The sequence below is a fragment of the Leptospira haakeii genome, assembly GCF_002812045.1.
Taxonomy (GTDB): domain Bacteria; phylum Spirochaetota; class Leptospiria; order Leptospirales; family Leptospiraceae; genus Leptospira_B; species Leptospira_B haakeii.
Window position 1 is genome coordinate 57,672 of record NZ_NPEG01000002.1, and the last position, 57,671, is coordinate 115,342.

Below are 57,671 nucleotides of genomic sequence, written 5' to 3' on the forward strand. Positions count from 1 at the left end.
AATAAGGACGAATAGGAATAAAACCAGAAGTCCGATATTGATCCAAACAATTTTAGGAAGACGAATATTCATGCAATCAGACTCAACCCACCTTCTACCTAACGGAAAGAATCGTCGACTCGGATTCTTTTCCGGGATACCCGTTTTGTTTTTTCTATTCTTCTCTGGCCAGGGATGTATTCCGTATCTCTACCATCTTGGAAAAGAACAGGCAAAGATCCTGCTACAAAGAAAACCGATCTCTAAAGTTTTAGCCGATCCGGAAATACCGGAAACAACCAAAACAAAATTAAAAGAAGTGGAGAAGATAAGAGAATTCGGCATCCAAGAACTTGCACTCTCACCCGAAGGCGGGTTCAAAAGTTTTGTACAATTGGACAGACCTGCAATCGGTTGGCATGTAAGCGCCTGCCATCCTCTAAAATTCGAATCCTATACTTGGTGGTTCCCTATTGCAGGAAGAGTCCCATACAAAGGATATTTTTCTCTCGAAAAAGTGAAAGAAGAAGAACAATTTCTGAAAGAACAGGGCTTCGATACAAGGATACGGATCACTGCGGGATATTCCACTTTAGGATGGTTCGAAGACCCGTTATTCTCTTCTCAACTTTATGAAGATCCTGGAGACTTAGCTTCCATCGTTATCCATGAAATGGCACATGCCACAGTGTATTTCCCGGGAGATTCTTTATTTAATGAAAGTTATGCAAGTTTTGTAGAAGATCAAGGTTCGGAGGAATATGTCTTGAGGATAGGGGGACCAAAACTATTAGAAGAAAGAAAAAGATCGGAAGAAGAAACGAAACTTTATAAAAACTTAATTTTAGAAACTGCAAATTTACTCAAGTCGGCTTATTCCGGAGGCGGAACAGATGATCAATTACTGAAGAAAAAAACGGAAATCATCTCAGACTTTCGCAATAAAATCCTACAAACAAAATGGACCAAGATCAATTCCAAAAAACTTGCGGAAAAAGATTGGAATAACGAAGACTTTATAGGAATGCTCCGATACAATTCAGGAACTACATATTTCAAGAGAAGGTTCTTGGAAGTTAGGAAAGACTTTTCTAAATTCCATGAAGAGATGAGAAAATTAAAAGAGAAAACAGCAGAAGAGAGAAAGGTATTATTGGAGGAAAAAAATTAAGTTATTTCAGAATTAAAAACCTTAAGGAATAGATTCATCAGTACGTTTTATACTTTTCAAATCAGATACGAATAAGATACTTTCATTCGAATGTCTGGGCTCGGAAAAATCAGAAGGTATCCATATTTTATCCTTCCCTTCTTTCTATTCCAATTCTCCATTTCCTTCTATTCTATCCCTAACGGACCGGAAACAGGATACCAAATCAAACAAAAGGTCCATAAAACCCTAGTAAAATGGACCCATAAAGCGGATATGGACGAGGATGAAATCTACTCGGGTTGGATTTCGGATTCCTCCGAATACGATCCTTCTTCCGAGACCTCCGATTTTTTAATCTCCAGATTTTTTACCAAAACCTCGAAAAAGCAACTTTCCTGCGGATCTCAATTCGTTTTATCGAATTTGCTCACAGATCTGCCGCCCCCTGTGTCGATTTAAATATTAGTATTTATTAAAATTCTAAATCGTTTCCTAAAATCATATAGGGGGTATTCCAGTATGTACTCTTACATATTCCGAAAAAAACGTTTTCTTATTCTATTATATTTAAGTGTATTATGCCTTTCTTTAGAGGCAGATCCTCTCGATCCGGAAGCGGAGATAACGGCATCTAATGTCAAATTTATAGGTTTAAAGGAAGCCGAAGAATTATTTTTAAAAAATAACCTTTCACTTCTCGCCTCCAAATTAGATGCGGAGTCCAGAAAAGGAGCCGTATTACAAGCGGGACTTTGGGATAACCCGTCCGTATTTTTGGATCAAAATATCTATAATCAGAATACTGGAGTTTATTTAGATACCACAAGACACGGACAAACTGCAATCCAAGTCCAACAGTTATTCCTCTTAGCAGGTAAACGAGATAAAAGAATCCGCCTCTCCAAGTGGAATCAGGAAATTGCAGAACAATTATTTTACGATACGCTTAGGTCCTTAAGATTAGAGCTCAGATCCACTTTTTACAGCTTATATTTTTCTAAAAAGGCCTTAGAGTTTTACGACGAAAATATCCCCCAAGTACGAACCACAATAGTAGGTGCGGAGAAAGTTTATAAAAGTAGAGAAATGCTTCTCTCGGAGGTTCTTCGCTTAAAAGCGATCCTATTTCGTCTGGAAACGGATCGTTCCGAACTAATAAAGGATATCCTGGATAAGGAAGCTTCTCTAAAAGTATTACTGAACGAACCTAATCTTTATGATTTGGAAATTTCCCCCTCATATATTCCGAATACTGAATATACTCCGTTTAGTCCCAGTTTAAATCAGAACGAACTAATCAATAACGCCATGGAATGGAGGCCCGATCTCAGAAGTATGGAACTTTCAGTTAAAGCCGAACAGACGAATCTTTCCTTACAAAAAGCAATGGCCGTACCTGATCTCGCCATAGGTGGAAGTTGGGATAGAGCCGGAAATTATATACAAAACTATTACGGATTTACAGTATCCACAACTATCCCGGTATTCGATCGGAACCAGGGAAATATCAAAACTTCTGAAATGGCCCTGGCTTCTAAAAAGGCTGCTTACGAGGAAAAACGATTGAGTGTAAAAACGGAAGTAAAAGCGGCTATCGCTAAACTTAAGGAAAAAGAGAGAGTATTCGGCGAATACAGAAATTATTTCACTCAGGATTATAGAAATCTCGCAAACCTAATGATAGAAAATTATAGAAAAAAATACATTACGATTTTACAATTTGCTGATTTTTACGAATCATACAGCGATAGTATAGTGAAAGCGATACGATTAAATTCCGATCTAATAGAGTCCATGGAAATCCTAAACAGTAGTATCGGAAAAACGATCTTAGGAGCGGACAAATAGATGTTTTCTTCTTTGTATGAACGTTATTTGAAAGGAAGACCTAAAAGATGGGTCCTTATTCTCATTTTTATAATATTCGCTGTCTGGCTAAACTCATGGTATTCCTCTCATAAACTGAAAGAAGCTTGGAAGGAAGAAAAAGATAGAAGTCCCAAGGTTACCGAAAACGGACAACATATAGAATTTCCTTCCGATTCCCCGGCGCTTGCAAAATTCGAAACAGTAAAAGTAGGGATCGGCAATGCTTCTTTTTCCGTTCTTGCTCCGGCAAGAGTAATCGCAAGTATCAATACTTCCGTAAACTCCGGAGAAAAAATTATACTTTTTGATTCCGGAGAAACCACTCAAATTTATGCCGAATACAAAAGAGGAAGAGCCGTGACTTCAAAGTCATTAAAAGACTTGAATCGAGTCAGGGATATGTATGCGAACCAAGCTGCGACAGGAAGAGAAGTTGCTGAAGCGGAATCGAATTTTGCGATCGCTAAATCCGAAAGTGCGGAAGCAGAATCAAAACTTAGGACCATAGGATTTAATCCCAAAGAATTGGATTCGGTCACCGGTTCCTCTCTTTGGCTGATCTGCGACGTACCTGAATCTCAGTTGAGCGAAGTCCAAAAAGGAGAAGAAGTACGGATCCAATTCTCCTCTTTTCCTGGAAAAATATTCTTAGGAGAAGCGGAAGCTGTGGGAGAAGTGGTGGATCCTATATTAAGAACCGTTAAAGTTCGGGTCACAATCAAAAATCCCAAGGATAAAATCCTACCTGGAATGTATGCAAGAGTGGATTTCGGCGATCCTAGAACATCCGTCATCGTATTACCCAATAATTCCATAGTCACAGTGGATGAAAAAAGTTACGTTTTCATCCAGGAAGAACCGGGAGTATTCCAAAGAAGACAGGTCGTATTAGGAACATCCGGAGAAGACAGAACGATCATAAATGGGGGTCTTCAAACGGGAGATAACGTGATCGTAAACGGAGCCTTTCTTTTGAAAGGTTTAAGTTTCGGATTCTAAAATGATCGATAAACTTATCTCTTTTTGTTTGGAAAATAGGATACCTAGTATCGCCCTTGCTATCTCCATTTTAGGACTCGGGCTTTGGTCCTGGTCCGATTTAAAAAAGGAAGCATACCCGGATGTGGGAGATACTCAGGTAAGCGTAATTGCACTTTTACCCGGAAAAGCAGCCTTAGAAGTGGAAAGAAGAATCACTCTTCCTTTGGAAAGAGGACTGAATTCCGTTCCGTATGTCCTGACTAGAAGATCCAAAACGATTTTCGGATTGAGCGTTTTACAATTCGTATTCGAGGATGGGATCACTGATTTTACCGCAAGACAACTCGTTTTAGAAAGACTGAATAATGTTGAATTGCCGGAAGAAGCTGAAGTAAGTCTTGCACCTTTAACAGGACCGGTAGGCGAAATTTTTCGTTATACTATTGAAGCGGATCCGGAATGGACTCCGATGGAACTCCGAACATTACAGGATTGGGTGATCATTCCTTCCTTGAGGCAGGTCCCCGGTGTAGCGGATATAGTGAACTTCGGAGGTCTCGAAAAACAGATCCATATCATCACTTCTCCGAATAGATTGTATCGATATCATCTTTCCCTTTCGGACCTGATGGAAGCAGTTAAAAATAATAACCGGAATACGGGAGGAAATATACTCATTAGAGGAGAACAAGGTTTCGTAGTACGCGGATTAGGTGCTATCCAAACTAAAGAAGATATAGAGAATATAGTGGTCACCGCGGTCGGTGGAACTCCGATATACATCAGCAATCTTGCCTCTGTGGAAGAATACCCAAGATACCCGGATGGGATTTTCAGTTATAGCCTTAGGAATCCAATCACTGGAGAGATCAAGGCCAGAAATTCCGGAATCCAAGGTTTGATCGCAATGAGGAGAGGAGAAAACCCTTCTGAAGTGATAGAAAGGGTCAGAGCTAGGATCGAATTTATCAATAAACATCTACTTCCTAAAGAAGTGAAAATAGTAGCTACTTATGACAGAACCGAGCTAGTAGATTATACGATCCGAACCGTATATCATACATTATTCGAAGGAGTTAGTATAGTAACTCTAGTTCTAATTTTTTTCCTGGGAAGTTTAAGATCAGCACTCGTGGTTGCCTGCACGATTCCGATTTCGTTATTATTCGGATTTACAATGATGAAACTAACAGGGATCCCAGCTAACCTACTCTCTTTGGGAGCGATCGACTTTGGCATCATAGTAGATGGGGCAGTTGTAATGGTGGAAAATATTTTCAGGAAATATTCGGACCATAGAAAAACACATCGAGCAGGAACTGGGTTCGCGGAAATTTTAGATCTCACCAAAACATCCGCCACAGAAGTGGGAAAAGAGATCTTTTTTTCCATCACGATCATTATATTCGCATATCTTCCTATATTCACATTCCAAAGGATAGAAGGGAAATTATTCTCTCCAATGGCATTCACACTTTCCTATGCCATATTAGGAAGTCTTCTCCTAACACTTACCGTAATTCCAGTATTAATGGCATTACTTTATAGGTCAAAAATGGGATCCTATTCGGATACACCCCTAGAATGGAAAAATCCGGTTTTGGAAAGTCTATTAAAACTTTATGATACGGTTATAAATATCGCCTTAAAATCCCCTGGAAAAACGGTAGGTTACTCTTTAGGGATCGTATTATTCACTTTCACAATCGGTTTTGCCAGATTAGGGACGGAGTTCCTTCCCGAATTGGACGAAGGCGCAATCAATGTAAGATGTTTTTTCCCGGTTGGAATGCATATACGGGGAGCCGAAAAATATATTCCTTCCATTAAAGAATCATTATTAAAACACGAGCAGATTTCGGTAGTTTTAACACAACTCGGAAGAAACGACGAGGGAACAGATCCTTATGGGCCGAATCGTCTGGAAATCCTGGTAGGTCTGAAGGATTACGAACTTTGGAAGGAAAAAATCCCGAAGGCGGAACTTTTAAAAAGGATCAAAAAGGATCTGCAGGATATACTTCCTGGAGTACAACTTCTTTTTTCCCAACCGATTTTGGATAATGTCACTGAATCTGTAACCGGAAGCGTTTCGGATCTTGCAATTTTTTTAAATGGAGAAGATCTAAAGGAGCTCAGGAAAACCGCAGGCGAAATCCTTGAAATCATTCGAGAAATACATGGAGCCACGGAGTCCGGGATAGAACAAGAAAGGGATCAGGCTCAACTCTCGATAGAAGTGAATCGGAAAAATTCGGCAAGATACGGAATCAATGCCTCGGATATTCTAGATACTGTAGAAGCAGCAATCGGAGGAAAAGAAGTAGGAGAACTTTACGACGGTTCCAGAAGGTTCGATATAGTTGTCAGATATACTACAGACTTCCGCTCATCTTTGGAGTCCGTCAAAAGTCTTTTGGTCAGTTCTCCTAGCGGAGGAAGGATACCACTTTCCGAAATCGCGACGATAGAATTAAAAGACGGCCCCACGATCATCCAAAGGCAGGACGGAAAAAGACAGATCTCCGTACGTACAAATATTAGGGGAAGGGACCAGGGAAGTTTTGTCCAAGAAGCTAAACAAAAAATTTCAGAAAAAGTGGTATTGCCGGAAGGGATTAATATCGGATGGGGAGGACAATTCGAGAATTTGACTAGAGCAGGAGAAAGATTAAAGATAGTGATCCCTGCAACACTCGGACTTATATTCTGCTTTCTATTCGCGATCTTTAGAATACCACGTTATGCTCTATTAGGGCTCGCAGGACTTCCCATCTCGGTTACAGGAGGAATCCTCGCACTCCAATTAAGAGGGATGAACTTTTCAGTCTCAGCCGGAGTTGGATTTGTTTCTCTTTTCGGGATCTCGACTATGACCTGTGTATTATTCGTTTCCAGAATGTTACACTTGCTTAGCGATGGACATCACCCTGATTTGAAAAATTCAATATTAGAGGCGGCAAAATTACAATTCAGACCTAGGATCATGACAGTGCTTCTGGCTTTATTAGGTTTAATCCCGGCGGCGACCGCAACAGGAATCGGTTCGGATGTGCAAAGACCTTTAGCCACTGTAATTGTAGGAGGCCTTACATTGGAAATATTTACTCTGGTTTACCTGCCCTGTATATTCTATTTGGTGGAAAAATCGAAATCTCCTCTTGCAAGATTCCACAAATAGAGCTAAGGATTATTCTTTTGAGATAAAAGAGGTCGTGAATAATCTGTATCCGTTCCAATATTTATCCACAGGGTAAACTTCTCTCATTGTATCCATCGTTTTTAAAAAACGGCTCCGAAGAGAAGTTTTAGAGTCTTCTTTTCTGGAGGAAATCTCTTTTAAGAATCTAGAATTATGAGTGTCCGTTTGGAACCCAAGATTTACTATCCCCGGCCCCTTCCAAAATTTCCCTAAATAATATAATGAATCTCTTAAACTCAAAGAAGCATTCCCCAAACCTTCCAGGAAAGAAGAAGCCAATATCCAAACACCTTGCAAAGTTCCAGGTTCTACTTCGGAAACAGATTTATTCCCGAACAAAATCCCCTTCTCCCTATCTTCCATCAAAGGGACTCGAACCACGTGAAATGGAGTAATCGAAGGATTTCCCTTAGGAAAAAGTTCTAAGTTCTCCAAATGGAGCAATTGAGAATACCAACTTGGAGAGTTTGAATCATCCTTAGTGATAATTCCAAACCCATCCCAGAATTCATCCTTCTCCTTATGTATCGGATTCTTTAATAATGTCTCCGGATCTGCTACATAATAGATCTCTTCATCTGCTTTAGGTAATATAGGTGCCAAGAAATGATATGAAGAAAGATATAAATATGTGGTCTTATTTTTAGAAGGGCGGATATTCTGGCGGATCTCAGTCTCCAAGGCCTCTCTCAATAAAACCTCTGCCCCACCCTTGTCTGCTTCTTCGTTATATTTATAAATAGAAGCTCTTAATTTTCGATTATCCTTGAAGGCAAGGTCACCTTTGGACTTACCTTTTGTAAATTTGATATAGAAAGTTTTTAGCCCAAGATCCATCAAAGCCAAGAACTCTTGGTTTTCAGGGATTTTTTCTTCTAACGCGAAGGATATTTTATTAAAATTAGGAAGATCAGAATAAGACACGGAACGCCCGAACAAAGCAGAACGAACAGCTGAAACTTTATCTTTGATCAATCCTAGATCGAAAAAAGTCTCAGAATCATTCTGTTGAAAAGAAAGTGTCTGTAAATATGTTATGAAATCATTAAGCTCCCTTCTTTCAGAAGAGCTAAATTTTTTCTTTTTCCTATGTTTTACAAAACGATTCGTTAATTCCACAAATTCGGAAGACTTTTTAGTGGAAGCATTTTCGTATTCGGATAAATATTCAGAAAAACCGGACTCTGATATTTTAGCCGGTTTTTTACCTTCTAAATAGGAAATTTTAGAATTTATAAATTCAATTTCAGTCGAATAAAGTTCATCTGAAATTCCTTTCGATTTGGAGATCCAATACTTTGCTTTATCATAATCCCCTCTGGAAAGATACGCTTTTGAAAACTCCAACATGATCCTTGCTTGCCTTGGAAAGTTTTTCTTAAAACCTTCCAGATCCACAAAAGAATTCAAAAATTCTTCCATCTCCTTTCCGGTTTCTTCGGAAAGAGAATAACGTAGTAGATCTAACACAGAAGATCTGGACTCACTATCTAATGATTGGAACAAAGTTTTGGAAGAACTATGGATCTCAGAATATAAAGAAAGAGGAGAGATTCTATGCCCTAGTTTCTTACGATTTTCTAAAAACGCCAAATGCCTCGGATAATTTCTCTCTTGAGGATCCAATTCGATCTGATTCGAATTTTCCGACCAATCCTCTTCTTCTTCCAATAAAACTTTTTCCTTTCTGATCCGAGCCTCCATCTTTTTCCAAACTTCCAGATCTGAACCAGAAGAGATAAATTGTTTCGCAAGCCCAAGCTGAGAAATAGCTAAATCAGGATAATAAGCTTCCAAGGCTAGATTAGAAAGTTTTAATCTAAATAAGAACGGATCATATTTATCCGCAGAAATATTAGAGTTCAAAGAAGTGCCCGGGAATTTTCCCTCTTTCAAGGCAAATATCCCATTTAAAATCTCATTCTTTGCTTCCGGTAGAGGGATCTCAGCACAATCCTTATATTCAGTTTCCAACAACCTGGACAAACATAGGTTTAATCCTAATTCTTTCTGGGAATTTAGATCTCGATTTTCATAACGTAGGGAGAAAATTTTACCCAAAGAAAAATCAGGTTTTAATCGTTGGTAAGCCCTCAATAGATCGGACTCAATTTTAAGAGCTAAATTAGAATTCGATTCCGTATAAGAACGAGCCTTATGTAGATCGGAAAACACTTCGGAAGAATCGGAAATTCTTTCGTCTTTTCTGGACTTAACAAATAACCTTTCTGCTTCTACATTCCTATTTCCGGATCTTTCCGGAAGTCTTCCGAAACGGATCGCGGAATTGGAAACTTTTCCTGTAATAATTTCTCCCAAAGATTCCTTTACACAAGTTTCTCCGGGACATACATACATCAAATTAACTCCCGAACCGGAAAGACCAGTGTAAACCTTTAAGATTTGGCGCCAGTTTGGTTTTTCAGAATAAGTAAATATAACTGCGCCTAATCGATGTTCTCTGGAAAAAAGTTCCCTTAATTCAAGTGTGCCTTTTTTTCTTTCCCCAAAGGTAGAATCTCCTTTTACGTCCGGGAACGGACTTACCAATACATCAGTATCTTCTAATATATCTATCCAGGAATCAGAATCTACTTTTCTATAATTCCATCCACCAATTGGCAAAAAAGAAGAGATCACTTTCGGAGTTCCCTCTTCTCTATTGGAGACTGAAGAAGAAAGTTTAAAGTTGATCCCAGGGATCTGAGATCCTAATAACTCTCCAATGGATGTATTTCCTGGATCTAAAAGAAGATTACGGCCTGAATTTTCAAAATTAGATTTAATCCAGATTTCCGCCTTGGATTCATTCTCAAAGTTCAGAAATTTAATAGAAGAAAAATTCCTGACCTTAGCAAATACAGAACCTCTGGATTCCAATAAACGAATTTCAGTTTCATTCTGATTTAAAACTTCTTCAGAAACCGCTCCAAAAGGATCCAAAAACGCAGTTCTTTTAGGGAATTTCGATCTTAACACTTCTAAAGATTTAGAAACTTGAGCTCCGGATTGAGAAAGTGCAATTTCTTCTTTTTTAACATCCCCTCTTGTCTCTAAAGCGTTCTGGTATTTAAAATAAGTATTTCTATAATTTTTCCAATCGGATTCAAATTTTACGTATTCTGCCCTGGCTTCTCTAAATTCCCAATTTCCTTTTTGGAAATTACGAAAATTTAATAATCTCTGCAGTCGTATCCAATCATTAAACGCGGTATTCGTATTTCCGGAATCAAGTTCTGCCCTGATCTTTGTTTCGTATAAATCCCTTAGTAAAAAACTTTTATTGTCCGAGATTAGATGAAATTGTTTTTTAAGAAGGTCTTCTGCCTTAGATAGTTTTACCTTTGCCTTATCCGGCTTCTTAGAGATTAAATCCAGTCTTGCCTGTAAAACCCAGGTTTGGATCAGCTCAGCGCCGAAGTAAAATACGTTTGCCATTTCTTCCGCGGCTTTTAAACATTCTTCAGCTTTTTCCAGATCACCTAATCTATAAAATACACTAGCCCTACTTAAAAAGTGAAATACCCTTTCTTTTCTTGGGAATGGATCTTTTGAAAGTCCAACGATTTCCTTTGGCAATCCGGAAGGAGTCTCGAGTAAGGAAGAAGAGATCCCTAATTTTTCGAAACCTTCTAACCATTCTCCTTTTTTGAAATTCTCTTCACCCGAATAATAAAGGACCGTCGCCTTCAATATATCGTAATCATAATATTGTTTATAAAATCCTTCGGAGCATACTGAATTTCCTTCTAACAGATCCTCTGACCAAGAGGAAAGACAGTTTTCTATAGATTCTCTTTTGAATCTATCCAGTTCCTCCAATGCCTTGTTTAATTCTTCCGAATATACGGCTTTATCTTTCTTATCGGAAGCTTCTATAGAGGCGAATAACGAATATAAGTATCTCTTAAAACTCCCCGTAGTTCTTCCCGATAAGTTTGCAGTGTCTTTTAAAAATTCATTCTCTTCTAAAAATGCCAATTTAGCCTTTTCAAATTCGTTTCTTTTATACTGAAAAAATCCAAGGTCTGCGTAAGATTGGGATTGAACCAATTGCCCGGCCAAAGTTTTCTTCAAACCCTTTTTACTCACATATTCCAATCGTTTATCTGTTTCTTCCGCGGCTAAGCGATAGTTTTGTTCTAATACAAGATTATTCACTCTTATTCCCGAAGATAATAACGGTTGGAATACGGGAGGGATAGCCTCCGGAAATCTACCTGACCCGGAAATACGAACTGAATCCGGAAGAACAGTTTCAAAAACAAAATCCCAAATGGAATCCCAGACAGATTCCCAAAATTTTGGACTCACCTTCTTTGGTAACCAGAGAGTTGTCCTGGAAGCAGCAAGCTTTTCCGCTTCCTTCAAATTTTCTTCTGACTTAGAGATATAACCTAATTTTTGATAAGAAATTGCTAATGCGTTTCTGATATTGATCGGATCTACTAATCTGGAAGGTTCGTTTAACTCCAAAGCTTCTGTCAAATAAGGAAGAGCCAGTGCATATTCTCCCAATTCCATATGGGACAAGCCTGTTAATGTCCTGAGGAGAGTTAATTTTTCTCTATAACTTTGAAGGTTTTTGGTATAATCCGTTCCGGAATATAATTGTAAGAATTCGTTTTTAGAATATATATCGGATGCATTCTTTAGTTTTCGGACTGCGTCTCCGTACTTCGACATATACATGGAAGCACGAGCAGAGTTAAATAAGAAGACCGCTTTTTGTCTATAGTCCTCGAATTGTGCCTTAGATATTATATAATTCGAATAGGATTCTACTAAGGAGTATTGTTCATCCGCTTTAGGATAGTTTTTGAGTAAGAAATAATTATTACCTAAATTCAACCTAAGATCTGAAAGGGCTTTTTTATTTGGGAAATTTTCTCCGAGCAACTCTAAGATCTGGCTATATAACTCTATATTCTCTTCAAAGTTTTTCTCAGGGAAATATTTGGAATATACATCTTTATATTTATCCTCATCAGTGGGCTCCTTATCATTAGGCTTTCTGGACTTCATAATGTCCACATACTGATATAACCAACCTAAAAGTTGGTATGCATCATGATATGTCGGCTCTGCAAATATGATCCATCTAAGTTCATATTCCGCCTGCTTAAAATCCCTAAGAGCCGCCTCTTTTTTGATTCGGTCCATTGTTCCGGAGTTATAATAGAATGTTTCCCGGATCACGGAACGATTGATCAGATAATACGCATATCCGTATAATGTGGCGAGGTCCAAGAAGGCTCGGGCACGAGGCAGAATTTTTTCTTTCTCAAAATACTGATCTATATAAACGAGTCCTTCTTTTTTATCCAATGGATCAAATTCAAGAGGATTCAAATTTCCTAAAATGCTCGAAGCATTTTTTTCACTTATAGATCTGGCTAATTTGAAAGAAGTATCCACCATCAGTTTTTGATAATAGATTGCGTAATCTTTATAAACAGTATCCTGAAAGAGATTTTTACTCTTCGCCAGGAACATATTCTCTGTATTATAAAAATAATGCAGGGACGCTTGGAAAAAATCGGATCTATTCTCATAGTTCCGAGCCAGGTTCTCAAAATAGATAAAGAACCTTTCCATCTCTTTATCAGATATCTCCACTCCGGAATCATGATCATAATTCTCTAAAAATGTACGAAGAGATTCCAAAGAGTAGCGAACACTTCCAAGTCCTTTAAAATTCGATGACCTTAATAGATGAATTTTTAGAAAGAGTGGATCTTTTGAAGTAATCTCTTTTAATAAAGGTTCGAGCAAAGAATTACTTCCCGCAAATGCTCCCTGTCCGGAAAGTCCCGCAGCCTTAGTATACATTAAAAATCTATATAATACTGGAGAACGTTCTCTGATCTTATTTGAAGACTCTATCTTTTCCGAGAGAGAAATTTTCTCCGAATCTGATTTGCCTGCAAATATCTGCTCTTCAAAAAGTCCGTACAAATTCCTAAGTTCGATCGTCTTAGATTCAGATTCATTTGCTGCTTGCAAAAGTGTAGAAGGAATAGTCCAGTCCTTCTTCTTTGCTTCCTTAAGTTGTAGGGCGCCTATATTTCTTAAAATTTCATGAATATTATAATATCCTGGGAATCTAGTCACCAATTCCTGTTTTGAATTAAGTGAAGCTTCTATTTTGCCGGATCTTTCTTCTAAATTTCCTATTTCTTCTAAGATCGAAGCCGCCACTTGAGCATCCGCAATGTTTCGAATATTAGAGAAATATTCTTTAATTTCGGAGATCCCTTTGTTTTCAGACTCTAAATAGTATACATAGGCAAGACCCCATTTAGGATCCAAACGAGAGGCGCTCATCTCCTTTTTAATCTCAGAGGTTTTTCCCGATTTCTTATAGAGGGAATATTTTTCGTTTAAGACCTTGGCTCGAAAAATAGGATAGAGCGGATCCTCCTTGTAATACAATTCCAAGGAATCCAATGCCAATAGATAATCATCCAAGGATTGTTTTTTGCCGTATTCTTTGGCTAGCTCAAATTGTGCGGAAATATCAGAAGCCTTAGGAATAGATCCACTCAAAGGGAGAAAATAAATATTTAAGGTTCCATAATATGATGCTGTGAATAGAATACTTCCTCCGTTAAAGGAAGAGTATTTCGTGTCGAATAAAGAAAAATTTCCGGAGGTAAGCCTTCTTTCTTTCATATCAGAAAGATCCAATCGGATAATAAGACTATTATCTCTCTCGTCCAATTTTCGATTTCCATCCGAATCGGAACGAATAGATGTATAGAATAAATATCTTCCATCAGAAGACAAGCTAGGAGAAAAATCCAGATAAGGATCATTCGTCAGTCTTTTGGTTATCCTTGTCGCCAAATCGAGAGAATAAATCTCCCCTTCTTTAGAATCTGCGTAAGAAAGATATACGATCGACTTTCCATCTTGGGACCAATATGGATTCACTGCTCCCGATTGAGTAAGTAAAATCGGTTTTTCTTTTCCTTCCGTATCCCATAAGATCAGATTAGGAGTTCCTGGAGTTAATCTATCGGAGGAGAATAATAATACTCTACTATCCTTTCCCCAAATAGGATCCGAGTCCGAAAACCTATCCGACTTAGAAATATCAGAATATTCTGGATTTGTAATAAATTCGAAGTCGTCGTTTAAAAATCTTTTTCCTTCTAAGATATTTTTGGCCCAAACTTCGGGTTCAATTTCTAAAAGGACTATATCACCCGCGGTATCATATTTTTCCGATACGAATGCCAACTTTTTACCATCCGGACTGATTGCAGGTTTGTATTCTGAAGAAGGATGTTCCGTAATTGGAACTACTATAGAACTTTTAAGATCCCTAAACCAGATATCATAATTCCCCTTCTGTCCTGTCGTATAGAATAGATATCTTCCATCTTTAGTAGTGGAATTATAGAGGTTGTTTCCCCTTTGAACTGTCAAAGGAAACGGTTTATCATTTTCAGGATTGAAATAATTTTTTGAGATTGGGCCGTAATCAAATTCGATCGGCTTTACCTTCTGCACCGGGATAAAGACAAGGCAGTTGCCAAATAGACATAGGAAAAAAAATAACACCCAGTGCTTCATTAGGTTATTCCTTCTTTTTCCAATTCCCGGAAGAAGTTTCGTAATATTCCCCTATATCCACAGAACGAAGCCAAGTGGTTTGTATACTCTCTTTAATAGATATTTTTTCTTTTTCAGTAATAGTGCGGTTCGGATCCGCAAACGTTTTCTTTAATTTTTCCTTAATTACAATATCTCTATTTTCATTCGTAAGTTTGATCAGATCATCTATTCGAGACTTTTGTTTTGGATCCTGAGAAATCTTTTCCACCCCTGCTTCTTTGATTTTAGGATTCCATCTTACTTTTCCATCCAACCCTTCTGCTAAGACCCCGAGACCTCTGTATTCTCTTAGTTCTCTCGCAAGATAAGCAAGAATACGAAGCGCCATATAAAATTGGTTATCGCCAGTATTTCCAAATTCTTCTTTGATCAGATCTCTTTCCCAGATCTCGGATCCGGAAGAAGAAGTTTTGATGGATGCGATAAGCCATCCGTCTTTCTCCAGATTTCGATCTTCTCCCAACATTTGTTTTTCTGCAGCGGTTTGGGTCTGAGTAAACGTGATCGGAGGGGCCTTGATAGGGCAATACACGAACAAAGGAAAGATTGCAAAAAGAATAATATAGGATTTTGGAATATTCTTCATAAGTTTTACTGGTTGAAAGTTTCGATCTCGTTTTGTGCTCTTTTTAGGAAGTTTGCCAAAGGCATTCTCTGCTGGGACACCTGGTTATTTTCCAACTGGATGATAGTTCCTAAAATGGAACGTTTGAATAGGATAACTGCGTATACCAAACCCTTGGATAATTCCAATTCTATCTTATCTACTGCATAACTTCCGTAAATAAAATCAGTAAGTATATTAGAAGGTGCAAAAATATTGATCGCACTTTTCCCAAAATCGTTCCCGATCTGATAGATACTAAAAAATAAATTTAAATTAGGGACCGGATCTCCCAAATTTCTTCCCCAAAGATTCAGATCAGCTTTTACCTTTCCATCATCTATCTTGGCCTGGGTTTTCGCAGGAAGTAATTGTTTTAGATCTATATCCTTGACCCTCAAAGAGACTGAATATTCCATTTTTTCAGGATCTCCAGAGCCCACGTTAACGATCATATCCTTACCCCAAATTTCTCCGTCCAGAGTATATACTTTGAGATAATCCATTCGTAAATAATTTTCCGAGTATTCCATATTAGCGGAAAGTCCGGGAGAATCCGCTTTAGGCCGACTGTATTCGAAAGGGGTTCCCTTTAAAGAAGGATGGTTTCCAATGATCTGTCGGATTGTAAAATTCGGAGCAGGTGTTCTGCCGTAATTCATCACGAACTTTCTTTTATTCCCTTCTATCAGATTTTTGGTCTCTTTGATCGAAAGATCGTGAGCAAATGGAACATCCGCATTCCAACCGTCTATCTTATATAATTTACAATCGTATCCGGGACAGACACCACTCTGTAAAAGTACATTAGAATTTTTAGATATTAAATTTCCTTGGACAAGACTTCCATACCAATTAAATTTAACTCCGGCTTCTCCCTGAAAAAATAATCCTTTGATAAGTCCAGCCTCTTGGGGAGATAAAAGTTTTAATTCTCCTTTTAAACTCGGTATAAATTCTCCCAGAGAAGGAGAAGGTCCGACTTTGGATGCCTTAGTTAATTCTCCGCCTAATCCTAAATATAATTTTTTGGAAAATGCACTTAATTCGAGTTTATCAATCTTGATCTTAGAACTTGAGCTTCCGATCATTTTTAGATCTAAAGAAAGTTTTCCGTCTCTGAGGTTCATCCCAGGTAGATCTACACCTAAACTTCCTTGGATATTTTGCCCATGATTCCCGAGTGAATAATAAAAGTCTCCGTCTAGTCCTATCTTCTTACCTACTTGGTTTCTGACTGGAATTATTGTTTCTCGGAGAGATAAAGGAAGAAGAGGGACAAGATGTTCTAAGTCCAGATCCAATCCCGCTTTTTTCAGATCTAATACGAATGGTTCTCCAAGTCCAATCCTTCCGCCAGTATTCAATTTAGCGGCAGAGTTCCCTTCAGGAGAGAAGGCTTGTAGATTCAAATTAGACACTAATATTTCTTCCAGCCCCCAGGCTTTTTTAGGAAAATGGAATATAGCTTTTAGGCCTCCTTCCAGATTTATATTTCCGGAGTTTCCTCTTCCTAATGGGAACCTAAAACCTCTGGCTCTTAATTTTAATCCGGCATCCAGTTGTGAAAAATCTTTTCCAAAAGCGGAAAGTTCTGCTGAAAATTTTCCAGAATATCCTGTTAGATAATCGCCGAGCCCAAAATTATCGACTTTTAGATTTAGGTTTGGTCCTTCTGCCTGGGAATAATTTAGATTTCCCTCTAACAGAATTTCGTTATAGATCGCTTTCAAATTTTTGAATGCAAAAGATCTCATCCAAGGAAGAGGAATTTTTGGTCCTGGATCTTTTTCACTCTGGGGATCGATCCGAATATCCCAATCCAAATTGAATACAGGGATTGAATGCCTCTTCTTCCCTACTCGGAAATCCAATCCATTCCCACGAACTTCTCCGAGAACTCTTAGATTGTCCCAATCACCTTCCGCTAAAATAGGGGCAAGGCTTGCTTCTCCACTCATGGAGAAGGAATCAAATCCAAGACTATGCAAAAAATCTGATAAAGGTGCGAGTCTAATCCTGGACTTTTGAATGGCGAGATTCACTTTTCCCGAATCCGCCGCGAAGTCCGAAATTTTTCCGCTTCCTTCTAACCAAGTATCCTCTCCTACTTTCCATTCTAAATTCCTGAGTAGGAGTTCCTTCTTCTCTGGTGAAATATCTAGATCGTATTTGAGTGAAAAACCAAAGGGAGCACTGACCCTGTTTGCTATTCGTATCGGTATTTTTTCGGAGCCAAGATCAAGTCTAGAATGGAATCCTGATTTGGAGCCTTCTACCCTTTCCCAAACCAATGTACACCTAAATGGGTGGTCCAATCCTCCGGATGAATCTTGGAATTTAAGTTTTATCTGATTTTCCGGATTCAATTTCACTTGGAACTCGTCTATCAGATCCAAAACTTTCAGATCGAATGGAATTCTTGTGAAACGATTCGTATCCAAAAGAAATCCAAGTTCTAATCCTTCCAATCCTGCTGAGTAAGATTTAGAACCGTTTTCCGAATTCACATGGACATTGATATCCTTCAAATCCAATTCTAAGAATGCACTGACTGGAATATAGGTACGGATCTCAGTAAGAGGTTCCGTTTTTTCGGGAGCGGCTTCTTCTTTTTTACCAGGGGAAAAAGCAGAGGATATATTCCAAAAGTTTCCTCTTTGTTGGAGGTCCAACTCCAATCCATGGATGGAAATTTTGGAAATTTTCAACCGCCCAAAGATTACGAGAGGAAGATTATAAGAGATCCCCAACTCTTTAGCGGTCATTACAGGCTTTGTGCCCCAGTCGGTTGTGGGATATAATTTTACATCAGTGAATTTGATCCCGTAGAATGGAGAAAAACTTCTGACATTCGCCTCGAACTTTCCCGCAAAAACGGAAGAGGCGATTTTATCTACTAAGATCTGTCCTGTGATTGAGTTGAAAAGGAGATGGTAGAAGAGAAAAATCCCCGCAATGATCCCAAGGCGGAGTTTTTTCTTTTTCAAATACTGTAAGAACTCGGAAGCCAACCGAAATGTTTAGGCTAATACTCGAAGGATTCGATAGCCTCTTCCAGCGTTTTGTAGATCTCGAAAATGCTGGCTAACTTTGTAATCTCCATTAGATTTTCGATATCGTTATTCAAATTGGTGAATACCATACGACCTTTCAAACCGTCGATATGTTTGTAGATATTAAGAAACATCCCCAAACCGGCTGAGTTGATGAAAGGAACTTTTTTCAGGTCGATGATAAACTTCGGAACGTCACCTTTCGAGATATACTCCTCGATTTTTTGACCAAGTTCGAATTCATTTCCCGCTTTAATCGGGCCTTCGATCTTGATGATGTGAACGTCGTTTTTAGTGGTGACTTTGATTTTCATAACCCTTTCTTGGATTTTTGTGCTTATATAAGATCTGCATTCCGGCCTCCTTGTAAAGCCCTTTTTTGCAGAATTGACCAGCAGAATCCCTCGAAAGCTCCCAAAAATCAAAGAGAAACTAGGTTTTGACTCTGATAGAAATTACAGGAAATATTGTCGACATTTTGGCCGAATACAAACATCGTACCAAGGTCAGCAATGCCCGCAAAGCCCCCTCTTTTATCCCTAGTCATTCCCGTTTATAACGAGGAAAAAACCATCCCCGAACTTGTAAAAAGACTTCGGGGTTTACTCACTATCTTAAAAGAAAAACATCACTTCGGAAAAGAAGATACGGAAATTCTTTTTGTAAATGATGGATCTAGAGATGGAACCTTCGATGTATTAAAAAAATTCTGCGAAAGAGAGCCAGGATTTTTTCTTTTAAATTTATCCAGAAATTACGGACATCAATTAGCAATCACTGCAGGGATCGATACTGCAAGAGGCGAAACAGTTGCTGTCATGGATGGAGATCTCCAAGATCCTCCGGAATTTGTCGCAGACCTTTACGCAAAAATGTCAGAAGGTTACGATGTTGTCTATGCAAGAAGGAAAAAAAGAGAAGGTGAGTCCTTTTTTAAACTGATCACCGCTCACGTATTTTATAGGATCCTAAAAAAGCTAACCAGATTCGAAATCCCAATCGATACAGGAGATTTCAGGATCATGAGCAGAAGGGTGACTAATGTTCTAGTCTCCATGAAAGAGCAACATCGTTATATCCGAGGATTGATCGCTTGGATCGGTTTCAGACAAACAGGTTTGGAATATGATCGAGACGAACGTTTTGATGGGGAAACCAAGTTTTCCGTTAGCAAGATGCTCAAGTTCGCTTTGGATGGGATTACTTCTTTCTCCTCTGCCCCACTTAAATTTTCCTCTTATCTAGGATTTACTTCTGCGTTTTTTGGAGCATTATACACCATCTATATTCTATACTTAAAACTTTTTACTGATAATACGATCCAAGGCTGGACCTCTGTCATGATTGTAGCATTGGTATTAGGTGGGATCCAACTCATTGCATTAGGTATGATAGGCGAATATCTAAGCAGAGTTCACGATCAATCCAAGAATCGCCCTCTGTATGTGATCGAAAAGATCTACTCTGTGAGACCAAAATCTAAAAAATGAACCGCACTTGGGATAGAGTTTTAGGAATTTTATTCGGCTTACTTGCCTTATTCGCCACTGGAGTTATGATCTCCAAAAATTGGCAGGCATTCTTAGAGATTTGCCCGATTACGGACCTTCTTACTTGGGACGAGAATATACGCCTAACCGCAGTATACGATCAATACCAAGATTATAGGGATGGTAAAATTTGGCGAGCGACACTTCCTTTCTTGGAAGCCGCTACCTGGCCACCTCTTCGTCCAATATTCTCACTTTTACTTTTAGCAAGCCCTGGAGAATGGCCAATCACTTGGAAGGATTCCTTTCTAGGTTTGGCATTTTATGCTCTTTGTTTTCCTTCTATCATCTATATCGTTTCCAGAATTTCAGGTTCCTTTCTTTTTGGAAGTTTAGTTTCTATCTTCGTATTGGCGTTAAGCCTTCATACTTCCGAAACTCCTGCTTATAGTCTTTCGTCTATGCTGGAAACCCAAGGGATGTTTATTCTTCTTTGGGTGTACTGGGGATTGTATAAACTTTATGATTCCGTAAAGGACTTGAAACCGGGAGAAAGTTTGCCTGCCGGCTCTAAGGTTGCGGCTTTAGTTTCCGTAGTTTTGATTCTTCTATTTTTTACAAAGTATCCCTATGGGCTTTTGTTATTCATCTCCATCTTTTTATTCGAGTTGATTTCCAGGTTCCCGGAATGGATCGGATTTATTAGATTCTCTGTAAAGGTCCATTATAAAGGGATCAGACTTTTATTCCTGGTTGTCGTAGTCTTGCTCGTTCTTTCATTACCTGTATTGAGAGTAGTGACAGATTGGAATCTGGATCAAAGATCGTTTAAAAAAGTATTATATTTCCTTACAGTTCTTCTTTTCTTGGACTTCAATTATTTCTTATATAAGAATAGAAAAGGTTTAGCAGAAATTTCTCCTCCTTCTATCAAAATTCTTTATCTGTATGCGATCCTTCCTTGTTTTATCTGGTTATTCACGAACTTGGATAGGGTGATGAGTTTAGTAAACGCTCAGATGATCGTGAACAAATTTGTCCGCAGTTTTATCTTAAGTTTATTCGAATCTCCAGCAGACAAATTTCCTGCGAGTCATGTATTCAGTGAGCCTTGGATTTTTAGGACCTTCTTCTTATTTTCTTTGAGCGCAATCGGATATTGGGTCTATCTAAATAGAAAAGAAAAGATTTCTTCTCCGGGAACAAAAGGAGAAGGAAGGATAGATTCTCTACTTGCGAAGTTACAGAATATTAGTTGGCCTAAATTTTTAAAAGATCCGTTATTCGCGATCACTGTTATCGTATTCTTACAATATATCGTTATCGATGCGAGCACAGGGAACAAACAACTTAGGCATGTTTTCTATCCGTTACCTGCTTTGCTTACGATCCTAAGCTTATGGTCTTTCAGATTAATCCAAATTTCCGAAAAAAGTAGAAGGTTCATATTCTCTGGAGTGTTCTTATTCTTTTTAGTTTGGGCCTCGAGTTTATTCGTGAGAGAAGCTGGACTATTTAGCCAAACCTATCTTTCCAAAAACCAATTCTGCTTAAAAGGATTCGACAATGCTACATTCGAACCTGCAAGAGAGTTCGCAAAAGAGATAGATCCGCAAGGGAAATACGTCGCATTTAACGTTTTTCATGATGAGGAAAATTTCCAGATCCCAGGAAGAATTCTCGCTTCCGAATTCGATCTTCTATTCAGGCAAAAAACGGTCGAAAAGGGAAAATATCGCAATGATAGCAAATACAAATGGAAATCCTGGGACGAGTTTGACAAAGCCGTGTATGTAGGACCTTCTTGTAATTTGCCTCCTAAGATTCTTTCCCGGGCAGAAAGTTTAGGAATTACCCTGGAACAGATTAAAGAAATTAAACACCCGACTGGAGATTATTGTTTCAAAGAATTTCGTCTTATTAGAAAATAATCGGACTTAACCGAAATCAGTTTTCGGTAAACGGTTGAAGGCATCGTGACTCATCCTTGGTTATTACCCACCATTATCGCGGCTACGCCTTCCGCCTTTTTTCTAATTTTCATTTATCTATATTTATATAAGAAAGAAGGACAAAAGGCCCTGCTCGCCTGGTCCATCTGCTGGATATTCCATCTTTTAGGTTATTTAGGAAATATTATGAATGTAGGAGGAGCAGACTCCTACAAATATTTTCCGGCCTTCTCCATTGATTTCCTAAGAGCACTTTTCCAATTCTTAGGATGTTTATACTTCTTAAATAAATCGTTCTCCAGACCTTTTCAGATCCTGTTTTCATTAGCAGGGCTTTGGGCATTATTTCTTGATATCGAGAAGATCCGAGACGCCTATATGATCTGGCCAATCTATATACTGATAGGCGGATCACAAATTTATACTGGGATCATTTTTCTTAGAACCAATAATCTGATTCCCAGCCTGGGCAAGATCATCGCCGGTTGGATCTTCATTCTTTGGGGGCTCCATGTACTCAATTATCCTTTCTTACGATTCCATCCTGAATTCGGATTTATAGGTTATTTCATTGCAGGCCTTTTTAGATTTGCCTCCGCAATCGTGATACTACTGGTTTTCTTTGAAGAGACAAAGGCAGAACTTTCTAAAACTGAGGGAAATTATAAGAAGATAGTAGATACCACGTTAGAAGGGATCTGGCTAATCAATAAGGAAAATGAGACCACATTCGTGAATTCTAAAATGGCAGAATTTTTAGGAATGAGTGAGAAAGAACTTATAGGTAAAAATCTTTACGATTTTGTAACTCCCGATGCAACGGATACTGTAAACAAAAGAATAGAAGAAAGAAAACAAGGAAAAGCAGAAGTCCATGATTTTTATTTCAGACGTCCTGATGGAGAATCTGTTTGGCTTTTGATGTCTGCAAATCCAATCTTCGATTCCCAAGGCAATTACGAAGGTGCACTCGCCATGTGTACCGATATTACTTATTATAAAAAAACGGAAAATGCATTAAAAGAGAGTGAAAGGCAACTTTCTACTTTGATCCGAAATCTTCCGGGCATCGCGTATCGTTGTGCATACGATCAAGATTGGACCATGGAGTTTATTAGCGAGGGTTGTTTCGAACTTACCGGTTATTCTCCTTCAGACTTTGTTTCCAATCGTACAATCACTTACGCGGAGATCATGCATCCGGAAGACACTGAAAGAGTATTCCAAGAAGTGACGGAAGCCATCGGAAAGAACCTTCCCTATCAGCTTCTTTACCGGATCTACAAAAGAAGCGGTGAGATGCGTTGGGCATTCGAGCAAGGTTCCGCTGTTAAAGGTGAGAATGGAGAATTGATCGCGTTAGAAGGTTTTATTGCCGATTTTACCCAAGTAAAACTTGCGGAAGAAATTATGGCGAATTCTCTCCATGAAAAAGATATCCTTCTTAAAGAAGTTCATCATAGGGTTAAAAACTATCTGCAAGTTTTGTCCAGTTTGCTTTCCATCCAATTAGAACAGGTAGAAGCGAGTAATCCGACTCAGGTTTTGACGGAATCCCAAAATAGGATCTTGTCTATGGCGTACGTTCATGAGTCTTTATATGGAAAACATAGGATCAGTGACGAATTTTTTCCCGAGTTCGTAAGCAGACTTGTGGATAGTCTTCTCAAATCTTTCGGTCATAGAAAAGAAGAGATCCAAATTTTTCTAAATTGTGAATCTCTTCCAATTAAACAAAATTCGGCGATCCCTATCGGTTTGATCCTAAATGAATTAGTAACTAACGTTCTAAAACATGCGTTTTCTTTTAAAAAACATTCAGAAGAAAAGATTCTCAAGATCTCTTTTTACAAGGATGGAAATTGGATCCATTTGGATGTTACGGATAATGGAAAAGGTAAATCCCCGAATCCTAAATCTGAAGACTCCATGGGTCTCGAACTTGTGGATCTTTTAACTAAGCAGTTAAAAGGTTCCGTCATGGATCTTTCCTCTGAGCAAGGAACCGTTACTAGAATACGATTCCCAGCTTCTTATTAGGGGATTGTGCTGAGAGATTTTTTTGTAGGAGTTCCTACATGCGTTCAAGGGCGCCCCCACCCTTAGCTTTGGGTGGGGGGAGTGGCTCGTGGGAGAACCCTTTCGCACATATCACAAAATTCGGATCTTAGCAATCAAATTTTGCAGCTCTAATCTTGTTGGAATTCCAACATAGCTTAAAGTCTAAACTCCCTGAACCTTCACTTCTCCCAAATTAGTATCCCTCACTACCTCAGGTTCCCGATTCGTTACTTCTCTAAATGTATCGAAGTAATTCTCGTGGTTCGTTCCCATTATCCTATCCCAAATATTAAAATACAAACTGTAATTGCAGTTAAAGTATTTATGATGCATATTATGGTGAGTAGTAGAATTATGAAGTCTTAATATTCTATTTTCGATAAATCCTTTAGGAAAAAGTTCGAAAGAAAGATGTCCTAATACATTCAAAAAATTACTGTAAAAGAAAAATACTATAAGTGCAGTCGTATGTACAGGCAAGAATAGGATCACAAGAGGCACAATCCCTGCTTCTACAACTGCTTCGTATGGATGAAAGGAAAATGCCGCCCAAGGAGAAGGGTTTGTAGATTTATGATGTACCAAATGCATACTTTTGAAAAGAAGAGGATGATGCATCATCCTATGGGTCCAATAAAAATAAGTGTCGTGTAAGAATATCAACGCAACGATGCTGAATAGAAGATAAGGAACTCCATAATCTTCTACCTTATCGTAGATAAAAGTCCAACCCGCCTTCTTCATCAAAAGCACGAGTATACCCGAAGCTGCGAAGATCGCAAGTGAGATCGCCGAATATTTAAGCTCGTGGGAGATCTTATCTTTTTCAGGAAGTTTATTTTGTATGATCTTATGTTTGAGTCTTTCTTTGTAGATCATCCAAATGAAAACATAAGCGATCCCTGCCATTAAAATATAGCGGAACCATAACATACCTAAGGTCAGAAAATAATAGGCGGTATAACCCATTTGATCCACAATTTCGTTCATCCTGTTCTCTCCGTGTGCACACAGTTTACACGATGAGACAAGGATCAGCCTATCCGAATTTTAAAAATCTCTAGCTGATTTCAAAATCGGCGGTACTTTTTAAGGATTCATCCCGGCCACGGTTGCGACGGAATTCGGTTGGGGTAACCCCAGTAAGTTCTTTAAATGCTCGATTGAATGGTCCTAAGGATTGGTAACCCAGATCCATGGCGACCCGAATGATAGGGATCTCGTCTTTGCCGGAGTCCAATAGAATTTCACAAGCTTCCTGGATCCGATAACGATTTAAGAAGTCCGGAAAATTTCTAAAACCCATTGCTTGGTTGATCAGCCTTCTGAGTTTATATTCCTGCACTTCTAAATCTTCTGCAAGCTGCCCGATTGTCAGACCTTCTTTTTTATAAAGTTTGGTTTCTTCAAATGCTGAGACTAATTTTTTCTTCAATACTGGGTCGGCATATACTGCTTTTTCTTCTTGGCCCTCAGACTCTTCCGGCCTTGGATCCACAAGGCCTTCTTTCAATTCGAAGACCAAATACATAAACGCGAGTATTAGTCCCCAAGCAAATACAACATTTGCTAAATCCAAAATTTCAGATAGAACCTTACCCCTTAGGATCAGGTGAGAGAACATATTAAAAGTGATTACACTTCCAGTCATTAGTATATGGACTTCTCGTAATCTTCTTCGAGCTTCTATAAGGTCGTCCTTTCGTCCCGAATAGATCCGGATAATTGCGGCTACAACAAAGCCCAAGGATAGAAGAGTAGGAATAATGATATGAGCAAGAACAGTTTCCGAAACGATAGGCCCTCTCATGTTGATCAGATCCAGCACAGGATAAACTGACAAAGCAGAGACTCCAACCTTACCGAGAAGTAAAAGCCAGTACCAAAATTTAATCTCGAAATGATCTTCGAAGATTGCGAGACTGATCATCCAAAAGAAAAAAGGTAAGCTAATAAGACCTGCAAATAAAAATATACGAATAAAATAAGGGATCTTTAAATCAGGATCCAAAGAAAGAATGATATAACAAATGATCCCGAAAGAAAATCCTCCCGCGATCCGTATCCTAAAATCGTAAAGATACCTCCATCCTAAAAGCCCTATGATGAAGATTAAATTCGAAAGACAGAATAAATGTAATATGTCCGTGATCTGTGAGATCAAATGAGTTCTTCCAGTTTTTCCAATTCTCCCCAAAAGTCCTTTGTTTGTAAACCAGGAAGAAATTTCCTGATCAAGCTACTATCTATAAAACTGTCTTCTCTATCCATCTTTTCCTCGGGAACAACCTGGATCTTACCATGATCCTCTAAGAATCGGAAGATCTCTAACCATGTATGCCATTGCCCATCGGATAAAATCAGCTCAGAAGGCAGATCATTTCCTGGATAAGATAGAAGCAAACGTACCACTTCCGAAATATCATCCCCATGGATCAGATTCAATTGTCGTTTAGTTTTTTTAACGGAACCCTTTCTTGCCCAGTTAGCAGGATTTCTATCCGGTCCATAGATCCCGGAAAGTCGGAGGATCTTACCGCCCTTCTCCAAAAATTGTAACTCAGTTTCGTAACGATCATGTTCAGGATCTAAAGGAGTTTTTTCGGTAATGTCGGAGGTAATCCTTTGGTAAATGCTAGTAGTCCCAAACATCCAAACCGATTTGGAAATTGAGAATATAGCATCAAAGACCTGATCTCTATTCTCTAGTTTTTGAGCGGGGAAGGTAATAAGGCTCGCATCAAACATCGAGCCTTCATTCTTCTTACAGAAATTTTCCAAAGCCGCCACATCGGATAGATCCAGAAGAACGGATCCTTCTACTTGAGTAGCTTTAGAAATCCCGATAACAGTATTCTCTTTTTTTAATGTATTTAGGACCCGTAGACCGGTATATCCCAGTCCGAAAACTGCAAAGTTAGACATTACTCCAGACCGAGTCTTTTGTAGATCAGTCCAACTTTATCTAAATAAGGAGAAATTTGGAAGATAGAATCCAGATCTCCAGGTTTCAAAACCTTCTGCACCTTAGGATCCTCTGCAAGTCTTGTCTTCAGGTTTTGGGATATATCCGCCCAAACCGCCATCGCATGACCTTGCACGATCGCATAAGCGTCTTCTCTGGTGATACCACCCTTCTCGATCAGGTGAAGAAGAACCTTTTGCGAAAAGATCAAACCTCTCGTGGTTCCCAAAGTTCTTTCGATCGCATCAGGATACACGTGCAGATTTTTTACTACGAATAACATTTTATCCAGAATATATTCGAGAGCAATCGTAGAATCCGGAACTACTATCCTTTCCGCAGAAGAATGAGAAATATCTCTTTCATGCCATAAGGCCACGTTCTGAAGAGCAGTTGAAACATTAGAACGGATCACTCTGGAAATCCCCGAGATCCTTTCACAAATTACAGGATTTCTTTTATGAGGCATTGCGGAAGATCCCTTTTGTCCTGGAGAAAAAGGTTCCTCTACTTCTCTGCCTTCTGTTTTTTGAAGAAGGCGAACTTCGGTTGCAAAACGATCCAAGCTCGCGGCAGTAACGCCTAACGCGGACATATAAGCGGCATGTCTATCTCTTGAAACCACTTGGGTTGCGATCGGATCAGGCTTAAGCCCTAACTTCTCGCAAACATATTCTTCAATGTCCGGTTCAATATTGGAATAAGTTCCGACTGCACCTGATAATTTTCCTACGGCAACTTCTTCTTTTGCCAGGGCCATGCGCACCCTGTTCCTTTTCATTTCTTCATAGAATAATGCAAACTTCAAACCGAGAGTCATTGGTTCGGCGTGAATACCATGAGATCTACCGATACAAGGAAGGTCTCTGTATTGGATCGCCTTCTCCTTGATCGCCTCGATCAACTGATCCGTTTTTTTCAAGATCAGATCCATTGCTTGTACCATCTGCACGCAAAGTGCAGTGTCTCCAATGTCGGAAGAAGTGAGACCATAATGCACGTGACGACCTGCAGGCCCGATATAAGAATTCATATTCGTTAAGAATGCGATAACGTCGTGGTGGACCTTGGACTCTATCTCCAAAATTTCATCCACGTTGAATCTGGCTTTGGAACGGATCTCTTCGAAGTCTTCTTTCGGGACCTCTCCTTTTTTCATTCGGGCTTCGGTGGCCAATATTTCGATTTCTTTCCAAATATCGAATTTATTCTCCAACTCCCAAATTTTAGAAATCTCAGGATTCGAATACCGATCAATCATTCCAGTTTCCTTGGGGAAATATCCCCATTGATAGGATTTTTATTCGGGGGCTATACGTAAACCATTTTGGTCACGCAGAGGCGCTGACACGCTGAGAGATCTTTTGTTTTAATTCCTAAATAGATTTTTTATCAGGATTGATCCCTTTTTTGCGAAGCCATCTACGACGTCCTCTTTCACCAAACCATTTTAATATAGGAGAAAGTGAGCCGATTAACCAGGGAAACACTGCAGCTAGTCTAGAAGTAAGCCCATCGCTATAAGGAACATATATCTCTAATTTCCCCGTACGGATCCCCTTCAAAACTGCCTTTGCTACATCGTCCGGAGATTTTACCGCATTCAACCAATTCAAAACGGTTCCTCCGTTAAGGGCCTCATGCATAAGCATCGGAGTATCCACTGCTGCCGGATAGATACCGGAAATTTTAACACCGCTCCCCTTTAACTCTTCGTGAATTGCAGTTAAAAAACCTCTAAGACCGAACTTAGTTGCTGAATATAATGCGGAATCTGCAAGAGAGATAATACCCCCTATCGATACTATATTTGCTACGGAACCTCTTCCTCTTTCCAACATCATGGGAACGATAGCCCGTATCAATCGGATCGGACCTAAAAAATTAATGCCTGCATGGCGATCTATTTCCGAAACGTTTTGTTCCAAAAAAGGACCTTCTTTTGCATATCCAGCGTTATTTACCAAAACTTCAATTTCCGAAAATTGAGATTTCAAGACGCCAACCATTGCTTCTAACTCTTCCGGCTTTGTTAAATCGCAGACCATCAGGTCGGGTTTTTTAGAAAGCCTATTCGCGACAGACTTCATTTTTTCTTCTTTAATATCGCAAAGGACCAAATGATATCCTGCTTTATCTAAACATAATGCGATTGCTTCTCCGATCCCGCCGCCTGCCCCGGTAATTAAAGCGATCTTAGGTCTGGAAAATTCGTTTGTTTCCGAACTCATCTACTTACACCCGCAAGGTCGGTAGATGTAACAGAAGAATTATTATCCTTTTTCAAAATATCAAATTGACCCGGTTTCAATTCCGGCCATCCCATTTTACTTTGGATCTTAGAACGATATTTTTTGTAAGCGACCTGATTCACATATACCGAATGTCGTCCCGTATTCAGATAGTGGATCCCTCCATTCAATAGAGGTCTATCGTTCTTGATCAGAGATTCGAATTTCTTGGCTGAAACATCTCCCTTTTGTTTCGCATCTATATAAGAAGAAATTAAATTAGCCATTTCATCGAACATCTTATACGCTCCTCCGTCGGTTTCCATATAACCGAGAGCATAAAGATTTTCGTAATTTCGGTTGAAGAGGGTAAGATAAAGTTCCGGACGCCCATTCTTCCATTCGAAATATTTTTCTTCCATGTATGGGATCGCCCAATGGTATCCGGTTGCAAGTACGACCAAATCTATCTTTTCTTTGGAACCGTCCTTAAATTCCACAAACTCACCGTTCAATCTGGAAATATCTCCCTTAGCAATTACATCCCCATGGCGAAGATTATGCAGTAGTTGGTCGTTGATAATCGGATGTGTTTCAAAAATTTTATGATCCGGAGCAGGAAGACCGATCTTAGTCAAATCCCCTACTAAGAACTTTAAGATGATCCCAAAAACCCATTGAGAAAACCAATTAGGTATCCAATGCGCTCCGTCGCCGAATACGTCTGCAGGCATTCCAAAAATATGTTTCGGAATAAAATAATAACCTCTTCTTACACTGATGAAAGCCTGATCTGCGGCAACTCCAGCGTCACAAGCAATATCACATCCAGAATTTCCGGCTCCTACAACGAGCACTCTCTTTCCCCGAAAAAAAGAAATGTCCTTATACTTTACGCTATGTATTACTTCTCCTCTAAACGTTTCTATACCTTGTAACTTAGGAATATTCGGAGACCAAGTGATCCCGCTCGCACAAATCACTCCTTCATAAAGTCCTGATTCTCCATTCTCCAATTTAACCAACCATTTAGATCCTTTCTGTTGGATGGACTGGACCGAAGAATTGAATTTTATATGTCGATACAGATCGTATTCTCTGGCAAATGATCTATGATATGAGAGAATCTGACGATTGGATGGATAGTCCGGATATTCTTCCGGCATTGGATAATCCGCATAATCGGAAAGATATTTAGAGGAGATAAAATGAGCGCTCTTATACATGGGAGATCCTGGATTTTCAATATCCCAAATTCCTCCTACGTCCTTATGTCTTTCGATTACATGGAAAGGGATTCCCTTCATCTTTAGCGATCTTGCCATGGATAATCCCGCAGGACCTGCTCCCACTATACAATAATGGCCGGAATAATCCTGAACCTCGTTCGACTTGGAAATTGTTGCCTGATCCTTCATATATCCTCTTAAAAGTGAGCAATGCTCTCTTTATAAAAATGATCATTGATCACTTTATTGAGATAAGTCAAACAAAAATCGACTCTATAAGAAAAAAGTAGTCTGAGAAGAAGAGGAAATATAACTGTATTTCCTATGAAGCAGGGCCAGCGCACCCCGGTACAATCCCGAAGTAAGGAAAGATTAGATCTAATTCTTAGGACCGCAAAGGAACTAATCGGAGAAAGAGGGATAGACGCAGTTAGTATGAGGGAAATCGCTCAATCTGCCGGAATACAGATCGGATCCTTGTACCAATATTTTCCCGGTAAAAATTCTCTCTTACTCACCATCATGAGAGATTATTACGACAGAATTTATGCAGGAACCAAAGCCCTATTGGATGAGGTTAATACCGCGGAAGAATTAGAGGCCGCAGGCGAAAATGCACTCGTACAATTTGCGGAATTTTTCCAAAGAGATACAGCTCTCGCGAATCTTTGGGCAGGCGCAAGAGCAATCCCGGAATTAGTCTCGGAAGATATTTTAGACACTTACAGAAATGCGGAACTAATCATAAAGACCACATTACGTTGTCTACCCGGACTAAAGGAGAACGATATAAAACCTTTCTCACTATTCCTTAGCCATACCATGGGTACAATTGTTCGTTTTGCAGGAGAAATAGAAAAGGAAGAAGGAAAAGCGGTCCTTAAAGAATGCCAGGAAATATTCAGGCTAAGATTGAAATCATTGATAGATCTTTCTAAGTCTTCGCGAAAAAAGAATAAATAATCCGTGTAGAAGTTTTACAAAAAGAGTATTCAGTTCCCTCCTTTTTTTCTATGCGAGATAAAACTTCGTGCCTCTTACCCTAGCTCGAAAGAGCTTACAAACTCTTTGATCAGATTGATATGGTCCACTTCAGGAGAAGGATTTTCCTTACTCGGCTCGTATAGATGTTCATCAAAAACATGGTAATCGAAAATTTTGAGTTCGAAGTCAGGGATAGTTATGATGATATTTTCGGAATGAATATCAAAGATCAATTTTTCTTCGTTCGCAAGATAACGAGTTACCTCTATCACTCTATGAAAATCCAGAGCAATCTTTTTGAGCTTAGATTTACTTATGATCCCGAATCTATGAGTATCAAAATTCAATTTCCATTTAGGAAAAAGTGCATCCTGGATAGGATTCTGTCTGACTTTTTCATTCAATCGGATGAATTCTTTTAAGTGTTTTCCAGGCAACAAATTCTGGTTATCGCAAGGAGTAAGAGTGACGACTGGAATTCCTAATGGACTTCTCCTGAAACGTAAACCCATAAAGAATCGAGTAGGAAGTACAAGATCAGGAATTAGACTTTTTAATTTCCAATAATGAAGTCTTTCCAATCCTAAACGAGCGAACTTAAAACGGATCTCGTCCCTTTTGGATTCCCCCCATGCAGCTTTTTGCAAATGATGCATGAGGCCGATCTCTTCCGTTTTTAGATATCTCTCCAGATTATTCTGCACTTCTTTATATAAAGAACCAAAAATAGGGTCAGAAGGTAGTTTAGATTTTCCTATCTTAACAACCTGGTTCCAAGGAAGTGTGTATACGAATTTATAAGAGCCTCTTCCTATATAATTCTCGGAGGAGAGAGGCATAAAATTATCCAAAAACTCTCTACCATATCTATGCGTTATCCGAAACACGTGAGAAACAGGAAAAAGTTTTTCGTAAAACTTTCGGGCAAAGCCGGATTGCCTAAGACGGAAGTCAATAGGCAAATCCTCTTTCGGGATTTGAGAGTCTGCCTTGTCCGGATCAAAAAATAATTCTTTATCAAGGCCCTTTTCTAGGATCTCGATAAAGCTGGGAATCCCAGGAGAGTTCCAAAAATTCCGGATCGCTTCTCCGAATTCGCTGAATCTTCCTTTTTTTGCCATTAGAATCCCATTATTTATTTGGAATGGTAGTACAAGTCTCTTTTGTAAGAAGGAAGAGCTGTTTTATTCTTCTTAGAATTTTCTAGAGCCTTATCTTTTTCTTCATCGATCCACCATAAAGATTTGGCAGCGCCTTCTCCGGAATATCTGGCAAGTGGATTTTCAGGAGTTCCAAATCTATTCCAATAAAGGACTCTTGTAGATTTAATTCCCCAAAGAAGAACATACGGAACTTCTTTAGTTAAGATCTTATCTATCTTCTTCAAGATTTCCGTTCTTTTTTTAATATCGAATTCCGTTTTTTGCTGCTCGATGAGCTTGTCTATATCCGAATTTTTGAAACCGTTATAATTATTCTGTCCGTTCTCATTTGCATATTTGGAATCCCAATGATGTTCCGGATCCGGGAATGAACTTCCTGCACCCCAAGCCGCCCAGGTAACATCGAAATCATACTTGTCCATTCTTTCAGACCAGTTAGCAAGATCCGTGCTCTCAATAGTAACTTGGATACCGAGTTCTTTCACCCTTTCCATGAATAGAGTAAAATATTTTTCTACACTTCTATCTCTTTCCAGGATATGGATCACAAATTGTTGCCCGTCTTTTTCCAAGAAACCTTTTGCGTTCGGTTTCCATCCTGCCTCTGCAAAAAGTTTTTTAGCAACCTCAGGATCGTAATCGATGGCAGGATTCGGCAATTGTCCTTCTTCCCATACTGAACCGTAATAAGAATCAGTAAGTTGATATTCTCCGAATGCAAGTTTGTCCACCATGAGCTTTCTGTTCACTAAATGAGCGATCGCCTTTCGGATACGAACATCATCGAAAGGTTTTCTTCTCATATTGAATGCCCAGCCTTGGAAGCCCGACTTTTTATCATTATAGATTTTTTGTTTTATGATATAATTTTTATCAAAAGGTTCTCCGGTTGTATCCTGAACCCAAGTAGCAGCCTTATAAACAGGATATAAGTCTATATCACCTTTTTTGAATGCTTGAAATGCTACCGCATCATCATTAAATACTTTGAAGATAAGAGTATCGAAATTGTCAGTCCCTCTGTAAAAAGGATAGGCTCTCATCCAATAATCGTTCCTACGTTTCATTTTCACGTAGATCCCTTTTTTAGCGGACTGCAATTCATAAGGTCCGGAGATCACAGGGAACTCGAAATTTTCCTTATTAAAATCCTTTCCGTTATAATAATGTTCCGGAAGAATAAAAAATTCGTAAGCTATAAATTCAAAGTTTTTCCAGTGAATCTCTTTTTGAGTAAACTCCACTTCGAATTCATTCACTAACTTCGGTGCTTCGAAACGAGAAAGGTCAATCCTATGAAGAGCGGTATTATTTTTCTTATTCATGATGATTTCATAAGTGTATAATACGTCTTTAGCGGTAATAGGTTTACCATCGCTCCATTTAGCGTTTTTATCTAAATTGAATGTAAAAGTTTTTTTATCAGAAGAGATCTTCCAAGAAGAAGCAATTTTAGGAAGAGGTTCCAATGTAATTGGATGTCTTTCTAAAAGAGGTTCGAACATCTGGCCAAAGATCTCGGCAGTGGTAGAAAAATTCTCTAAATACCAATTCAAGGATTTAGGATACTGATGGCTATAGATCCTGAATATTCCTCCTCTTTTTGCGTTAGGAGAAACGGCTGGATTCGGTTTTCTTAAAGCTTCCGGGATACTATTCGGATCTCCGTCCCAAGGAAGATCTTCAGTCGCCACTGAAATTTGGACTTCTTCCTTCTCTTTGCAACCGTTCGAAACAAACGTAATTACGGATAATAAAAGTGTAAAATAGCAAATGTTCAGGAGTTTGGAATTTTTTAGAGCAAGGTTCAAAGCACACCTCTTAGGAATGTTCGTGTTCGAAAGCTTCCGGGAAAACCCGATTTCAGGCAAACTTAAATGTAAAATTTTCGATGAAAAGATAGAAGGATCAAACCCGCAGTTAATCCTTATTTAACCCTATGAGCAAAAACCACATCTGGGATCCGTTTTAAGTTGCCGAGGATCTCCTTCAATTGGTCCAAATGTTCCACTTCTATCATGAAGCGAGCCATCAAAGTATCCTTTTGTACTGTAGAAGCTCCGGCCTCCAATATATTCGTCTGGGTTCCTGAGATACTTTTTACCATCTCCAAGTAAATTCCCTGGCGATCCTTAGCTTTCACTTCTACTCGAACAGGAACCGGCTCCGTCTGGCCATAATCCCAATCCACTGTGATCTGCCTGAGTTGTTCTTCTTCTCTTTGTTTTAACGCGACATTACAGTTCTTTTTATGAACGGAAACACCACGCCCTCTTGTTACGAAACCGATAATCTGGTCTCCAGGAAGAGGAGAACAACAACCAGAAAGTCGCACAGGAATATCCCTTAGTCCTGCGACCAAAATTTTTCCGCCGGCAACTTGGCCTTGCGTCTGAGTTTGTTTGGAAACTTTTTCGGAAGGCTTACGTTTAAGTTCTTCTAATACTTCTGCATTTAGTGTGAGCTCTGCTGCACTCTCCGCACCTTGTTCCAAATCCTTACTGGTTTCTTCTCTCAGTTTTCTGAAATAAGCCCGTAACTTTTGTCTGGCAGAAGGAGTTTTAACAATACGAAGCCAGATAGGAGAAGGTTTGGATCTTTTATCTACTACAACCTCTACCTGGTCACCACTGCGTAGTTCAGTCCGAAGAGGGATCATTCTACCGTTGATCTTTGCTCCCTTACAATGTAAACCCACATCAGTATGGATTCTGAATGCAAAATCCAGAACGGTCGCACCTTTTGGAAGTTGTATAATTTCTCCCTTAGGAGTGAAAACGAATACCTCATCTTCATGAAGATCGTATTTTAGTTCTTCTAAAAATTCCTTAGGATCTAAAGAAGAATCCTGCCAAGTCTGTAAAACTTCCAACCACTTGACCGTTAGGTGTCTTTCGTTGGCATGAGTTTTACCTTCTTTGTATACCCAGTGAGCTGCGATCCCGAATTCAGCAATCGCATTCATCTCTGCAGTTCTGATCTGCACTTCTAAAGGTTTTCCATCAGGACCGATCACAGTTGTATGAAGTGATTGGTACATATTCGTCTTAGGAGTTGCGATATAATCCTTAAATCTTCCTGGAACAGGAGACCAAAGTGTATGCACAATTCCGAGAACTCCGTAACAGTCTTTGATCTCGTCCGTAACGATACGGATCGCTCTTAGATCAAAAATTTCATCGAAGGTTTTTTCCTTCGTTTTCATCTTACGATAAATAGAGAAAAAATGTTTTGCTCTTCCTTCTACATTCGCGTTGATCTGAATTTCTGCGAGTCTCTGTTTTAGGATCAGCTGCAACTTTTCTATATAGTCTTCTCTTTCGGACTTTTTAGCACTGATCCTTTTTTTAATATCCTGGTATTCTTCCGGAAAGATAACTTGGAATGCTAGATCTTCCAGCTCAGATTTTACTGAATAGATACCAAGTCTTCCTGCAATAGGAGCGTATAATGAAAGAGTTTCGTTTGCGATCCTTCTCTGCTTTTCAGGAGGTTGGAAAGAAAGAGTTCTCATATTATGGGTCTTGTCTGCAAGCTTGATCAGAATAACCCGAATATCCTGTATGGTTGCGATAATGATCTTTCTAATATTCTCAGCTGCCTCAGTCTCTTTGGATTGGCTTTTGATCTGAGAAATTTTAGTCACACCTTCCACAAGCTGAGTGATCTCAGTCCCGAAATCTCGGACCATATCATCTCTAGTGTATTTTGTATCTTCTATCACATCATGAAGAATACCAGCAGAGATTACCTTCTCATCCAGACCCAACTCATATAAAATAAAACCTACTTGAAGAGGGTGAACAATATATGGCTCACCTGAAAGACGGAACTGGCCTTGGTGAGAATCTTCAGAAACCTTATAGGCCTTTTCGATCATTTCCAAGGCTTCGGGGCCCATGGTTTCCCGAACTCCTTCGATTAACATTTCTTTGGTGGCTGGAGCCTTAACAAATCCCATTCTTAGGTCCTTATATCCAAACCGAGATCCAAAAATCTGGTTGTATGAGTCAGGTATCCCATGCTCACTCCTACCCCAGGAAATTCGGACAATGCTTCTAATTTTTCCGGAGTGATACTTCCGGAACATTCTATTAGGATTTTAGGATTTTTTTCTTTTACCCTTTGGAACGCTTTGCGTGTATCAGGTATATTAAAATTATCTAACAGTAAAACGTCTGGTTCCGCTTCGAGTGCATCTTCCAGTTGATCCAAAGAATCAATTTCTAATTCCACCATTCTTCCGGGAAAATTGGATCTGATCTTTCCCACTGGAATTTTTGCAGATCCGAATAAAGCCAAATGATTGTCTTTGATCATTGCCATTTCAGAAAGATCCAATCTATGATTGGAACCTCCTCCACAATATACAGCATACTTTGCAAGTTTCCTGTAACCTGGCAGGGTCTTTCTGGTATCCAGGATCATTATACCCTTAGACCCGTACTGATCCACGATCTTTCTAGTCGAAGTAGAAATACCGGAAAGATATTGTAAGAAGTTTAGAAGGATTCTTTCTACTCGTAACATAGAGAGAAGGCTGCCTTGTATCTCAGCGATCTTGTCTCCTTTGACGAACTTTTCTCCATCTTTAAAGAAGAAGTTAAACTGCAGATCTCCTTCTGAAAGTTTGGAAAGCACTTGAGAGACACCGCTACCACAAAGAATACCTTCTTCTCTTGCATTTAAGAATGCGATTGCTTTTTGATCTGGAGAGAATAAGGAAACAGACGTTATATCTTGGTCAGGACAATCCTCGTCCCAGGCCATTTTAGCTAGGGGAAAATAATCCGCCTCGCTCGTCTCTGATATAGGCTTAGTATAAGCCCTCTTCACTTGGAATTCACCGCTAAGTAAAACTGTTTCGAATAATAAATGAGGATCAAGCGGAATTCTAGATTTTCATACTTCATAAAAAAGAAAGGCCCGGAAAAATCCGAGCCTCACATTTGTTAGAGTTGCTAAAATATTAGACTTAAATCAACGAGCTTCTTCGTCGCTTTCCTGTTCACCAGAATCAGAAGGTTGCTCATTTCCTGTAGAAGGTGCCGGAGTAGTAGGCTCTTCTTCTTCCGGTTCTTGCTCAGAAGTGGAAGCAGGAGGAGTTGTAGTCTCTTCCTTCTTCTCCTCTGGAGTAGATGCTTCTACTTTGTCACTTCCAGTCTGCTTCTTAGGAGCTTTTTTAGGATCAAACTTAGTGGATCCTTTAGCAGGTGGAATTAACAACACTTGTTTTGGATAAATCAAGTTTGCATTTCTGATCTTGCTGCGGTTCGCTTCGTAGATACGTTTCCAAAGTTTAGAAGTGCCGTAATGTTGTTTGTAAGCTGCAATTCTCCAGAGGCAATCTGCAGGAATTTTCTTACGAACTACGTATTTTTTCCAACCTTCAGGAAGTTCTCCGGAAGAAGAAGCAGTTGTATCTTCTCCTTTTCTTGTGGAAGAGGAGCTAGAGTCTCCTGCATCACCTTTGCGACCTGCGACTGAAGATCCAGTGCGTAATCTTTCTGCGATATCATCAGACTGATCTACTACGATGCGAGAAAGTCTGATCGCTTCTTCAGATCTACCGATAGAATCTTCATATTTTTCGGAAGAATATAACTCTTCTGCGGAAGCTAAAGACTCATCCGCCGCTTTTAAGTTCTCGTCAGCTCTTTGGTAAGAAGTTTGGAGATCTTTGCTGGATTTCAGTTTGGACTGATCGATTCCAGATAGTTTATCCTTAGCTTTTCCGATAGAATCTTTTGCTTCTACCTTCTTCTTAAGTGCATAAGCTTGGATATTTTTTGCTACGAGTTCTGCTGATTTTTTGCGGATATCATCAATATCGGAATAACCTTCTTTGATTTTTCCTTCGTCAATCTTACCTTTTGCTGCATTCAAACGTTCTCTTGTTTGGGCTACTTCAGGATCTTGGCCACCTGCATATCTGTCCGCATCATCCAGATTTTTTTCGATATCTGCAAGAGAATCGATCAACTGTTGTTTTTGGGAAAGAGCCAAAGACTTGGCATCAGTTGCTGCCTTTTTGGACTCCAGATATTTTTTATTACTTTGTTCGTACTGATCGAAAGCGGCAAGACGAGTCTTAAGTTTAGCGTCGTCTCCAGATTCCTTAGGATAGGATTCCAAAGTGCGATCCGCATTATCTCTTAGAGTGTCCCCTTCTTTCTTAAGTTCTACTGCATTATTATAAGGTTCTGCAGCAAGTTGAGAAGCATAGGCCTCGTCCGCTTCGTTAATAGCGGTACTAGCTGATGCTTTGGACTCCTCGGTCAATTGAGGATAAGATTTTTCTAATGCATCGTACGCTTTACTTTTTGCGTATTCAGCGCTTTTTTTGGTCTCGCCCAAGTCTTCGTTAGAAGCCTTTTCATGAGCGGTCAAAAGACTTTTGCGAGCTTCCTCGAATTCTCCGGAAGCGTATCTTTCCGCGCCTGCATCTTTAGCGCGAGTGATAGCGGTTTTTGCTTCCGCCAATTCTTTTACGGGTAGTTCTGCCCCACAGGCAACTAGGAATCCTAAAACTCCCAGTACCAATGATGGGAACGATATAGCTCGAAAAGTTTTCATTTGTTTTGCACCAGCCAGAGGATCGTTAAAAAAGTGCCTTACTTATTTGAAGGCAGCGACTGCATCAGCTTCGTTATCAAAGATCTCGAAGAATGACGTTAATTTAGTTAATTCAAATACCTTTCTTACGGAACCCGCAACATTGATAATCTTAAGTCCACCCTGGTATTTTTTTAAGTTAGAGAGGCTGGAAATCAAAGCACCGATTCCGGATGAGTCGATATAAGAGACCTTTTCCAGATTGATAATAGTATAGTATTTCTGCTCTTCAATGAGCTTTGCGATCACATCCTTAATCTCAGGGGCGTTGTATAAATCGATCTCCCCATTGATGTCCAGAATTACGATGTTACCGCTTTCCCTTCTGGTGATTTCCATAAAAAATCAGCAACTCCTTTCTTTATCTGTTTGAACCATCCTACAATAGGGGGGTCATTCTCTATATAGTCAACGAGAAATTTCCGGTGTTTCGTACAAATTTTTCCATTTAACGAAAAACTCGCTGAAATTTCCAACTTCGATGGAATGTCGAAGTTCTTTCATGAACTTTTTCATAAAATGCAAATTATGGTACGTGCTCAAGGAAAATGCACTTAGCTCTTTCACGTGATGTAGGTGTCTGATATACCCAATACTGTATCTTTTACACACTTTACATTCGCATTCCGGGTCCATCGGCTCATCTCGAAACTTCCATTTTTCATTTCTGAGATTCACCTTTCCTTGAGAGGTGAACACTTGCCCATTTCTAGCATTGCGGGTGGGAAGAACGCAATCAAACATATCGACTCCGTTTCGAACTCCTTCCAAAATATCCGGAACAGTTCCTACTCCCATCAGATATAATGGTCTAGTCCGATCGGTGTAAGAGGAAATTCCTTCCATAGTCCGAATAAAATCAGGTCTCGGCTCTCCGACAGAGAGACCTCCAATCGCAATTCCGGAGAAAGGAAGTGAGCGGATCTTGTCCAAACTCTCCAATCTCAGATCTAAATTGGTCCCACCTTGGAAAATCCCGAATAGAAATTGATTACGTTTGTCTTTCGCCCAATAGTTTACGGCTTCTTCCGCCCAGCGATGAGTCCTGTCTAGAGCATCCTTGATCCGAGCAACAGTTCCATCTCCAGGAGGACAATCATCCAGGACCATCATGATGTCTGAGCCGATCGCTCTTTGGATATCGATCACTTTCTCCGGAGTGAAAAAATGAGGACTTCCGTCGATATGAGAACGGAACTCCACACCTTCCTTCTTAAATTTCACGAGAGAATTCAGGCTGAAAACTTGAAAACCACCGCTGTCTGTGAGTAGAGCTTTTTTGTAAGAAACGAAGTTTTTGAGTCCGCCGAATTTTTCCAGGACCTCTGTGCCTGGGCGAAGATACAGATGATATGTATTTCCTAAGATCAGTTCATAACCTAACTCATCAATATCGTCGGAGTCCAAAGACTTGATTGCACCTCTTGTGCCCACAGGCATGAATACAGGTGTTGGAATTTCTATTCCGTTGAGAGATAAGGTTCCGGTCCGAGCGAAAGAATTTGGGTCTGAAACTCTGGATCTATAGATCATTTTTTGTTCGGACAATTCGGATCCAAACAAGTGCCGTAAATATTCAAGCTATGACCAGTGATCTTAAATCCGTTGCTTGCAGCAGCCTGCTCTTGCAACTGTTCGATCCTCTCATCCATGAATTCTACGATCCTGCCGCAGTCTCCACAGATAATATGATCGTGATGAGTATGACCTATAATATGTTCGTAATACTTATAATCTTGGCCGAAATTATGCTCCTGCAATAATTTCGCTTCTACCATGATGGATAGAATTCTGTAAATCGTGGCCTTGGAAATTTTATCCCTTTGGTCCTTGAATTCTTCCAAAAGGCTTTCCGCGGTAAAGTGATTGTGCAGGGAGAAAATACGTTCTGCGACTAACATCCTTTGGTTGGTGATCTTTAGTCCCTTTTTCTGTAAGTAATCAGAAAAAGTTTTCATCTCCATCCGGATGGAATCGTCTACGGTTTTCAGAATTTCAGTTTCTCGGTCTTTATTCATTTTTCAGGAGGAATGGAACTCACTTGCAGAATTTTCCTTTCGAATCAAGGAATCTGAGCGTTCACATTCTTTTCCACAATTTAAGATCCGGTTATGAGAATTATCAAGTGGAATTTCATTTTTAGGAAATGAAATACTACTCTTCCTCACCTTCTATCTTGCCCGCTATAGAATAGTACCAGGCTCTTTCCAATTCTTCTGCGATACGAACCGCAAGAATTTTGAGTAATCTGGTCTGGGCCTGCCCCTCCGTTTCCATAAAACCAACTTGGTCAGAATAGATAATTCTTGCAGGGATCTCGGTTCTTTCTAATGGAATTTTTTCGCCTCCAGCTTTCTGGAGTTCTACCTTACAAACAACGAACATTTCTTTGCTCAATTGTTGGCCACCCTGATCTAAAAGAGCTCCTACCTGTTGGTAATGACTGATCTCTCCATAGATACGATATGCGGCTTGGGACTTCTCCCTGGTTTGGATAAATCTTCCTCTATAGTTGATCTCTTGTTTTACCAAATCGGAAAGAGTAGTATGCATTGCGATCCCATAGGAATTGTTCCGAAAATTCTGCACATACACAGTACGTCTGGAATCAGGGATAGGAATGCCGTCGATTTTAGGAGGATTGCCGGGCTCCCGAGTCAGATAGGTGCAATGGCTTAGGCAAAAAACCAGAAAAATCGGAACAAGAAGCCTCATAACATCAGGCTTTTCCCCAAGTATGAGGCTGCAAGAAAATTTCATAGATTTCAGGCTTTACAATTTTGAGGAACCAGATCTGAATTCGCAAATGGGAAAAAATTTCCTGAAACTTTTTCCGCAAATCCCTCTTCGATCCGGACTCGTAATTCTAGTATTCATGCTTGCATGGGGAGAAGGTAAGGCAGGCGAAACCGGTTCCAAAGTATCCGCAGTTTCTCCCAGTCTAAAAACAAATCCGGCCGTTCAAAAAAATATTTGGGATGATCTCACTCCTGAGGTTTTGGCCGATCTCGGTAATTTAGGTTTTCCGATGGAGATGGAAACTCCTATCTCGGGTTCCTATGCAGAATATAGAGTGCATCATCTTCATATGGGCTGTGATTTTAAAACATTCCATACGAACGGGATCGCTGCAATTTCTCCTTTCCAAGGATATATAGAATCGATCGGACAATCCACAAAGGGATACGGTTCCAATATAATTTTAAAATCCTCCGGTTCTAATCTAAAGGCTAAGTTTGCTCACTTACTGGATTTTAAAGGTTTCAGAAAGGATTTAGATCTGCTGAGAGAAGCTTTGGCATTACTTAGCGGCGGGGAATTTCAGGTAAAACTTTCTCCCGGTTCTTATAATCTCCCCAAAGGAGAAAATATAGCAAGGTTAGGAGAATCCGGGACAGGGGTAAGTCATTTACACTTCGAATTACATTTACCTAATGGAACCTTAAATCCTCTCCCCTATTTACCTTTGAGAGGAAAAGACAGATATTCTCCTGAACTTTTGCTATTGTATGTGGACTCCGAAGACGGAGTACAAGCCAGATTACCTTTGGAAAAAAAAGGAGAAGGTAAATATACACTTCCAGGAAACCAAAAACTGAACCTAGCGGGAGGGGTTCGTTTTAGGTTGGGTGCTTATGACCAAATGACTTCCAGGAACAAAAACAATTTATTCTTTGCAGGACTTTATAAGGACGAAATCGCTTTATATGAAAGATCCTTTAGAGGAATGAGTTACGAAGAAGCAAGGATCCATCATGATATTTTTGATTCGAATCGTTCTTCTTTAAATCCTCCTGTTTATGTTTATAACCTATTCCCTGCAAAAGGACCGAGTATAGATCTTAGAAATTTCGAAACCGGAAGCACGATCAAATTGGTTCTCAAGGCATCCGATCACGCAGGAAATCATTCTGTTCTTCCCCTAGAAATAGAAGTCGGGACAGTAAATGGAAAAAAATCATCTATTACGAAAACTGAATTCACCTCCACAGATGGTGTCTTGAAGATCAAAACTCCCGCAAAAACAACTTACGGCCAAGGCTCATTACTTTTTAAAAAATTGGAAAAACTGGAAGAAGATCTTAAACTTCCGGAAGGACTCAAATCCAAAGGTTCTATTTATGAATTGGAATCTTCCGATCTATCTTGGGTGGGAGAAGCAGAACTTACTTGGAGAGGCGCGGCCCTCGGCAAAAAAGACGGGATCTATATTTACGATAAGGCTTCTAAAAAATGGTCTGCTTTAAAACAGAAAGGTCAATTGGGTTTACTTACTAAACTAGGAGCGCTCGCAATTCTCACCGACGATGCGAAACCGGCAGTCAATTATCCATATCTGATCACAAGACATAGAAGGATCAAAGGCCAGGAAGAAGAAGGAATTGAGGAAAGATTATATTCCGTTTCCGACACAGGTTCCGGTTACGCCGGCGGAGCAGAGGTTTTATTAGAAGGAGAAGTATATCCTAGCGAATTTGACGCGGACCGCAAGATGCTGATCGTCAAATTCCCTAAAACTTTCTCCGCTTGGAAAAAATATATGTTACTTCAGATCCGAATCAAAGACAGAGCAGGAAATTCTTCCGATTGGTTTACTGATCTAGTGCGGTTTTAATTTTAGAGACTTGGAGCTCGTTTCGCACAGAGTTCACGAAGGTCACAGAGTTATATTTTTTATTACTAGAATCGCGGAGATTTTTATGGATCGAAAACTCAAAATCGCAATTATCCTCATCGGCATTCCAATCGTATTGTTCTTAGGGTTGATCTGTTTTTCTCCCGGTGTCTATTACATAGCGTCCTATTTCGCGGCCAAACAATACAAACAAGATCTCAGTCCAAACTTAAAAGATCAGGTCTATTTTAAATTTAGCGATCCCTTTGGAATTAACACCAAAGATTCAAAATCCGTAAAATTCAAATTGGCATTTTCTTACGAACCTAACCAACCTAAATTAGAAAAAGAATTAATAGTCAGGACGACCCAGATCCGTTCATTAGTGAATATGATAGGAGCCTCTAAAGTCTCGGAGGAATTTCAAAGTATTCAATCCCAAATCGACTTGAGAGAACAAATTCAGGCCACAACAAATCATATCTTAAGCGACGGCCAAATTACTGGAGTTCTAATTTCGGATATAGAAATTAGATAAGCTTTTCGAAATTTTAAGTTCGCACAGAGTTCACGAAGATCACAGAGATAATAACTCCCAAACCCCTTAGTGCTCTCTCTGTGTGCTCCCGCGCGAAACCTTCCCTACAAATAAAAAATCCCCACGATGCAAACACCGCAGGGATCTTTTAGAAAACCGGATTGGCTTTTTTCTTAGTCTTGGTTTTGGAGAGAGTATCTGCTGATTTGCAGGACCTTAAACTTGGTTTCTGCTCCACCAAGATTTAAGGAAGCGTTATCTCCTACTTTTTTACCTAAAAGAGACTTAGCAAGCGGTGACTGGTAAGAAATAATATTCTTCTCAGTATCCGCGTCCCATGCTCCCAAGATTGAATAAGTTTGGTCTTCTCCACTGGACTCGTTTTTGAGTTTTACAGTGGTTCCGATGTTGATACGATCCGTTTTCACGTTGGAAAGATCTAAAACGATAGCAGCCTTAAGTTCTGCTTCCAGTTTTTTGATCTGAGCTTGGAGCTGGACTTGTTTTTCCATAGCGGCTTTGTATTCCGCGTTCTCTCTTAAGTCCCCTCTTTCCTGAGCCTCTCCGATATCTCTGGAGTTTTCAGGCATCTCAACGTTCACTAAATGATCGAACTCAGCTTTTTTAGCGTTTAGAGCACGACGAGTAACAAGAACTGCATTTTCTGGGATTCTCGCCAGAACATCCTCTTCCTCTTCATCATCATCCTCTTCTTCCCAGATCAAATCAGGTTTCAGAGCTCTGATAAGAGACATCAATTTGTCTTTTTCAGTCTCTTCGATATAAGGAACTTCTCTATAAAGAGCATAAACTTTGCGGATATATTCAGAGTCTCCGTTTTGGATAGCCTCGCTGATCACTACTGCATCGTTTCCGAATAGGATCTCTTGGCAGGTGTTCTTAAGCTTAGTTCCTTTTTCCTCGATCTTGTTCAAAGGTTTTAATAAACGAAGAACTCTTAGGATTAGATCCTGTCTGGAAACGTTCATCCATTCTTCTTCCCAAGTTTTGAGAAGGATAGATTTTGCCACCCAAAGGAATACTTCAGGATTTTCTTTCGCACGACTGGATGAGGTTTCGATGAATAAGTTTAGTTCAGCGAATTTTCCGTCAGCTTCCAGAACAGAAACAACGTATTTGTTGTTCTTAACCGGAACTTCGAAAAGAAGTCCAACCAGGATATTGACCCAATCAGAATGAGATTTTTTCACTAAGTCAACGAAAGACTTTTTGATATCCAAGTTGCTGATCTTAGAAGAATATTCCAGGACCTCTTCTCTTTTTAGAGACTTAACGATCTTGGAAACATCATCCAATTTTTGGTATCTTTGGAAATCATAAGGACTTCCATCTTCTCCTTCCATGGTAGAAGCGACTTCATCCAGATACAGATACGCAACTATCTTACGGAATGAATCGTGAGTTTGTTCTTCTTCGAAATAATGATGAGCGAAGGTATCAATCGCTGACTCAGCTTCTTCTTTGTTGCGAAGCGCTTCGATCGCGATGTCCAAACGTTTAGCAGGATCCGCGTTCGCGTTGAATTTTTCAGTCAATTCTTCCGCGTAAGTGATCGGTTTTTCTCTATACCAAAGTTCGTCTTTTTTCTTAGGGTTAAAGCCAAGGTTATCTTCTTTTTTGATAACATTCTTAGCTTTGTTCCACCATTTAGACCAATCGACTACAGGGATAAATTTTCCTGCGATCTCTGCTTTCATTTCTGCAACCAACATATGGTTTTCGAAAGAAGTTAATAATTCTTTAAAGAAGCCGGGAACATCGCTCTCAAAAAGGGAAACAACGGAAGCCTTGTCTTCATAGAATCTTACCCAGATATGATCTCCTTTCAAAGGTTTCAAGCTGGTGATCGCCATTTGGATAGAAAGTTTATGATTCTTCTTATCTTTAAAGTCTACGAAGATAGAATCTCCGTTAGGCGAAATCGAAACGATCTTACCTACTCCCCAGTTCCTGTGAAGAACGTAGTTACCGGTATCGAATACGATGTTTCTTTCGAAGTTGGAAATACAAACCTTAACAGGTTTTCTGTTATTTCCTAACTCGGACATTTTCAAGAAGTCTTCCAACAAGCTGTGGTTGGCATATTTCAGTTTATAAACTCTGATTAGTTCGTTTCTTGCTTTGTTGGAAACAGGTTCATGATCCAGGATTTTTTTCAAAAGATAGATCACTCTATCCCAATCTTCCGTAATCTTGAATGGATCAACTAACGGATAAAGATAACCTGCAAGACGGGTCTTTTCGCGGTGGCCTAAAAGGATACGTTCTATCTTTTCTACGAATTGGATATCGTCATAACTATTGGTTACGAAAATAGGCCAAATCTCTTCGAATTGTAGGTAATCTTTTGTTTTTGCAAAGGTTTCAATCGCTTGTTTTAAATAAGCGACCGCTTTCTCTTTGTTTTCATCAAGAATTGCTAATGCGTATTTTTTAGCGATCTCGGGGTTCTTGCGATCTTGTTTTGCAAGTTTTTCCAGGATTGGTTTCAGCTCTTTATTCTTTTTTAATTTTTCAAGAGCTTCTGCCTTAAAACGAAGAGCGTAACGGTCCTCCCCGAATTTTAGAATATTATCAGTGATATGTTCAATGATGACCCATTTGCTAGCTTGTTTGAAAGAATCCAGTAGAGTCTTAAAATAAGAAGCAGCGTCTATACTTCCTTTTTGTAATCCGAGTAATCCAAGCATGTATCTTGCAGAAATACTTTCAGGATGATCAGCAAGATGTTCTTCTAATTTAGTTTTAGCTGAATCTATAAGTCCGGATGATTGAAAGGATTCTATAAGATCGTCGTAAATTTTAAATTTAGATGCTGGAATGGAATTTGCGTCCGAGCGTACATAAATCTCCTCGTTGAAAAGAGAAGTCAGCTTGTCCAGTTCGCTGGCAGGCTTAGTTTCCGCGGTTGTCGCAGTTTCGTTAGACATAGGAATTACTCCGCCGACGGGGTCGGCATTCAAAAATAGGTTCGGATGGGCGGTTTTTTTGTCTCTTAAGAGCCCTTTCAGATCAATTATAGCAGCTTAGGCTTATCCGTAAACTAGAATTTGAGGGAACGCGCCTCAGAGTGCATTTCCCTGTCACTTAGGTATAAAATCAGTAGAAAAAGTAGGATTTTTCACGCTAAGTCGCGAAGATAGAAGGAGACGCTAAGGTCTTTTTCGCACAAAGACACGGAGAGAAGTTTTTAAGTTTTATAGGAAGTCCTCACAGATACTCGCCCCCTCCGTGACTCGGTGGCTCTGTATGAGAAAATCTCTGTGTCTCCCAAAAACAAAAAACGCGGGAAAGTTCCCGCGTTTCGTTAGAGTCGGATTGTGAGGAAAGGCTTACTTGCCGTTTCCACCACCTTCACATTCTTTCTCAGCTTTCACTTTCAACATCTTATCCAACTTACGTTTAGAGCGGCAATCATCCGCATCGAAGTCGATAGATGCTCCGTCGAAGTGAACTTCGAATACGTCTGAAAGAACTCTTAGCTCATCAAAGAAGAGGTAAACAGTTTCTCCACTCGTATCGTTACGAGAGCGAATTTTAAATTGTTTGAATACAAGTGTCTTCACTTGTGGGAAAGAGTTTACGTCTTGAGGAACTCCCGGAGGAATTTCAAAAGTAAGAGGTCTCCAACCGATAAAGTCCAGATCTCCGAATTGGAAGATATGAGAGTCACCTTTCCAATCTTCTAACCAACCTTCTAGGTTATACTCGTTACCACGACCGCAAACCCAAACAGAAACCGCTTTTACGATCCCTGGGAATTCAACACCATAGATCTTGAATTCTTTTCTTTTATTATTCGCGTCCAGGTAAGCCATTTTACGAGTGATCTCGTATTCAGGAGTGCGAGGAGGACGAATACTTACGGAATTATCTCCCGGGAAAGTAAATGCGAATTTAATTCCCAAAACCTTTCCAGTTCCGGCATCTACGTTCTTGATGTCTCCAGGTTTTCCAGGAAGAAGTTTAACTTCTCTCAATGCCTGCGCGTTAGAAGCGGTAGGTTGATACTGACCTTGTTGTCCTTGAGGAACAATGGTGTCCTTATCTGTCGCCACTTCCCAACCGTAAGGTGCAGCACCAGGAGGATTATCCCAAGATTCTACAGTGATGGAGCGTAACTCCATTCCACTTACGTCGATACCGGTAGGAGATTCGATCCCACCTTTTTTCTTTTTGATAAATTGCGCGCTCACGGTCCCGAGAAGAAGGATGGAAGAAATACCTACTACTACTGCCGCGGTGATTTTAGTTTTTTTGCTGAGGTTTTTCATACGTGTCCTACCGGAGTAATATCACCAATTGTCCTTAATTTCAGAACCAGGATACTTCGTATCAGATTTATCGGCACGAACTTCTAAATCATCTACATAAAAGTAGAAGCTTCCGCCCACTTCATGAACATCCGAGGTCACGAAAATGGAAACGAATCTTAGGTTCTTGTCCAATAATGCAAATCTGGTACTTTGAGGAACAAAGCCTGGAACAGTTGCAGTTAACTTTCTCCAACCGAAATAATCCAAGCGACCCATTCTGATATTATGGGTTTTTCCTCTATAGTCTCTCAGTTTAACAAATAGAGTATGGCGGAATTTTCTTCCCAGAGCCCAAATAGAGATCTGACGAGCTTTTCCTTTTACGATATATTCGTGAGGAGGAAAAACTTCTACTCTGTCAAAACCTCTATCGGTATAATGAGTTTTGATCCCGAGGATATGGTTCTTTTCTAATTGGTCTCCACCATTATCCGGAACAGTATTCTCATCGAACACGTCACGGATCAGACCTCTTTGAACCATCTTAAGAGTTTTAGTCTCTCCCAGGGGAGTAGTAGACTTAGCTCTCCAGTCTTCGGACTCCTCGAAGTTTTCGAGTATAATTTTCTCGAGGGGATCCGGTGCTTGGCCGCCTTGGCCGCCTTGGTTCCCTCCCGCTGGCTGCTGACCGGAAGTCCCGGTAATCGCCAAGAAAAAGAGAACGCTAGCTAATAAGTACGTCTTTTTCCCCATGAGAACATCTCCTAAAGATTTAGTGCAATCCAATCTAATTCTGAGAGGGAGGGATGTCCGTAATATCTCCATCCTGAATCAGGTCTTGGAACTTACGTAATACCTCGATCATCTTTCCGACACCTTCTGCCGGAATGAATATGGAAGATTTTTTGCTATTGGACCATTCGGAAACTTTTAAATAGTATCCGTTCTCATTCCGTTTTAGATCTACCAGAAACTTTTTGTTCTGGGTGGCGACCTTCTCCGTTAGGATTTCGGGGTCCAAATAGATTTCTCCTTCCCGTCTCTGTGTATAAATATCGGTAGCCTAAGTTCCAAAATTAGCCAAGTAAAAAGTTTTTTGCGGTTCAGAAGAAAAAATCGAAAAAATCGGATCTCCGGACCGACAAAGCCAGGACCTGGGTGGAAGGAACTCCTCTACCTCATAATTCAACCTGGCGGAGTCTATGAGACATAAGTTTGCTTCACACAGAGAACACAAAGGGTTATATCGCACGGTTTTTTACCAAAATCTAAACACTTCTTCTCCGTGGCTTTGTGCCTTTGTGTGAAAAATACCTTTGTGTCTCCTATCAAATTTCAAACTCCGCGTCTCTTATTCCAAACAAGGATCCCAATGATCCAGATATAGTTTAAGGCGAGAAGTCCCGCAAGTCCCAAGACTCCCATATTGAATAAAACTTCTTCCGGATTAGAGATGGGTAGGAGTATCCTTGGATTTTTGGGAAGATCAAAACCAAACTTTTTGCAAGCTTCCAGAACAGCTTCCGCATAATACGAGTTCAACCCTGCGATATTGGAATGGGACAGAGACTGCCCTACTCTCGCGTTCTGTTTCTCCCAATCGCACACTTTTTCGGAGAATTGCGGGCAGACCGCCCAGGTTAAGACCTCGTCACCTTCTTTCCAATCGGATGAAACCCAAGGCGCCACATGGAAATACAATGTTTTCTTAATGGAACCTGGGGTAGTCTTAGTTACCTGGTATTTATATAAAAACTTGGAATCTGTGAATCTATAGATATGAGAATTGGAAACGCCAGTTTCTTTTTGGAAGATGGTTTGTTCCGGTGATTTTAATCCCAAAAAGAAGCCGAATGCATGGCTAAGATAGAGTGCAGAAACAGGTGCAGAGATAAAACCCAGGAACAAAGCGAAGAATATACTATTTCCGTAAAACTTGGTCAGCCTTAGGGTCATAAAGAACATAGGAAGAAATAAAAAACCAAGGCAGGCGATCGTAGAGATCAATGTACCGAAAAGACCTATCGGCAAGAAGAGTGCGGCCATTCCGTTTACAAACAGAAGGCCCAAGCCAAGTAATCTCCAAGGAGGTTCCGGTTTTTTAGGTTTTTGGTTTTCCCAGTTTTTGACTAAGGCAAACATCTCCTCTTATTCTACGACGACAGAGGAAGAAAATCCACTCCAGATTTTTGTGCCTAGGGTCTCTAATTTGCTCGGATAAGCCAAAGAGAATAGTATTCCCCTGGTCCCTCTTAAATAGAATTTTTCCAAAACGATGATCTGGCTCTTGCGACCATCTTCTCCTACAAAATCGAAACTCGTTCTATATAGATCCCCTTCTTTTTTACGAAGATAATTCCATTCTCTCATTGTCCTGGAATTGATACCTCTAAGCGAATCCCAAATCAGATAGTAGTTTTGTGCGTTAAAGATAGAAGGATGAAAATGAAGTGTTGTTCCGACAGTGAATACGATCCGATCCGGTCGGAAGAATAAGATCCCTTCACTATTCCTTCTATATTCCTTTTCCCAAGTAGAAGGTCCTCCTTCCACCGGAAAGTTTTGGTAGAATCTATGCACCTGCCAGAGATAATCCGAATCTTCTCCGGAAAACTCCCTGTCCTCGTCCGGGAATAGATAAGTAAGATCGGGAGGAAGATCGAATGAATATGCGAAGTCAGAACTTCTGATCTTTAAAACTTCCGGAGTCCAACAACCGAATGGATCAGTGAGCCTTTGTAGTTCTTTTTCTTTATGCGCATATAGGTCTAAAAGCTTCCCCAGAAGTTTTGCCGTTTTTTCGTAACCTTCCGGCACTAACTTTCCGTATCTCAACCTGTAACAATACATGGAACCTTTCAAGAGCCGGATTGCAGAATATGGATTTGCATGTTTTTGCAAACTTTCCGCTTCGCTATAATGTAGATCCAATTCTTGTCTGTTCGGAAATACTTCTTTGTAATTCCGATCCAGGATCATCTCCACTTTTCCGTCTTTGTAAAAACGATAATTGCGAGATCTGGAGTCAGTCTTCCAAACATAATGAGCACTTAGACGAAAGGCGGTTTGGAGCCTATTATAAAGCAATTCTTCTTTTTTTTCTTGGTCGGGAAACCAAGGCTGGCGCAGTAATGGGTCTATTTCTTGAGAAAACGCCGGAACCACAAACAAAAAGACAAGAAGTAGAGAAATGGTATATAATAATTTTATAATATAACGAATATGCGCGAACGGATTATTTAAGATCCGGGGTCTCACTTAAATAGGCCTTCTAATTCTCTTAGAGCGCTGATCCCTACAATCTCCATTCCAGGGATTTTTTCTAGCTCTGCCAGATTCCCCTTAGGAAGAAATACCGTTTCGATCCCTACACCTTTCAGCTCTTTCAATCGAAGGGAGACCTGTCCCACGGAACGAACTTCTCCTGATAATCCAACTTCTCCAATAACCGCAAATCCCGATTGGACCGGCCTTTCCGTATAACTGGAAAGTATAGAAGCACAGATCGCAAGATCGAGTGCAGGTTCATCCACCTGTAACCCTCCTGCCAGGTTTCCGAATATATCACATTCTGATAATGTATGTCCCAAATATTTTTCGATGACCGCTGCGAGTAAAATGAGCCTGCGAGTGTCTGGACCTTCTGCCATTCTTCTTGCCTGGGAATAATTGGTTCTACTTACCAAGGCTTGGACTTCCACACTCAAAGCGCGGCTTCCTTCTACCACGGAACTGATGACCGAACCACTTTTTCCCTCCGTAAGAGAGCTGATAAATACTCTTTGTCTGTCTTTTACTTCTTTTAATCCGGATTCCAACATTTCGAAAACTGCAAGGTCTCCTACTGCACCGAATCTGTTTTTTACGGCGCGAAGAAGTCTGAAATAATTCAGTTTGTCCCCTTCAAAGTACAATACCGTATCGACTAAATGTTCCAATACCTTAGGACCCGCGATGGCTCCGTCCTTAGTGATATGACCCGTCATTATGATCGGAATGCCGGTGCGCTTTGCGGTTTCCAAAAGTACTTGTGTACATTCTCTCAGTTGAGTAACTGTTCCGGCTTGGTTGGGAAGTGCTTCTCTTGTAAGAGTTTGGATTGAATCTACAAATACCAGATCAGGCTCCACATCCTCGACCATCGCGGAAATATTCTCCGCATATGTTTCGGAGGATAGAAGAAGGTTCTCTGATAGAACATTCATCCGTGCCGCTCTGAGTCCAACTTGAGCCGCAGATTCCTCGCCAGATATATATAATATTTTTCTACCTTGAGAGATCATACTTCTGCTGATCTCTAGGATGAGTGTGGACTTGCCTACCCCAGGTTCTCCACCTACTAAAATTAAACTTCCAGGAACTAGTCCTCCGCCTAAAACCAAATCCAATTCAGAAAGACCTGAACTCAGACGTTTTGTATCGTCAGAAGGAATAGAATCGATAGGAACAGGTTCCTTATATACCGCAGATTTTTTATAACTGGGGGTAGAAGAAAAACGATCCCCTCCCGACTCCTCCACGATCGTATTCCATTTCCCGCAGGATTCACATTTACCTGCCCAACGAGAAAACTCCTGTCCGCAGGACTGGCAAAGAAAGGTTTTGGAAATTTTCTTTTTCAATGTTCGAATAAATTCTCCATTTGGAGCCAATCAATCTGATTAAATACTGGAAGGCATTGGAATGCTTCTTGTGCGAGTTCATATCTCCCTTCTCTAATCAATATTTGAGTGAGTTTTTGGGAAAGAGAGATCAGGAATAAAACATCTCCGGATGCATATTCAATCTGATCCTTAGTTAAACTTTGAGCTCCCCAATCGGAAGACTGATTTTTTTTATCCAGAGTCTCATCAAAAAATTCTCTGATAATATCTTTCAGACCATGTCTGTCTGTATAAGTGCGGGCAAGTTTGGATCCGATCTTAGTACAAAAAACTCCCTTGGTCAAAATCCCAAGTCTGTATCTTAAGAATAGAGTATCCATTCTAGCAAAATGGAATACTTTGATTATATCCGGATTTTCGAATAATTTTTTGAGCAAAGGAGCCTCTGTCTGGTTAGGCAGAATTTGCACCAGGCTCACCCTATTTTTGGAATCACAGATTTGGACCACGCAAAGACGATCTCTTCGAGGATTTAAACCCATCATTTCGCAATCCACTGCCAAATGATCGTCTTCTAAATATTCTTTAAATCTCTCTTCGGAAAGATCTCCCGGAAACAGATCCGGTTTATTGTTCGCGCGGTTAGATGCCATAAAGCCAAAATAATCGAATAGGATCTCAGGTCCGCAAGAAAAGTCCGGCCTCTCCACCGGTTTTTTTCCTTTTCTATCTTTCGAATCAGTAAACCATCGTCCTAGAATGAAAGCAGTTTTGCGAACCCGTATCTATGAAGAAGAACAAAAGTCTCAGTTTGAATTCCCGGCAGGAAGAGCCGAGACCAAGAGCGATTGCGGGAATTATAAGTTTTCCTTTAAATTAGTAAAATCTCAGGGTAAATCCACATATGCTCCCGTTTTAGAATGGATAGCAGAAAGAAGACCTCCAGCAGGTTTAGAACTACTGACCTTCGAATGGGAACTTCCTTCTCATGGGATCAAAGAAGGCAAAATTTTCCGGCACGGATACCAGTCCTGGAGTCTCTCCGCTGCTGAAAATTTAGAAGACGCGGATATTTCTCCTAAATTAGGTTTTTTACAATACTCCCAAGAAAATGTTTATTCGGAACATGCAGGAGAAGAAGGTAATTGGATCTCGGAGGCTTACGTTATACTTTTACCTAAAAACGAAGACTCTAAATTTTTTGCGGGAGCAATTTCCAAAGGAGAAGAAGGAGTTAAGTTTAAGATACTAACTTCAACTTCCCCCAAAAAAACCGCTGAGAATTTTTTCAGCGGAGATATTCGAGTAGTATATGATTTTTTCCGCTTCGAAGATTTTAAAGGAAATAAACTACCACTCACTCAGATCCGCGTTTCTAAATTTACAGGGGACGAAGCGATTTTTATCAAAAATTATTTCGCTGAACTCGCAAAAAACCTAAAAGTCAAACTTCCGGAAACACAAGTGCCAACTGGCTGGTGTTCTTGGTATCATTATTATACCAAAATTTCTGAGAAGATCATTTTACAAAATTTGAAAGAACTCAGATCTAAAAACCTAGGATTAAAAGTTTTCCAAATTGACGATGGTTACCAAGCAGAGATTGGAGACTGGCTGGAAACAAATGATCGTTTTCCTGGCGGAATGGGTTTACTTGCGGAAGCAATCCGTTCCGAAAAATTAATGCCTGGGATCTGGCTTGCTCCTTTTTTAGTTCGTAAAAAATCCAAATTTTTCCAAAAATTCCCGGAAGCGGTTTTAAAAGACAGAGATGGAAATCCGGTGCCTGCACTTTGGAACCCGAATTGGGGAATGGATTATACCTATAGTTTGGATGTGACCCACCCGGCTTCTAAAGAGTTTTTAGCCACAGTTTTCAAAACGATCGTAAAAGAATACGGATACAAATACCTAAAACTGGACTTCTTGTATTCCGCATTATTGCCTGGTTGGACTTATGACCGAAGCCTATCACCTCATACTCGTTATGCGGAAGCCATTAAGTTCATCCGAAAAGTAGTCGGAAAGGATATATTCATCTTAGGTTGTGGAGCACCAATGCTTCCTTCTATCGGGTTATTTGATGCGATGAGAATTTCCTGTGACGTTGCACCTTTCTGGTACAGAGAAAAATCCAGGATCTTGGTCAAGGATAGAAACGGGCTCTGCACGGAAAGAGCGCTCATCAATGATATCACCAGAGCCTCCATGCATAGAACACTTTGGCTGAATGATCCGGATTGTTTGTTAGTTCGTAAAAAGAAGAATAGTATGACTGAGGCCCAGACAAAGATCATGGCGAGTATCATGTCTGTTTCCGGAGGAATGTTATTCGTTTCAGACGATCTTTCCCTGGTAAATGAAGATCGACTTGAATTATTACAAAAAAGTTTAACACTTCAATCCAAGTGTAGAGGTAAAACCCCTCTTCCTGTGGGACTCGGAACTGAGTTTTTCCCGAGCGCTCTATACAATCCTTCCGGTTATTTAGGGATTTGGAATCCAAGCGACCAGAAAAAAGAGGTGTCACTCTCTTTATTCTTCCCTTGGGACAAAAAGAATTCTATAGATTATTGGACAGGAAAAAAACCAGAGTCTTTAGAGATAGATTCTCGTAAAAAAATTCTCAAAATTGAAATGGAACCTTGGTCCACAGTGGTCCTATATTCCGGAAAACAAAGTTGACTCAACCTTAAATAAGGAAGAGAATAGGCGCGAACGTGTCAGAAACTTTCTTCCAAAATCAGGAAGATCAAAGGCGAGGTACATCAATGAAATTTTTTCACAAAATTCTGGGAACAGGTTTACTTACATTCGGTATCCTACTCTCCCAAAATTGTTTTATAGATTCCATATCAAATTCACTTTCTAAATCTTCGGACTCACTACAAAGTATTTCTAATGCTGTAGTCTCCGTAGTTTCTTCCGTTTCCTCTTCTTCCGCAGATAAGGCTGCAGAAAGGAAAGAGTATAAAAGAGATGTAGAAAACTTAACAGCTTTCTATTTACAAACTGGATCCACTCGTTCTTCTGAATTTGAATCTGACCTGGCGGAACTCGCTTCTAAAAACGGAGTAATCAACTGGAAAAATTCAGAGAGCACTTATGTTTCCATCGGAAGAGGACTCAAAAAAGCGGGAGTCAGCGAAGAAGGTTTCAAAAGTTTCGCATCAAACGTAAACTTCAGACCTGAGATTGCAAAAGCTCTGGAAAGGGGCTATCTTTCCCTCTAATTTGAGATCGAGTGCGTATAAGCGGCCTTTTCTAAAAGGTCGCTTGCTCCTTCTTTTTTTACTTCTCCCCTTTTCTAATCTCTATTCCGAAGACAACTATTTAGATTTTATCTATGTGGATGCGAATACTGGACAATCCAGCGGCGGGCATTCCGCACTTAGATTTGATGATACAGTTATCCATTTTCAATATTATCCGGATGAAATATTCAGAGTAGTTCGAGAATCTTACGAAAGGTTTTCCTATTCGTATAATACTTATTCCAATCGAACCAGCAAGATTGCAAGAGTGACAATTTCAGAAAAAGATCTAGAAAAGATTAGGACCGGTTTTGAAAAACTGGCATTGATCCAATTCAAACATCTTAAAAATTTAGAATCTATTCGAGCGGATGTACAATTCCTAAAAGAAATACAAAAACCGGAAAAGAACATAAAGATAAGAACATTCGGCTATTTCAAAAAGGAAGAAGGTGCCAAACTTTCCTCTTTAAGAGAAGAATTGAATTCCGCACTTGGAAAAGGTTGGCTCGGGATATTACGTACCCGAATCAAAAATGAATTAAACTCCGCAATTACAGAAGGAAAATATACATTATTCACTGAAGCTCCGGCCGTCCAAAACGGAATATATCCATTTTACAAAGAAGGGATTTCCTCCTGGTTTTTACCTCGATTAGAAAAACTTTCCGTTTTAGAAATTCTGGATTTAGGATATTCTTTAGATCCTGAAACAATCTTTCTTTCTTCCGGAACCTCTTTAAAAGAAGAAGAAAGAACAAAACTTATATTACTGCGTGACTCACTAAAACTTTCCATTATAGAACTGATCAAAGAAGAGAATGCAAACTGGGGCCATAGTGTACTAATCAATCTGGCCCGATTTTTAGTGTTAGAAAAAAGTATAGAGGAAGGTAAACTTTTCTTTTTAACTACATTCCCTGAATCAGTATCCCAAATCACTCCGACCACTTGGTCTAAGGATAAAAAAAGTGTAGAAACAAGTTCGGATCTATTATTAGAAGCTTCCAAAACTTTTAGAGAAAAAAGGCTAAAATCCGAAAACCTTACCGAAGAGAATTATCTCACCTGGGAAGATTTAGAAAACAGGGACTGGGAATTGAGAACAGGTTTGAGCAGAGGTATTTCGATCCGAAATACATTTGATAGACTTTCTCCGGATCTTTCCGGGAATTATATATTTTCTTTTCCGATTCCGGAACCTGAACTTATTTCCGAATATCTAG

The 57,671-nt window shown here is 39.8% G+C and carries 42 protein-coding genes (2 of these 42 cut by a window edge); 14 read left to right on the forward strand and 28 right to left on the reverse strand.

Annotated elements, in window-relative coordinates; translation table 11 throughout:
- Nucleotides 1–72 carry the 5' end (the start) of a S1C family serine protease gene (locus CH377_RS05855; protein WP_100722879.1) on the reverse strand. 1,029 nt of this gene lie to the left of the window's left edge, so 72 of the gene's 1,101 nt are visible here — the first part of the coding sequence; the start codon lies at nt 70–72; its stop codon lies off the left edge, out of view.
- On the opposite strand from CH377_RS05855, the gene CH377_RS05860 reads away from it, so the two are divergent.
- The 5 genes from CH377_RS05860 (at nt 71) to CH377_RS05880 (ending at nt 7,163) form a co-directional block, all read left to right on the forward strand.
- Nucleotides 71–1,150 carry an aminopeptidase gene (locus CH377_RS05860; protein ID WP_100722880.1) on the forward strand — a complete coding sequence of 360 codons (1,080 nt, stop codon included), beginning with the start codon at nt 71–73 and terminating at the stop codon, nt 1,148–1,150. The genes CH377_RS05855 and CH377_RS05860 overlap by 2 nt on opposite strands.
- A gap of 90 nt (nt 1,151–1,240) precedes the next feature.
- Nucleotides 1,241–1,591: a hypothetical protein gene (locus CH377_RS05865; RefSeq protein WP_100722881.1), complete on the forward strand. Its 351-nt coding sequence runs from the start codon at nt 1,241–1,243 to the stop codon at nt 1,589–1,591.
- 60 nt (nt 1,592–1,651) lie between these two features.
- Complete coding sequence (locus tag CH377_RS05870) at nt 1,652–2,980, forward strand: TolC family protein (RefSeq protein WP_100722882.1); 1,329 nt, start codon at nt 1,652–1,654, stop codon at nt 2,978–2,980.
- Complete coding sequence (locus CH377_RS05875) at nt 2,981–4,000, forward strand: efflux RND transporter periplasmic adaptor subunit (protein ID WP_100722883.1); 1,020 nt, start codon at nt 2,981–2,983, stop codon at nt 3,998–4,000.
- 1 nt (nt 4,001) lies between these two features.
- Nucleotides 4,002–7,163, forward strand: a complete 3,162-nt coding sequence (locus CH377_RS05880; protein ID WP_100722884.1) for an efflux RND transporter permease subunit — start codon at nt 4,002–4,004, stop codon at nt 7,161–7,163.
- Between the two features lie 9 nt (nt 7,164–7,172).
- Here CH377_RS05880 and CH377_RS05885 read toward each other — a convergent pair whose 3' ends face one another.
- From CH377_RS05885 to CH377_RS05900, 4 genes are read right to left on the reverse strand one after another with little or no spacing between them, the layout of a single operon-like run.
- Nucleotides 7,173–14,765 carry a PD40 domain-containing protein gene (locus CH377_RS05885; protein WP_100722885.1) on the reverse strand — a complete coding sequence of 2,531 codons (7,593 nt, stop codon included), beginning with the start codon at nt 14,763–14,765 and terminating at the stop codon, nt 7,173–7,175.
- A gap of 4 nt (nt 14,766–14,769) precedes the next feature.
- Nucleotides 14,770–15,393 carry a DUF1318 domain-containing protein gene (locus tag CH377_RS05890; protein ID WP_100722886.1) on the reverse strand — a complete coding sequence of 208 codons (624 nt, stop codon included), beginning with the start codon at nt 15,391–15,393 and terminating at the stop codon, nt 14,770–14,772.
- Between the two features lie 5 nt (nt 15,394–15,398).
- Nucleotides 15,399–18,425 carry an LIC_11026 family protein gene (locus CH377_RS05895; RefSeq protein ID WP_100722887.1) on the reverse strand — a complete coding sequence of 1,009 codons (3,027 nt, stop codon included), beginning with the start codon at nt 18,423–18,425 and terminating at the stop codon, nt 15,399–15,401.
- 14 nt (nt 18,426–18,439) lie between these two features.
- On the reverse strand, nt 18,440–18,781 hold the full coding sequence (locus tag CH377_RS05900) for an STAS domain-containing protein (RefSeq protein ID WP_008594836.1): 342 nt from the start codon (nt 18,779–18,781) through the stop codon (nt 18,440–18,442).
- 198 nt (nt 18,782–18,979) lie between these two features.
- On the opposite strand from CH377_RS05900, the gene CH377_RS05905 reads away from it, so the two are divergent.
- Genes CH377_RS05905 through CH377_RS05915 form a run of 3 tightly spaced genes read left to right on the forward strand, consistent with a single transcriptional unit; the run spans nt 18,980 to nt 23,949 of the window.
- Entirely contained in the window at nt 18,980–19,957 is a 978-nt protein-coding gene (locus CH377_RS05905) for a glycosyltransferase family 2 protein (protein WP_100722888.1), read from the forward strand.
- On the forward strand, nt 19,954–21,888 hold the full coding sequence (locus CH377_RS05910; RefSeq protein WP_100722889.1) for a hypothetical protein: 1,935 nt from the start codon (nt 19,954–19,956) through the stop codon (nt 21,886–21,888). The genes CH377_RS05905 and CH377_RS05910 overlap by 4 nt, the downstream gene beginning before the upstream one ends.
- Nucleotides 21,889–21,933: 45 nt before the next feature.
- Complete coding sequence (locus CH377_RS05915; RefSeq protein WP_100722890.1) at nt 21,934–23,949, forward strand: PAS domain S-box protein; 2,016 nt, start codon at nt 21,934–21,936, stop codon at nt 23,947–23,949.
- Between the two features lie 183 nt (nt 23,950–24,132).
- Here the strand turns inward: CH377_RS05915 and CH377_RS05920 are convergent, their stop codons facing one another.
- The 6 genes from CH377_RS05920 to CH377_RS05945 form a co-directional block, all read right to left on the reverse strand.
- On the reverse strand, nt 24,133–24,960 hold the full coding sequence (locus tag CH377_RS05920; protein WP_100722891.1) for a sterol desaturase family protein: 828 nt from the start codon (nt 24,958–24,960) through the stop codon (nt 24,133–24,135).
- A gap of 70 nt (nt 24,961–25,030) precedes the next feature.
- Nucleotides 25,031–26,134, reverse strand: coding sequence for an AraC family transcriptional regulator (locus CH377_RS05925; protein ID WP_100723223.1), 1,104 nt, complete (start codon nt 26,132–26,134; stop codon nt 25,031–25,033).
- A complete protein-coding gene (locus CH377_RS05930; RefSeq protein WP_100722892.1) occupies nt 26,131–26,895 on the reverse strand; it encodes a Rossmann-fold NAD(P)-binding domain-containing protein in 765 nt (254 codons plus the stop codon). Before CH377_RS05930 ends, CH377_RS05925 begins: the two co-directional genes overlap by 4 nt.
- Nucleotides 26,895–28,196 carry an adenylosuccinate lyase gene (gene purB / locus CH377_RS05935; RefSeq protein WP_100722893.1) on the reverse strand — a complete coding sequence of 434 codons (1,302 nt, stop codon included), beginning with the start codon at nt 28,194–28,196 and terminating at the stop codon, nt 26,895–26,897. The genes CH377_RS05930 and purB overlap by 1 nt, the downstream gene beginning before the upstream one ends.
- A gap of 115 nt (nt 28,197–28,311) precedes the next feature.
- Entirely contained in the window at nt 28,312–29,166 is an 855-nt protein-coding gene (locus CH377_RS05940; protein ID WP_100722894.1) for an SDR family NAD(P)-dependent oxidoreductase, read from the reverse strand.
- Nucleotides 29,163–30,584, reverse strand: coding sequence for a flavin-containing monooxygenase (locus CH377_RS05945; RefSeq protein ID WP_100722895.1), 1,422 nt, complete (start codon nt 30,582–30,584; stop codon nt 29,163–29,165). Before CH377_RS05945 ends, CH377_RS05940 begins: the two co-directional genes overlap by 4 nt.
- Before the next feature lie 135 nt (nt 30,585–30,719).
- Between CH377_RS05945 and CH377_RS05950 the strand changes: the two genes are divergently transcribed.
- Entirely contained in the window at nt 30,720–31,358 is a 639-nt protein-coding gene (locus CH377_RS05950) for a TetR/AcrR family transcriptional regulator (protein ID WP_100722896.1), read from the forward strand.
- A 74-nt stretch (nt 31,359–31,432) separates the two neighbouring features.
- Here the strand turns inward: CH377_RS05950 and CH377_RS05955 are convergent, their stop codons facing one another.
- The 9 genes from CH377_RS05955 to CH377_RS05995 form a co-directional block, all read right to left on the reverse strand.
- Nucleotides 31,433–32,500: a hypothetical protein gene (locus tag CH377_RS05955; RefSeq protein WP_100722897.1), complete on the reverse strand. Its 1,068-nt coding sequence runs from the start codon at nt 32,498–32,500 to the stop codon at nt 31,433–31,435.
- A gap of 14 nt (nt 32,501–32,514) precedes the next feature.
- Nucleotides 32,515–34,353 (reverse strand): extracellular solute-binding protein, encoded by a 1,839-nt coding sequence (locus CH377_RS05960; protein WP_100722898.1) that lies wholly within the window; start codon nt 34,351–34,353, stop codon nt 32,515–32,517.
- 116 nt (nt 34,354–34,469) lie between these two features.
- Nucleotides 34,470–36,503, reverse strand: coding sequence for a RelA/SpoT family protein (locus CH377_RS05965; protein ID WP_100722899.1), 2,034 nt, complete (start codon nt 36,501–36,503; stop codon nt 34,470–34,472).
- Between the two features lie 2 nt (nt 36,504–36,505).
- Complete coding sequence (gene nadC, locus CH377_RS05970; RefSeq protein ID WP_100722900.1) at nt 36,506–37,378, reverse strand: carboxylating nicotinate-nucleotide diphosphorylase; 873 nt, start codon at nt 37,376–37,378, stop codon at nt 36,506–36,508.
- Between the two features lie 144 nt (nt 37,379–37,522).
- Nucleotides 37,523–39,118 carry a lipoprotein LipL71 gene (locus CH377_RS05975; RefSeq protein WP_100722901.1) on the reverse strand — a complete coding sequence of 532 codons (1,596 nt, stop codon included), beginning with the start codon at nt 39,116–39,118 and terminating at the stop codon, nt 37,523–37,525.
- Between the two features lie 42 nt (nt 39,119–39,160).
- Complete coding sequence (locus tag CH377_RS05980; RefSeq protein WP_008595243.1) at nt 39,161–39,496, reverse strand: STAS domain-containing protein; 336 nt, start codon at nt 39,494–39,496, stop codon at nt 39,161–39,163.
- Nucleotides 39,497–39,565: 69 nt separating this feature from the next.
- Nucleotides 39,566–40,690 carry a tRNA guanosine(34) transglycosylase Tgt gene (gene tgt, locus CH377_RS05985; RefSeq protein ID WP_165780506.1) on the reverse strand — a complete coding sequence of 375 codons (1,125 nt, stop codon included), beginning with the start codon at nt 40,688–40,690 and terminating at the stop codon, nt 39,566–39,568.
- A complete protein-coding gene (locus CH377_RS05990) occupies nt 40,687–41,175 on the reverse strand; it encodes a Fur family transcriptional regulator (protein ID WP_008595524.1) in 489 nt (162 codons plus the stop codon). Before CH377_RS05990 ends, tgt begins: the two co-directional genes overlap by 4 nt.
- A 136-nt stretch (nt 41,176–41,311) precedes the next feature.
- Nucleotides 41,312–41,872, reverse strand: coding sequence for an LPS assembly lipoprotein LptE (locus CH377_RS05995; RefSeq protein WP_100722903.1), 561 nt, complete (start codon nt 41,870–41,872; stop codon nt 41,312–41,314).
- A gap of 91 nt (nt 41,873–41,963) precedes the next feature.
- On the opposite strand from CH377_RS05995, the gene CH377_RS06000 reads away from it, so the two are divergent.
- Both CH377_RS06000 and CH377_RS06005 read left to right on the forward strand, forming a co-directional pair.
- Nucleotides 41,964–43,772 (forward strand): M23 family metallopeptidase, encoded by a 1,809-nt coding sequence (locus CH377_RS06000; protein WP_100723224.1) that lies wholly within the window; start codon nt 41,964–41,966, stop codon nt 43,770–43,772.
- Between the two features lie 85 nt (nt 43,773–43,857).
- Nucleotides 43,858–44,310: a flagellar basal body-associated FliL family protein gene (locus tag CH377_RS06005; RefSeq protein WP_100722904.1), complete on the forward strand. Its 453-nt coding sequence runs from the start codon at nt 43,858–43,860 to the stop codon at nt 44,308–44,310.
- Between the two features lie 173 nt (nt 44,311–44,483).
- Here the strand turns inward: CH377_RS06005 and greA are convergent, their stop codons facing one another.
- The 8 genes from greA to CH377_RS06045 form a co-directional block, all read right to left on the reverse strand.
- On the reverse strand, nt 44,484–47,261 hold the full coding sequence (greA, locus tag CH377_RS06010) for a transcription elongation factor GreA (protein WP_100722905.1): 2,778 nt from the start codon (nt 47,259–47,261) through the stop codon (nt 44,484–44,486).
- 402 nt (nt 47,262–47,663) lie between these two features.
- Nucleotides 47,664–48,605 (reverse strand): flagellar filament outer layer protein FlaA1, encoded by a 942-nt coding sequence (gene flaA1, locus CH377_RS06015; RefSeq protein ID WP_100722906.1) that lies wholly within the window; start codon nt 48,603–48,605, stop codon nt 47,664–47,666.
- 21 nt (nt 48,606–48,626) lie between these two features.
- On the reverse strand, nt 48,627–49,340 hold the full coding sequence (gene flaA2 / locus CH377_RS06020; protein WP_100722907.1) for a flagellar filament outer layer protein FlaA2: 714 nt from the start codon (nt 49,338–49,340) through the stop codon (nt 48,627–48,629).
- A 34-nt stretch (nt 49,341–49,374) separates the two neighbouring features.
- Nucleotides 49,375–49,608, reverse strand: a complete 234-nt coding sequence (locus CH377_RS06025) for a DNA-binding protein (protein ID WP_086446245.1) — start codon at nt 49,606–49,608, stop codon at nt 49,375–49,377.
- Between the two features lie 314 nt (nt 49,609–49,922).
- Nucleotides 49,923–50,729, reverse strand: coding sequence for a hypothetical protein (locus CH377_RS06030; RefSeq protein ID WP_100722908.1), 807 nt, complete (start codon nt 50,727–50,729; stop codon nt 49,923–49,925).
- Between the two features lie 6 nt (nt 50,730–50,735).
- Nucleotides 50,736–51,845, reverse strand: coding sequence for an LIC10775 family protein (locus CH377_RS06035; RefSeq protein WP_100722909.1), 1,110 nt, complete (start codon nt 51,843–51,845; stop codon nt 50,736–50,738).
- Nucleotides 51,842–53,209: a DNA repair protein RadA gene (gene radA / locus CH377_RS06040; protein ID WP_100722910.1), complete on the reverse strand. Its 1,368-nt coding sequence runs from the start codon at nt 53,207–53,209 to the stop codon at nt 51,842–51,844. Before radA ends, CH377_RS06035 begins: the two co-directional genes overlap by 4 nt.
- Nucleotides 53,206–53,844: a ribonuclease D gene (locus tag CH377_RS06045; RefSeq protein WP_100710526.1), complete on the reverse strand. Its 639-nt coding sequence runs from the start codon at nt 53,842–53,844 to the stop codon at nt 53,206–53,208. Before CH377_RS06045 ends, radA begins: the two co-directional genes overlap by 4 nt.
- 106 nt (nt 53,845–53,950) lie before the next feature.
- Here CH377_RS06045 and CH377_RS06050 point away from each other — a divergent pair, with 106 nt between their 5' ends.
- From CH377_RS06050 to CH377_RS06060, 3 genes are all read left to right on the forward strand, one after another.
- Nucleotides 53,951–55,876 carry a glycoside hydrolase family 36 protein gene (locus CH377_RS06050; protein ID WP_100722911.1) on the forward strand — a complete coding sequence of 642 codons (1,926 nt, stop codon included), beginning with the start codon at nt 53,951–53,953 and terminating at the stop codon, nt 55,874–55,876.
- Nucleotides 55,877–55,962: 86 nt separating this feature from the next.
- Entirely contained in the window at nt 55,963–56,424 is a 462-nt protein-coding gene (locus tag CH377_RS06055) for a putative lipoprotein (protein ID WP_100722912.1), read from the forward strand.
- A 43-nt stretch (nt 56,425–56,467) separates the two neighbouring features.
- Nucleotides 56,468–57,671 carry the 5' portion of a hypothetical protein gene (locus CH377_RS06060; protein ID WP_243401997.1) on the forward strand. 614 nt of this gene lie beyond the right edge of the window, so the window shows 1,204 of its 1,818 coding nt (coding positions 1–1,204); the start codon lies at nt 56,468–56,470; the stop codon falls past the right edge of the window.

What these genes read in the sequence shown, in the direction of transcription:
- CH377_RS05890 (WP_100722886.1), bottom strand. Translation starts at nt 15,393, where the DNA reads ATGAAGAATATTCCAAAATCCTATATTATTCTTTTTGCAATCTTTCCT.
- greA (WP_100722905.1), bottom strand. Translation starts at nt 47,261, where the DNA reads ATGTCTAACGAAACTGCGACAACCGCGGAAACTAAGCCTGCCAGCGAA.
- CH377_RS06005 (WP_100722904.1), top strand. Translation starts at nt 43,858, where the DNA reads ATGGATCGAAAACTCAAAATCGCAATTATCCTCATCGGCATTCCAATC.
- CH377_RS05905 (WP_100722888.1), top strand. Translation starts at nt 18,980, where the DNA reads ATGCCCGCAAAGCCCCCTCTTTTATCCCTAGTCATTCCCGTTTATAAC.
- CH377_RS05955 (WP_100722897.1), bottom strand. Translation starts at nt 32,500, where the DNA reads ATGGCAAAAAAAGGAAGATTCAGCGAATTCGGAGAAGCGATCCGGAAT.
- CH377_RS06000 (WP_100723224.1), top strand. Translation starts at nt 41,964, where the DNA reads ATGGGAAAAAATTTCCTGAAACTTTTTCCGCAAATCCCTCTTCGATCC.
- CH377_RS05900 (WP_008594836.1), bottom strand. Translation starts at nt 18,781, where the DNA reads ATGAAAATCAAAGTCACCACTAAAAACGACGTTCACATCATCAAGATC.
- CH377_RS05885 (WP_100722885.1), bottom strand. Translation starts at nt 14,765, where the DNA reads ATGAAGCACTGGGTGTTATTTTTTTTCCTATGTCTATTTGGCAACTGC.
- CH377_RS06055 (WP_100722912.1), top strand. Translation starts at nt 55,963, where the DNA reads ATGAAATTTTTTCACAAAATTCTGGGAACAGGTTTACTTACATTCGGT.
- CH377_RS05995 (WP_100722903.1), bottom strand. Translation starts at nt 41,872, where the DNA reads ATGAGGCTTCTTGTTCCGATTTTTCTGGTTTTTTGCCTAAGCCATTGC.
- CH377_RS06030 (WP_100722908.1), bottom strand. Translation starts at nt 50,729, where the DNA reads ATGTTTGCCTTAGTCAAAAACTGGGAAAACCAAAAACCTAAAAAACCG.
- CH377_RS05945 (WP_100722895.1), bottom strand. Translation starts at nt 30,584, where the DNA reads ATGAAGGATCAGGCAACAATTTCCAAGTCGAACGAGGTTCAGGATTAT.
- CH377_RS05990 (WP_008595524.1), bottom strand. Translation starts at nt 41,175, where the DNA reads ATGAATAAAGACCGAGAAACTGAAATTCTGAAAACCGTAGACGATTCC.
- CH377_RS05860 (WP_100722880.1), top strand. Translation starts at nt 71, where the DNA reads ATGCAATCAGACTCAACCCACCTTCTACCTAACGGAAAGAATCGTCGA.
- flaA2 (WP_100722907.1), bottom strand. Translation starts at nt 49,340, where the DNA reads ATGGGGAAAAAGACGTACTTATTAGCTAGCGTTCTCTTTTTCTTGGCG.
- CH377_RS05965 (WP_100722899.1), bottom strand. Translation starts at nt 36,503, where the DNA reads ATGGGATTTGTTAAGGCTCCAGCCACCAAAGAAATGTTAATCGAAGGA.
- CH377_RS05875 (WP_100722883.1), top strand. Translation starts at nt 2,981, where the DNA reads ATGTTTTCTTCTTTGTATGAACGTTATTTGAAAGGAAGACCTAAAAGA.
- CH377_RS05975 (WP_100722901.1), bottom strand. Translation starts at nt 39,118, where the DNA reads ATGAAAACTTTTCGAGCTATATCGTTCCCATCATTGGTACTGGGAGTT.
- CH377_RS05980 (WP_008595243.1), bottom strand. Translation starts at nt 39,496, where the DNA reads ATGGAAATCACCAGAAGGGAAAGCGGTAACATCGTAATTCTGGACATC.
- CH377_RS05930 (WP_100722892.1), bottom strand. Translation starts at nt 26,895, where the DNA reads ATGTCTAACTTTGCAGTTTTCGGACTGGGATATACCGGTCTACGGGTC.
- CH377_RS06045 (WP_100710526.1), bottom strand. Translation starts at nt 53,844, where the DNA reads ATGGCATCTAACCGCGCGAACAATAAACCGGATCTGTTTCCGGGAGAT.
- CH377_RS05910 (WP_100722889.1), top strand. Translation starts at nt 19,954, where the DNA reads ATGAACCGCACTTGGGATAGAGTTTTAGGAATTTTATTCGGCTTACTT.
- CH377_RS05940 (WP_100722894.1), bottom strand. Translation starts at nt 29,166, where the DNA reads ATGAGTTCGGAAACAAACGAATTTTCCAGACCTAAGATCGCTTTAATT.
- flaA1 (WP_100722906.1), bottom strand. Translation starts at nt 48,605, where the DNA reads ATGAAAAACCTCAGCAAAAAAACTAAAATCACCGCGGCAGTAGTAGTA.
- CH377_RS06050 (WP_100722911.1), top strand. Translation starts at nt 53,951, where the DNA reads ATGAAAGCAGTTTTGCGAACCCGTATCTATGAAGAAGAACAAAAGTCT.
- CH377_RS05880 (WP_100722884.1), top strand. Translation starts at nt 4,002, where the DNA reads ATGATCGATAAACTTATCTCTTTTTGTTTGGAAAATAGGATACCTAGT.
- CH377_RS05870 (WP_100722882.1), top strand. Translation starts at nt 1,652, where the DNA reads ATGTACTCTTACATATTCCGAAAAAAACGTTTTCTTATTCTATTATAT.
- CH377_RS05950 (WP_100722896.1), top strand. Translation starts at nt 30,720, where the DNA reads ATGAAGCAGGGCCAGCGCACCCCGGTACAATCCCGAAGTAAGGAAAGA.
- CH377_RS05920 (WP_100722891.1), bottom strand. Translation starts at nt 24,960, where the DNA reads ATGAACGAAATTGTGGATCAAATGGGTTATACCGCCTATTATTTTCTG.
- CH377_RS05865 (WP_100722881.1), top strand. Translation starts at nt 1,241, where the DNA reads ATGTCTGGGCTCGGAAAAATCAGAAGGTATCCATATTTTATCCTTCCC.
- purB (WP_100722893.1), bottom strand. Translation starts at nt 28,196, where the DNA reads ATGATTGATCGGTATTCGAATCCTGAGATTTCTAAAATTTGGGAGTTG.
- tgt (WP_165780506.1), bottom strand. Translation starts at nt 40,690, where the DNA reads ATGATCTATAGATCCAGAGTTTCAGACCCAAATTCTTTCGCTCGGACC.